51 protein-coding genes and 1 pseudogene (1 of these 52 running past the window's edge) are annotated in these 57,671 nt (G+C 49.1%); 29 read left to right on the top strand and 23 right to left on the bottom strand.

All coding sequences use genetic code 11. The features are described from left to right. Positions 1-363, bottom strand: the beginning of a protein-coding gene (locus BLS44_RS03635) for a M13 family metallopeptidase (protein WP_090388693.1). Its footprint begins 1,686 nt before the window's first position; the window shows 363 of its 2,049 coding nt (coding positions 1-363); it begins with the start codon at positions 361-363; the stop codon falls past the left edge of the window. 322 nt (positions 364-685) lie between these two features. On the opposite strand from BLS44_RS03635, the gene BLS44_RS03630 reads away from it, so the two are divergent. The 8 genes from BLS44_RS03630 (at position 686) to BLS44_RS03595 (ending at position 11,691) form a co-directional block, all read left to right on the top strand. Beyond that, complete coding sequence (locus BLS44_RS03630; protein WP_090388692.1) at positions 686-2,527, top strand: type VI secretion system Vgr family protein; 1,842 nt, start codon at positions 686-688, stop codon at positions 2,525-2,527. A gap of 14 nt (positions 2,528-2,541) precedes the next feature. Further along, positions 2,542-3,915: a hypothetical protein gene (locus tag BLS44_RS03625; RefSeq protein WP_090388691.1), complete on the top strand. Its 1,374-nt coding sequence runs from the start codon at positions 2,542-2,544 to the stop codon at positions 3,913-3,915. A 24-nt stretch (positions 3,916-3,939) separates the two neighbouring features. Further along, positions 3,940-8,454: a DUF6531 domain-containing protein gene (locus BLS44_RS03620; RefSeq protein WP_090388690.1), complete on the top strand. Its 4,515-nt coding sequence runs from the start codon at positions 3,940-3,942 to the stop codon at positions 8,452-8,454. Between the two features lie 12 nt (positions 8,455-8,466). After that, positions 8,467-9,132 carry an Imm43 family immunity protein gene (locus tag BLS44_RS03615; protein WP_090388689.1) on the top strand — a complete coding sequence of 222 codons (666 nt, stop codon included), beginning with the start codon at positions 8,467-8,469 and terminating at the stop codon, positions 9,130-9,132. 29 nt (positions 9,133-9,161) lie between these two features. Next, the gene (locus BLS44_RS03610; RefSeq protein ID WP_090388688.1) at positions 9,162-9,584 is read left to right on the top strand and encodes a hypothetical protein; all 423 of its coding nucleotides are present in this window, start codon (positions 9,162-9,164) and stop codon (positions 9,582-9,584) included. A gap of 271 nt (positions 9,585-9,855) precedes the next feature. Next, a complete protein-coding gene (locus tag BLS44_RS03605) occupies positions 9,856-10,539 on the top strand; it encodes a DUF8184 family protein (RefSeq protein WP_090388687.1) in 684 nt (227 codons plus the stop codon). 241 nt (positions 10,540-10,780) lie between these two features. Continuing rightward, positions 10,781-11,440 (top strand): MgtC/SapB family protein, encoded by a 660-nt coding sequence (locus BLS44_RS03600; RefSeq protein ID WP_090388686.1) that lies wholly within the window; start codon positions 10,781-10,783, stop codon positions 11,438-11,440. A gap of 17 nt (positions 11,441-11,457) precedes the next feature. Then, entirely contained in the window at positions 11,458-11,691 is a 234-nt protein-coding gene (locus BLS44_RS03595) for a hypothetical protein (protein WP_090388685.1), read from the top strand. An 11-nt stretch (positions 11,692-11,702) separates the two neighbouring features. Here BLS44_RS03595 and BLS44_RS03590 read toward each other — a convergent pair whose 3' ends face one another. From BLS44_RS03590 to BLS44_RS03575, 4 genes are all read right to left on the bottom strand, one after another. Beyond that, complete coding sequence (locus tag BLS44_RS03590) at positions 11,703-11,999, bottom strand: hypothetical protein (protein WP_090388684.1); 297 nt, start codon at positions 11,997-11,999, stop codon at positions 11,703-11,705. 104 nt (positions 12,000-12,103) lie between these two features. Beyond that, a complete protein-coding gene (locus tag BLS44_RS03585; protein WP_090388683.1) occupies positions 12,104-12,472 on the bottom strand; it encodes a hypothetical protein in 369 nt (122 codons plus the stop codon). A 114-nt stretch (positions 12,473-12,586) separates the two neighbouring features. Then, entirely contained in the window at positions 12,587-13,162 is a 576-nt protein-coding gene (locus tag BLS44_RS03580; protein WP_176954306.1) for a Crp/Fnr family transcriptional regulator, read from the bottom strand. 106 nt (positions 13,163-13,268) lie between these two features. Further along, complete coding sequence (locus tag BLS44_RS03575) at positions 13,269-15,377, bottom strand: endonuclease MutS2 (RefSeq protein WP_090388681.1); 2,109 nt, start codon at positions 15,375-15,377, stop codon at positions 13,269-13,271. Positions 15,378-15,748: 371 nt separating this feature from the next. Between BLS44_RS03575 and msrA the strand changes: the two genes are divergently transcribed. The 4 genes from msrA to BLS44_RS03555 all read left to right on the top strand — a co-directional run bounded on the left by msrA (position 15,749) and on the right by BLS44_RS03555 (position 19,500). After that, a complete protein-coding gene (gene msrA, locus BLS44_RS03570) occupies positions 15,749-16,291 on the top strand; it encodes a peptide-methionine (S)-S-oxide reductase MsrA (RefSeq protein ID WP_245729091.1) in 543 nt (180 codons plus the stop codon). A gap of 174 nt (positions 16,292-16,465) precedes the next feature. Beyond that, positions 16,466-17,509, top strand: a complete 1,044-nt coding sequence (locus tag BLS44_RS03565) for an agmatinase family protein (protein WP_090388679.1) — start codon at positions 16,466-16,468, stop codon at positions 17,507-17,509. Between the two features lie 10 nt (positions 17,510-17,519). Next, a complete protein-coding gene (locus BLS44_RS03560) occupies positions 17,520-18,119 on the top strand; it encodes a hypothetical protein (protein WP_090389152.1) in 600 nt (199 codons plus the stop codon). Between the two features lie 79 nt (positions 18,120-18,198). Beyond that, a complete protein-coding gene (locus BLS44_RS03555; RefSeq protein WP_090388678.1) occupies positions 18,199-19,500 on the top strand; it encodes a radical SAM family protein in 1,302 nt (433 codons plus the stop codon). Positions 19,501-19,629: 129 nt separating this feature from the next. Here BLS44_RS03555 and BLS44_RS03550 read toward each other — a convergent pair whose 3' ends face one another. Continuing rightward, complete coding sequence (locus BLS44_RS03550) at positions 19,630-20,055, bottom strand: DUF6069 family protein (RefSeq protein WP_090388677.1); 426 nt, start codon at positions 20,053-20,055, stop codon at positions 19,630-19,632. Positions 20,056-20,712: 657 nt separating this feature from the next. Then, positions 20,713-21,390, bottom strand: coding sequence for a Crp/Fnr family transcriptional regulator (locus tag BLS44_RS03545; RefSeq protein ID WP_090388676.1), 678 nt, complete (start codon positions 21,388-21,390; stop codon positions 20,713-20,715). A 198-nt stretch (positions 21,391-21,588) separates the two neighbouring features. On the opposite strand from BLS44_RS03545, the gene BLS44_RS03540 reads away from it, so the two are divergent. Next, on the top strand, positions 21,589-23,466 hold the full coding sequence (locus BLS44_RS03540; protein ID WP_176954305.1) for a chloride channel protein: 1,878 nt from the start codon (positions 21,589-21,591) through the stop codon (positions 23,464-23,466). A 200-nt stretch (positions 23,467-23,666) separates the two neighbouring features. Beyond that, positions 23,667-24,170, top strand: coding sequence for a CAP domain-containing protein (locus tag BLS44_RS03535; protein ID WP_090388675.1), 504 nt, complete (start codon positions 23,667-23,669; stop codon positions 24,168-24,170). A 283-nt stretch (positions 24,171-24,453) separates the two neighbouring features. On the opposite strand, the gene BLS44_RS03530 is transcribed toward BLS44_RS03535, so the two are convergent. From BLS44_RS03530 to prmA, 4 genes are all read right to left on the bottom strand, one after another. Further along, entirely contained in the window at positions 24,454-24,897 is a 444-nt protein-coding gene (locus BLS44_RS03530; RefSeq protein WP_090388674.1) for a hypothetical protein, read from the bottom strand. Between the two features lie 172 nt (positions 24,898-25,069). Next, a complete protein-coding gene (locus tag BLS44_RS03525; RefSeq protein WP_090388673.1) occupies positions 25,070-25,882 on the bottom strand; it encodes a M48 family metallopeptidase in 813 nt (270 codons plus the stop codon). A 238-nt stretch (positions 25,883-26,120) separates the two neighbouring features. Further along, complete coding sequence (gene plsY, locus BLS44_RS03520; protein WP_090388672.1) at positions 26,121-26,768, bottom strand: glycerol-3-phosphate 1-O-acyltransferase PlsY; 648 nt, start codon at positions 26,766-26,768, stop codon at positions 26,121-26,123. An 82-nt stretch (positions 26,769-26,850) separates the two neighbouring features. Next, positions 26,851-27,672, bottom strand: coding sequence for a 50S ribosomal protein L11 methyltransferase (gene prmA / locus BLS44_RS03515; RefSeq protein WP_245729090.1), 822 nt, complete (start codon positions 27,670-27,672; stop codon positions 26,851-26,853). A 404-nt stretch (positions 27,673-28,076) separates the two neighbouring features. On the opposite strand from prmA, the gene eat reads away from it, so the two are divergent. The 5 genes from eat (at position 28,077) to BLS44_RS03485 (ending at position 34,218) form a co-directional block, all read left to right on the top strand. After that, positions 28,077-29,390: an ethanolamine permease gene (gene eat, locus BLS44_RS03505; protein ID WP_090388669.1), complete on the top strand. Its 1,314-nt coding sequence runs from the start codon at positions 28,077-28,079 to the stop codon at positions 29,388-29,390. After that, entirely contained in the window at positions 29,387-30,742 is a 1,356-nt protein-coding gene (locus tag BLS44_RS03500; RefSeq protein WP_090388668.1) for a glutamine synthetase family protein, read from the top strand. The genes eat and BLS44_RS03500 overlap by 4 nt, the downstream gene beginning before the upstream one ends. Positions 30,743-30,995: 253 nt before the next feature. Then, entirely contained in the window at positions 30,996-32,144 is a 1,149-nt protein-coding gene (locus tag BLS44_RS03495) for an iron-containing alcohol dehydrogenase (RefSeq protein ID WP_090388667.1), read from the top strand. 4 nt (positions 32,145-32,148) lie between these two features. Further along, entirely contained in the window at positions 32,149-32,844 is a 696-nt protein-coding gene (locus BLS44_RS03490) for a gamma-glutamyl-gamma-aminobutyrate hydrolase family protein (protein ID WP_090388666.1), read from the top strand. A 3-nt stretch (positions 32,845-32,847) separates the two neighbouring features. After that, the gene (locus BLS44_RS03485) at positions 32,848-34,218 is read left to right on the top strand and encodes an aldehyde dehydrogenase family protein (RefSeq protein WP_090388665.1); all 1,371 of its coding nucleotides are present in this window, start codon (positions 32,848-32,850) and stop codon (positions 34,216-34,218) included. 201 nt (positions 34,219-34,419) lie between these two features. Here BLS44_RS03485 and BLS44_RS03480 read toward each other — a convergent pair whose 3' ends face one another. Further along, positions 34,420-35,679 carry a DUF445 domain-containing protein gene (locus tag BLS44_RS03480; protein ID WP_090389150.1) on the bottom strand — a complete coding sequence of 420 codons (1,260 nt, stop codon included), beginning with the start codon at positions 35,677-35,679 and terminating at the stop codon, positions 34,420-34,422. A gap of 186 nt (positions 35,680-35,865) precedes the next feature. Between BLS44_RS03480 and BLS44_RS03475 the strand changes: the two genes are divergently transcribed. After that, positions 35,866-37,200 (top strand): MATE family efflux transporter, encoded by a 1,335-nt coding sequence (locus BLS44_RS03475; RefSeq protein WP_090388664.1) that lies wholly within the window; start codon positions 35,866-35,868, stop codon positions 37,198-37,200. 286 nt (positions 37,201-37,486) lie between these two features. Here BLS44_RS03475 and BLS44_RS03470 read toward each other — a convergent pair whose 3' ends face one another. Continuing rightward, complete coding sequence (locus BLS44_RS03470) at positions 37,487-39,928, bottom strand: bifunctional YncE family protein/alkaline phosphatase family protein (protein WP_090388663.1); 2,442 nt, start codon at positions 39,926-39,928, stop codon at positions 37,487-37,489. Between the two features lie 286 nt (positions 39,929-40,214). On the opposite strand from BLS44_RS03470, the gene htpG reads away from it, so the two are divergent. Next, a complete protein-coding gene (gene htpG, locus BLS44_RS03460; protein WP_176954304.1) occupies positions 40,215-42,101 on the top strand; it encodes a molecular chaperone HtpG in 1,887 nt (628 codons plus the stop codon). Positions 42,102-42,570: 469 nt separating this feature from the next. On the opposite strand, the gene BLS44_RS03455 is transcribed toward htpG, so the two are convergent. The 4 genes from BLS44_RS03455 to BLS44_RS03440 form a co-directional block, all read right to left on the bottom strand. Beyond that, positions 42,571-43,758 carry a purple acid phosphatase family protein gene (locus BLS44_RS03455; RefSeq protein ID WP_245729089.1) on the bottom strand — a complete coding sequence of 396 codons (1,188 nt, stop codon included), beginning with the start codon at positions 43,756-43,758 and terminating at the stop codon, positions 42,571-42,573. Positions 43,759-43,814: 56 nt separating this feature from the next. Further along, entirely contained in the window at positions 43,815-44,624 is an 810-nt protein-coding gene (locus BLS44_RS03450) for an endonuclease/exonuclease/phosphatase family protein (RefSeq protein WP_245729088.1), read from the bottom strand. Positions 44,625-44,766: 142 nt separating this feature from the next. Next, positions 44,767-45,153 (bottom strand): DUF3037 domain-containing protein, encoded by a 387-nt coding sequence (locus BLS44_RS03445; protein WP_090388660.1) that lies wholly within the window; start codon positions 45,151-45,153, stop codon positions 44,767-44,769. Next, positions 45,131-45,916 carry a HipA family kinase gene (locus BLS44_RS03440; RefSeq protein WP_090388659.1) on the bottom strand — a complete coding sequence of 262 codons (786 nt, stop codon included), beginning with the start codon at positions 45,914-45,916 and terminating at the stop codon, positions 45,131-45,133. Before BLS44_RS03440 ends, BLS44_RS03445 begins: the two co-directional genes overlap by 23 nt. 230 nt (positions 45,917-46,146) lie before the next feature. Between BLS44_RS03440 and BLS44_RS03435 the strand changes: the two genes are divergently transcribed. From BLS44_RS03435 to yiaA, 4 genes are all read left to right on the top strand, one after another. Beyond that, positions 46,147-46,878, top strand: a complete 732-nt coding sequence (locus tag BLS44_RS03435) for a hypothetical protein (protein WP_143019646.1) — start codon at positions 46,147-46,149, stop codon at positions 46,876-46,878. 38 nt (positions 46,879-46,916) lie between these two features. Further along, positions 46,917-47,336 carry a hypothetical protein gene (locus BLS44_RS03430; RefSeq protein WP_090388657.1) on the top strand — a complete coding sequence of 140 codons (420 nt, stop codon included), beginning with the start codon at positions 46,917-46,919 and terminating at the stop codon, positions 47,334-47,336. A gap of 221 nt (positions 47,337-47,557) precedes the next feature. Continuing rightward, positions 47,558-48,121: a Crp/Fnr family transcriptional regulator gene (locus tag BLS44_RS03420; protein ID WP_090388655.1), complete on the top strand. Its 564-nt coding sequence runs from the start codon at positions 47,558-47,560 to the stop codon at positions 48,119-48,121. An 82-nt stretch (positions 48,122-48,203) separates the two neighbouring features. Then, complete coding sequence (gene yiaA, locus BLS44_RS03415) at positions 48,204-48,659, top strand: inner membrane protein YiaA (protein ID WP_245729087.1); 456 nt, start codon at positions 48,204-48,206, stop codon at positions 48,657-48,659. 103 nt (positions 48,660-48,762) lie between these two features. On the opposite strand, the gene BLS44_RS03410 is transcribed toward yiaA, so the two are convergent. Together BLS44_RS03410 and murB are read right to left on the bottom strand one after the other, a co-directional pair. Continuing rightward, positions 48,763-49,443, bottom strand: a complete 681-nt coding sequence (locus BLS44_RS03410) for a porin family protein (RefSeq protein WP_090388653.1) — start codon at positions 49,441-49,443, stop codon at positions 48,763-48,765. 437 nt (positions 49,444-49,880) lie between these two features. Then, positions 49,881-50,897, bottom strand: coding sequence for a UDP-N-acetylmuramate dehydrogenase (gene murB, locus BLS44_RS03405; protein ID WP_090388652.1), 1,017 nt, complete (start codon positions 50,895-50,897; stop codon positions 49,881-49,883). Here murB and BLS44_RS03400 point away from each other — a divergent pair. Then, positions 50,880-51,620, top strand: a complete 741-nt coding sequence (locus BLS44_RS03400; protein WP_245729086.1) for an NAD(P)H-binding protein — start codon at positions 50,880-50,882, stop codon at positions 51,618-51,620. The two genes, murB and BLS44_RS03400, sit on opposite strands and share 18 nt — an antisense overlap. A gap of 165 nt (positions 51,621-51,785) precedes the next feature. Beyond that, positions 51,786-52,421: a DUF4126 domain-containing protein gene (locus BLS44_RS03395; RefSeq protein ID WP_245729085.1), complete on the top strand. Its 636-nt coding sequence runs from the start codon at positions 51,786-51,788 to the stop codon at positions 52,419-52,421. Here the strand turns inward: BLS44_RS03395 and mnmD are convergent. The 3 genes from mnmD to BLS44_RS03380 form a co-directional block, all read right to left on the bottom strand. Further along, a complete protein-coding gene (mnmD, locus tag BLS44_RS03390; RefSeq protein WP_090388650.1) occupies positions 52,401-53,093 on the bottom strand; it encodes a tRNA (5-methylaminomethyl-2-thiouridine)(34)-methyltransferase MnmC2 in 693 nt (230 codons plus the stop codon). The genes BLS44_RS03395 and mnmD overlap by 21 nt on opposite strands. Beyond that, entirely contained in the window at positions 53,093-54,943 is a 1,851-nt protein-coding gene (locus BLS44_RS03385) for an outer membrane protein assembly factor BamB family protein (RefSeq protein WP_090388649.1), read from the bottom strand. The genes mnmD and BLS44_RS03385 overlap by 1 nt, the downstream gene beginning before the upstream one ends. A 61-nt stretch (positions 54,944-55,004) precedes the next feature. Then, the gene (locus tag BLS44_RS03380; RefSeq protein WP_090389146.1) at positions 55,005-55,697 is read right to left on the bottom strand and encodes an HAD family hydrolase; all 693 of its coding nucleotides are present in this window, start codon (positions 55,695-55,697) and stop codon (positions 55,005-55,007) included. 168 nt (positions 55,698-55,865) lie between these two features. On the opposite strand from BLS44_RS03380, the gene BLS44_RS03375 reads away from it, so the two are divergent. Continuing rightward, positions 55,866-56,489 carry a hypothetical protein gene (locus BLS44_RS03375; RefSeq protein ID WP_090388648.1) on the top strand — a complete coding sequence of 208 codons (624 nt, stop codon included), beginning with the start codon at positions 55,866-55,868 and terminating at the stop codon, positions 56,487-56,489. A gap of 172 nt (positions 56,490-56,661) precedes the next feature. Here BLS44_RS03375 and BLS44_RS26445 read toward each other — a convergent pair. After that, positions 56,662-57,126: pseudogene (locus BLS44_RS26445) on the bottom strand (putative polyvalent protein kinase domain-containing protein); the annotation flags it as partial. A 296-nt stretch (positions 57,127-57,422) separates the two neighbouring features. On the opposite strand from BLS44_RS26445, the gene BLS44_RS03365 reads away from it, so the two are divergent. After that, positions 57,423-57,635 carry a hypothetical protein gene (locus BLS44_RS03365; RefSeq protein ID WP_090388646.1) on the top strand — a complete coding sequence of 71 codons (213 nt, stop codon included), beginning with the start codon at positions 57,423-57,425 and terminating at the stop codon, positions 57,633-57,635. Positions 57,636-57,671: the final 36 nt, after the last annotated feature.

Genomic DNA, 57,671 nt, shown 5'->3' with positions numbered 1-57,671 from the left:
GTCAATAGCGGCGGTATCCATACCACTTTTATAAAAAGCGCCTACATTAAACTGCGGTGTTCCAGCAGCAGCCTGCTCCTTTGCCACTTCTTCCAGCAGCGTGTGCACCGATTTGTTGGTTTTATCCCGCAGCTCGTCAAAACTTCCCCATCGGGTCTTATCGCCCGGGATGGGTGTATTCTTTACCCAGGTACCATTAACGTACAGGAAAAAATCATCCCCGGGTTTTACGGTGGTATCCATATTAGCGCGGTCCAGGTAAGAGGTCCGCTCGGCTGCCTGTTCCCCTGGCTTACCGGGGGCAACGCCACACCCGATCACTCCTGTTGCCAGCACAGCGGCAACGACTGTTTTGTATTGCATTTTTATTTTAATTGTCCGTCAAAGGTAATCATCCCCCCTGTTGCAGGTAAAACATTTACATGAACGGTCGTAAGGTTTAATGGTCCAACATTAACTTAATTCGGGTTAAGTTATTTTTAAACCTCCCGAAACTCTGAGCCCGTGGAACCATATTGGTATAAACTTTGTGACCACAAACAAGCCCCTCCTGTCAGCTAAGAAATACCATTTTTATCTGATATGAAGCCCCTCGCCGGGTGGCACTCTAAACAAACCGGTAAAGCCCTCAGTTCTTTTAAACAGATTTAGTGTATTGATTCCATAACCGACAAAAAACTTATTTATGGCCCAGCTCACCCAGCCCGTTTTCAGTATTAACGGGAAGCCGATTGCCCAATTCACCACTTTTTCTTTAAACCAGGCGATCTTCGAACACCACCATTTTACCCTTGTTTGCCCCGCCCAAACCATTGATGGTAAGGCCGGGATCTTTTCTGCATCCAAGGATATGATCGGCGCTACTTTTGGCGCACGCATTACCGGCGTTGGCACCAAAAGCGACCTTATGTTTAACGGCATTGTGACCGGAGTGGAAACGGCACGCTTTGCCGGGCATCATGGCGATGTGGTGATTACCGGTTACAGTCCGACCATTATCCTGGACGGTGGCCCGCACTGTAAGAGCTGGGAAAAAAAAGCCATCAAAAACATTGCCCAGGACGTGTTGAAATTCTTTCCCCAGAACCTGCTGGAGCCCAGGATACACCCGCTATATGGAGAAACACTGGCCTACACGGTCCAGTATAAGGAAACGGCCTGGCAGTTCCTGCAGCGGCTGACCGGCACCTATGGGGAATGGCTGTTCTGGGATGGCAGGAGCCTCCAGGTTGGTCAGCCCGCAGACAATACAAAAGCCAGCCTCGTTTATGGAAGTCACCTGAGCAGCTTTAACGTGGCCCTCCAGGCCAGGCCCACACAGATGCAGATGATGGCCTGGGACTATATGAACAGCCAGACCTATACCAGCGAGCCGGTGGATATTGAACAAAAGGCCGGGCTGAATCCCTGGGGAACCCAGGTGTATAAAGCCGGCCAGGCTATATACAGTACCCAGCCCAAGCTCTGGAACAACCAGTTCCTGACCAACAAAAAACAGCAGGACGATGTACTGAATATGCGGAGTGCTATGGAAAGCAGCCGTATGGTGCGCTTTAACGGGCAAAGTGGTCATCCGGGGGTAGCCCTCGGCGGCAAAGTAGAGGTAAAGGGCAACAACGTATTCAGCAGCCAAACAGAAGGTTATGGCGATTACCTCGTTATTGCGGTGCATCACCAGGTAGATGCCCGGGGCAATTATGAAAACCAGTTCGAAGCAGTACCCGCAAGCATTAAAGTGCCCCCCGTTGCAAGCCCCCCCGAACCCAATTGCGAAACACAGAGCGCTATCGTTACAGACAACAATGATTTTAACGGTCTCGGTCGTATCCGTGTAAAATTCCACTGGATGAATGGCGCGGAGAAAAGCCCGTGGATCCGCGTTACCACGCCCCATGCCGGTGGTGGCAAAGGGATGTTCCTGATCCCCGAGGTTGGCGAGGAAGTGATCGTTGGCTTTGAAGGAGACAGCGCCACCAAACCCTACGTGATCGGCGCAGTTTACCACGGGCAGGCCAAAAACAGTTTTGGCAATGCCGGTAATGATGTAAAAACTTTCCAGAGCCGCAGCGGCAGCAAAATGGTCTTCAATGACAAAGACGGCAGCGCGCTTGTATCTGACCAGGGGGGCAACAGCACCATGATGGATGGCGCCGGCAATATCATTACCAGCAGCCAGGAAAGTATAAAGCTAAGTTGCGGCGCCGCCAGCATTGAGCTCAAAAAAGACGGTACCGTAACAATAAGGGGAAAAGACATCAATACATTTGCCACCAATGATGTTATGACCGGGGCTCAAAAAAACATCACCATCGGCGCGCAGGAAAAATTTGCGGCAGGCGGTATGAAAGAAGCCGGGCTTTCTTCCATGCAAACCGTCAACGTAAGCGGACTTACAGAAGTAACCATCGCGGGTCAGAAACTGAAGGCGGGCGGCGCCGCCGAAACCATCATCAACGGTGGTAAAATCAATATGGGAAGCGCGGGCGACGTAAGCGTAAGCGGGGCGCTGATTAAGATGAACTCCTAAATAGTTGTAACAGCATGAACAATACCCCCTCTATAGCCCATGAATTTTATAAGGTAAGAGAAGAATGGGCGCGCATAGAAAAACTGAAACACTGGTCGCTGGCAGTATGGGTTGCCGGATACCAGGATATCGACATCATCGATAAATTCATCGAAACAGAAAGCCTGGCCATCGGTGTTTTTGACGATATTTTTTTTCGCTTTGAAACAACCTATAAAGGGAACCCGGTATTATTTGAAGAAGAACTGTGGCAGGAGTACCGCTCCTGGTTTGAAAAAACACCCCAGCCCTCCAAACAGGATGTAATAGGCGCCCTTAAGAACGACGGGATATTAAGCCCCGATTTTGAACCGCAATTCCATGTAAACTCCGGCTTTACAGGATTGATCCGCGAAATGCTGCGGCTGAAGCACAACCTGGAGGGTTATGAAGCAACCCATTTCTGCCTGTATTTTCCGCCGGCAAAAGCCAACCGGTTCTTACTTGGCGATTGGTTAAACAGGACCCTGAAGAAAGAGCTGCCTTCACAGATCCGGCTCATCACTATTGATTACGCAGCAAACAGGAAGATCTTTGTAAGCAATTATGAAAAAGTAGTGGAGTTAACCCCGCAACTGAATATGCTGGCGGCCATTAACAATGAAATGGATAAGGGGGGCGGAAGAACGGATGCCGTAAGCCCCGAAAGCCGGCTTACCAAACAGATCCGGGTGGTAATGGACAGCATTTTAAAGAACAACAAAGACCTTACCCTCCGGGAATCCCGCAAAATGATTGGCCTGGCAAAAGAAACCCAAAACCCCTCCACCCTCGTTTCATCCCTGCTGGTAGCTTCCCAGGCGCACTACAACATCAAAGACCATGAACCCAGCGAACAATATGCAGAGGAAGCGATTATAAAGGCTGAAGCTCTGATGAATGACGGTGATGCAGCGGGATTCCATTGCTGGAAAGCCTGCATGATGTTAAAAGGCGCGTTGCTGTCTGCTAAACGGAAATGGGAAAAAGCAATTGCCGTATATGATGCTTTGGCTGAAAAGGCCCTTTCCCACGGGGATATCTTCTTTACCATGGAAGGGCATCGCATCAGCGGCCATCTCTACTATCTAAGGGGAAGAATGCAACCCGCTTTCGAGCAATCACTGCTGGCCCTTGTGGCGGGCAGCTATTTAAGCCGGGAGATGATGCGCCAGTCAACCTTTTTGCATGCGGCCTATCTTGCGCACTTCATCGGTGAAAAAATCAAGCCACAAGACGAGTTAAAGATCCTTGAAGACCAGCTGCAGGATTGGGTTGGTGAAGACTGGAAAGAGCTGATCAGCAGTTCAGAACTTGAAAAAAGCACTACAAAACCGAGGAGCCGTTTTATGCCCCCTGTATCTTTTTAATGGATGAAGCTAAACCCTTAACAAATGGCTGTTTCTAATAAAAGTTTTGGAGAATTATTCGGAGAAGCAAAAAACGGGCTGGACCATCTGCAGGCCGGCCTGGCCGGTATTCTGCCCTCCATGCCGGGAATGCCTGTTGGAAAATACTTTGACCTGGCCATCGGCATCGACTTTGAACAAACCATTGCGCCGCCCTGCCCGGTCTTTCCCGTACCGCACGTCGGATTGATCTTTGATATCCTCGGAGCCATCATGAATGCCATCGCCTCGGCGCTGCCTGTCCCACCTGAGCCCCCGGAAGGCGAAGACGCACCCGTAACCGTGCTCAGCGTGGCCACTGCAATCGTCAATGCCCTTAAGCCTTCGGTAAAAGTGCACGGGCAGTGGATCAATAATGCAGGCACCCCCGTCATGCACCTCCCCGCAATGTTCCTGCACCTGCTTCCCATGGCTGTACCTACGTCCTCCTCCGAAATGTGGATGGGCAGCAGTACGGTGCTGGCGGATGGCGGCCCTTTCTCCACGCAGTTCCACCCCGCCCTTTCCTGTAACCTGGTAGGCTTCCCCAGCCTGCCCCGGATCAACAAAACACCCCGCCCCGTGCTGGACCTGATGCTGCCAACCTCCCTTTTGTTAGCCATCATCAGCAGCGGCAAACCGGTGCTGGTAGGCGGCCCTCCTACCATCGACCTGTTTCAGCTGATGATCAAACTGGGTTTAAAAGGATTACTGAAAAAAGTAAAATTTAAAAAGCTGGACGACCTGGGGGCTAAATTCCAGAAAAAGATCGATGAAATAGCAGAGACCAACCCCAAGCTTGCAAAAGCGCTGCAACCCATAAAATGTAAAAACTTTGGCGAGCCGGTAGATGCCGCAACCGGCAGGGTCATTCACACCAATGCAGACTTTGAGCTCCCCGGCCCGCTGCCACTGGTTTGGGAAAGGACCTATTACAGCGATGCCGAGGAAGAAACTTCCCTGGGCTTCAACTGGCACCACAGCTACAATATGGGCCTCCGGGATGTGGGCAACGGGTTTACCCTTCGCCTGCGGGATGGGCGCGAGGCCGCGATGCCCTATCTCCATACGGGTGAACTTTTCTATCACCGGATCGAGCACCTGTTTTTTGAAAAGGACGGGGAAGGTTATTTTGTAACCGATGAAAACAAGCTGGTGTACCGCTTTAACAGCCCCGCGAACCGGCAGGGTTTTTCGATGTTGTCCTCCATTATCAACCCTCAGGGCTTTATGATCCGTTTTCATTATGACACCCGGGGTGGCCTGAAGGAAATTACTGATAGTTGTGGAAGGCAGATCCGTGTAGCCAACGACGCAGGGGGCCGGGTGTTGCGGGTGTACATGGTCGCCGGGGGCAAAGAACTTAATTTTATACAATACCGGTACGATGCGGCCGGAAATATGACAGGCACGGAAGAGATAACCGGTGCTGTAAAAAGTTTTGAATATGAAGGGCGCCTCCTCAAAAAACTTACCAATCAAAGCAATCATTGTTTTTACTGGGAGTATGAAGGGCGGGGCGATGATGCCCGCTGTATCCATACCTGGGGCGACGGAGGCCTGCTGGAATACTGGGCTACTTACCAGCAGGAACCGGATGGAAGCGGCGTTACCACCGCACGCAACAGCCTGGGACATACCACGGAATACTATTACGACAGTAAAAAGCTCATTTATAAAATCATCGATGCCAATGGCGGTATAACCTACCAGTCTTACAATGCGCTGCAGGACCTGGAAATAGTGGTAAACCCCGAAGGCGGAAGCACCCGCTACCAGTATAATCCGTATGGAAAACTAACCCGGCTGACCAATGAGAATGACGAATCCACTACGTATATGTATGACGACCGGCAGAACCTCGTTTATGCCGGCAGCCCCGCCAACAGGAGCTTCAGCCGGGAATACGATGCCCAAAACCGGGTAGTATCCGGCACCGGGGTCAACGGTAACCGTGTGGACTATGAATATGAAGGAACGCACCTGGTGCGCATCACCGATCATAAGCAAAGAGTTATGAAGCTGGCGTATGATGCACATCATAATCTCACCGGCCTCCTTTACCCTAACGGGCTAAAGGAGGTTTGGGAATATGATGCGTTGGGCAACACCATCTACTACAGGGACCTGCGCGGCAATACTACGTATTACAGTTATAATGATGCAGGGCAGCTTACAGAGCTGAAAGGGCCTGATGGCAATGCGCACCATTTCCGGTATGATACTGCGGGCAACCTCACCGAAGCAAAAGATCTTATCCGCCTTGTGCAATTTGAATACGGGCCGCTGGGAGTACTGCGCATGCGCAAACAGAACAAACGTACCGTGCGGTTCAATTACGATACCGAACTGCAGTTACGCAGCATTGTGAACGAGGGCGGTGAGATGTACAAATTTGGACTGGATGCGCTGGGCGATGTGGTGAGCGAATGGGGTTTTGACGGCCTCAACCACCGCTACCAGCGTGATGGAAACAGCCGGGTAACAAAAGTACTGCGCCCGGATGAGAAGTGGACCGGCTACACCTACGATGGTGTTGGCAATATTATAAAAGAAGAGCACAGCGATGGCAGCATGGCCGCTTATAAGTACGATGCCGATAACCTGCTCATTGAGGCTATAAACGAAACCAGCCACATTGTGTTGCAGCGCGATGGTACCGGCCGTGTGATAAAGGAGCTACAGGATGGCTACGCGGTAAATAAGGTGTATGATGCAGAGGGCAATTGCGTACAAACCGCCAGCAGCCTGGGTGCCGACATTCAAATGCAGTATGATGAATGGGGACGGTTAAGCGGGCTCAGCGGCCGGCGCCTGTCCGGAGCGGTAAAGCCCACATCCCTGCCCGCTGCCTGGGAAACAAAAGTGATCGACTTCTTTAAGCAACTGGAGAGTGGACAAAACGACGACAATCCTTCCGGAGCCCAAAATGAACCGGCCGGGCCCGGTACCTGGCAAGCCCTGTTTCTGCGTGATGATACGGGCCTGGAGCTGCACCGCCAGCTCAGCGGAAATGTGGAAATAAAGACCGAGCGCGACCGGCTGGGCCGGATCACCCGCCGGAGCATCGGCGCGCACAACGTGGAACAAAGCCGCACCCGGTACGACTGGGGCATGGGCAACAAGCTCAACCGCCTGGTAAATGAACTTAGCAGAATCAATACCCTTTTTGATTATGATGCCTTTGACAATCTGATCAGTGCCAGCTACGAACAGAAGGGCGGCGCCGCTGAAACCGTTTACCGCATACCGGACAAAATCGGCAACCTGTTTAAAACCAGGGATAAGAGCGACCGAAAATACAGCAAAGGAGGGCGTTTACAGGAAGACGAAAAGTATTGCTACTATTATGACGGCGAAGGCAACCTGGCATTTAAAGAATTTAAGCACAACGAAAACACAAGCGCAGTAAATAAAGCGGAAGCCGCTAAAGCAAAAGGTATTATTTTACAGCGCAGCGCTACCGGCTGGGATTATGAATGGGCCGGCAACGGCATGTTGCAGAAAGTAGTGAACCCCGGCGGCAGGGAAATTGAATTTTATTATGATCCCCTGGGCCGGAGAACTGCCAAAATTTTGCTGGATAAGAACGCCCGCTTTTTCGAGGAGAACAGCGGCATGGTTACCCGGTGGATATGGGATGGTAATGTACCCCTGCACGAGTGGCAATACACCGGCCGGTTCCCGCCAAAGAAAACCATAGATAGTGATGGCATCAAAGAAGAAAAAGAGCCTGTTGAAAATTTAGTTACCTGGATATTTGAAGAAAATAGTTTTGTACCTTGCAGCAAGCTCATTGATCATGAACAATACAGTATTGTAACCGACTACCTGGGCACTCCCACCCATGCATACAACAGCGCCGGCGAAAAAGTTTGGGAGCGGGAACTGGATATTTATGGCGCAGTAAGAAAAGAAAGCGGTGAAAAAGGCCTGGTGCCCCAGCTTTACCAGGGGCAGTATATGGATGAAGAAACAGGACTGGCCTATAACCGGTTCCGGTATTATGATCATGAAAGCGGCGGGTACATCAGCCAGGACCCTATCGGGTTGTGGGGTGGATTGAGAATATTTGGATACGTAAAAAATGTAACATCACAATACGACTCTCTTGGACTGAACAGCACTACGTTGAATAAAAACCTGGGTGGGGTCGTCGGGGACCAAATGCAGGCCCACCATATTATTCCTGAGCAGGTTTGGAAAGCTAATCAGGATTTCTTTGACGATATCGGTTTTAAAGGAAAAATGGACCAGGCCACAAACGGCATTTTGCTTCCGGACAAAGCTGCGATGGTGAATCCTGAAGGACCGCAAATTGTTCACAGAGGCTCGCATCCAAAATATAATGATGAAATTGCCGATCGGGTGACGAATATAAGAGGAGCATATGATGCCGGAATCATTGATGCATCCGCAGCAAAAAAACAGATTTGGAAATTGCAGAATGAATTTAAAAACAAGCTTTGGGAAGGCAATGCCCAACATAAAATAATAGATGGCAAAAAGAAACTTCACTAAACAAAACAAAAAATGAGTTATTATATTGTAACCAACAATTACAACCTGCCCACATCATCAGCCTCAAATGGAGTTCTGGCCGAACAGTATGACGCAAACACCCCCTTTCCACCGATGAAATATTCCTGGACAAAACCCAGGGACCCCGACCGCATTTATCCTTCTGAACTGTTTTATATCCTGAAGGGAGAGACAACCTTTAACATTGATTATTCCAGCTTTTGGGATGGCTACATCATTAGCGAAAAATTCAAATCCCTATTGGACAGTGCCAATTGCCCCCACTATAAGTCCGTCAAACTTGCTGTAATAAACACAAAGGGAGAAGACATTGCCAAAGGGGAACGCTTTTTTTTCATTGACATGCGCAGTGCCGTCCAGGACATTATTGACTACGCGCATTCCTCATTTATTTTAAACGAAGATATGATAAAAATAAGGGGGCTTACTGTTGAAGCGGTAAGAAAGTCTGGCGATTATTTTGGGAACATTAAAAGCTATGAACAACTCTCGTTAAAGCAAGAAAATATCCGGTTTGACATTTTCAAACTGAAAGACCTCGCCGTCAACGACCTGGTTTGTAACGAACAGTGCTGTGCAAAAATACGCGAAAGTTTCAACACCATTGAATGTATCAACCTTATGGATATGCGCCCTTACAACAACCGATTTGCTTAAATCTGCTAAATACAAATTCACACCCGGCAATGGATATTGAAATCATATCATCGGAAGAACAAGCCGAAATCACAGCGCTGAACAAAGCCTTTTTAGAGGAAAACAGCGCAGCCGGCAAGGAAGCTATATTATCCGCTGTTTATAGGAGCGTAGACCTGTTGAAGCATGCTGCGCTATCTGCTGATGAACTCAATGATCGCTGCTTTAAAACAGGAGCAGCATATGGAACATTAATCCGGAGCGCTTTCGGATGGGATTGGTTCAAAATAAAAAATAACAACCAATTTGCCTATGCTGTTTGCACGCCCGGACTCAGCTATGGAATCCAGGTCTTTCACTATTTCAATTTATTATTAACCACGGACAAAGTCAATAATACGGTGTTGCTTTTTAATATGATCCGGGATCTTAACGATCCTGCAGGTAACAAACCCATTACCTTTCTGGTATAGGGTTCTACTAAGGCAACGGCTTTCATTGGGGAGTTTCGCATAATGGTGCCGTAGCGGAATACAAAGCCCATCTTTGACCCACCCGTTCGCGGCGAAGCAAATAGTGGAACAATCTCCGGAAAAGAGGAACCCCATTACCACTCAAAGGGCAGGTTTTGTCGCTGCAAAGGCAGCTATAAAAGCCATAGTGGATAAATATGCAGGAACGAGGAAATAGGGTGCACGATCCAATGAGTTTTCTGATGCACGAGAACAACATCAACAATAAATCATGAATATCATTCAATCAAAAGCCAGCTTTATCCAATTCACACTTGATCCAGACACTGCCTGGACAAGGATCGATATGATCGTTGGAGAGAATTTTCGCACCCTGGGAGATTCATTTCAATTAAACACCACACCCCTTACCGATGCAACGCTGGTTCCTTTTTCCAACTTTCAGATCGTAGATCAAAAAACACTGATCTTGGATGTTGCCGTCAATACATCTCTTTCCAGATACCAGATAGACCTAACCAAACATAAAGCAGGTTTGGCAGTTGCACAATTTATTGAGGCGTATAATGCAGGAGCGCCCAAAATAAAAACAGCTTTTTCCGATTCAATTAAGATCGAAACAGATAAGCAATTTTTCAAATTTCAAATTGAAGATATTTCTTACGATGACACCAACATTGAAAATAAAAAATGGCTCATCATCAGCAGGAATAAATACGGAGTTTATGTACAAATAAAGGAGCCTTTGATTGCACAGCGCCGGTATGAGCAGGTAAAATCGGTTGAGCTCAGGGGGCATTTATTGAAAGTTGCGTGTGCGGGCGAAGACCTCTGGAATGAAACTGCCAGCGAAACGCCGCCTTTGCCTTATACATGGAAACTCAACGTTCAACCGGAGTTCGCTGAAATTGTCACCACACTGTTAACGATTTGTATTGAGCAATTAAATAAATAAATTTTCGCTCCGGTTACCCCGGGATACAGAATGTTCGGGAGCGGGTGCATTCCAAATGGCCGGATCCCCATAAACGCAATGTTTCCCTGAACCTGTTCCCGGGTCTATTGAACGGCAATATGCATAGCTGTTGAAATAAATTGCCAATAATCATCCAAAAGGCCCGTAGCACCGGCGAGCGCTAAAGGAAGAACGGTCATTTTGCTGCTCCCTGAAATTATAAAATTTGTAATTTCAATATATGATTGAGAATGTAATAAGCGGGTTTGATCTGCAAACCATCGCCACCCAGCTTGTGATGATCTGCGTTTCCATATTGATCGGAACGATCATCGGGGCAGAACGGGAATACAAAAATAAATCCGCAGGGTTAAGAACCTTTATCCTTGTATCCTTCGGTTCCTGCATTTTTACGATCTTATCGATCCGGATCGGGGTCAGCAATCCTGACCGGCTTGCGGCCAATATCATTACCGGCATCGGCTTCCTGGGCGCAGGTGTTATATTCAAAGACAGTACTAAAATAGAGGGAATTACCACAGCCACTACCATCTGGGCCACAGCTTCTCTGGGTATGAGCGCCGGCGCCGGCCATATCTATCTTGCCCTGCTGGGTACTGGGGTAGTCATCATTATCCTGAAATCCCTGATGCCACTTCAAAAGTTGATCGATAGTCACCACAAGATCCGGGAATATAAGATCACAACGGCAACCATCACCGAGTTCGAGCGCTGCATGACCCTGTTTCATGAATACCATTTAAAATCCCTGCTGATAAATGAGCAAAAAAGCCCGGAAGGTTTTTCACGCACCTGGCAGGTAACGGGCACCCTTAAAAATCATGACCTGCTGGTTTCCCGGCTGGTACAGGATCCTGGGATTCTTTCCTACCAGTTTTAATCTTTATAAAAAACGGCATGAAAAAAAGTGCCCGGCTCAAAGCCCCCGGGAAGCACCATGATCCTGCTGCCGGTGAATACCCGGAACTATTGTTCGCTCCCCCGGAGGCGAAGCAGATCACGGGTCAATTGAAAAAAGCCGGTACCATAAAGAAAAGTCAATCCCAAACCTGGCAGGTTGTACCCACATTTTCCGCCGGGTTATCCTATGCCGCTCTCCTGTTAGGGGATACATACCGCTGGATGCTTTAGTTCAGCTGCATTTAATCAATGAGCGGGTCTATAAAATACCCCACAATAAAGAACTGAAAAAAACAGGCAATTAGCAATCCAACCAGGTTAAGGCTCAAGCGCCTCAATATTTCCTCTTCTTTTTGTACGGATACCAGTATCAGAATCCCGATCAAATGAATGAGAAACGCAGCTACCTGCTGGTAGCCAATTACAACGATATTTGCTGAAGCATGCTGATGCATAAACTTCCAGTAGATCACGACGCTGTACCCACTGCTGATCCATAAATGGGTCAGGATACAGGGAAGTATCTTGCGTTTATTCATTTTTACGACCGGGCATACAACATCAGGGGTTTAACAAGATCCCTCTAAAAGTGCGATCTGCATCCCACTGTTTATTAAAACTATTGCATATCCGGCCGTCCTTATTAAACAACAGCCCCTTCCAGCACGCCGGCGCCGTAAACAGCGCAATCATATAGCATAGATCCTGCATAACCAGTCCCCGGATCATCTAAAAAAAAATCGTTCAATGGTCCTTCATAATGTACCAGTATAGCCACTATCAGTACGAAGAAAAAGAGATTGCTCACCAGGAACCGGCTCCTCTTCCCTTTCACAACGCCTGTGAATGCGATAACGAATATTGCAAAAAAATGAATCAATGCAAAAAACCAGAACCGCAACCCCGTACCGATGGGGTCATAAGCCGGCCCACCGATCTTATGACTCAGATAAGCATAGCAGGCGGCAACAAGCAGGTTTACGATAAAATAAATGAATAACTCCTTTACCATAGCAGGGTTGTTAATGAGAATGCAGTCAAAAATAGGAAGGGCTGCTATTATAAATATTTGATAAATATCAAATTTTCTGCTTCATTTGTAAGGCGAGTCATCAACAGGAAGCGCTCAGCTGTTTTTGATATCCGACCGGATGCGGCTCAGGGTTTCCAAATTAATCCCGAGATAAGATGCGATATATTTTAATGGCACCCTTTGCAAGAGATCCGGCTGCGTTCCCAGCAGGTACAGGTACCGGTCCCTTGCCCTTTCCCTTCTCATAAAGTACAAGCGTTCCTCGCTTAAAATATAATACCGGGTAGTCAATATCCTGCCCACAATATTAAATTCTATAAACCGGCTATAGATCTCCTGCAATTGCTCAAAATGAATCCCGTGGAGAAGCGTATGCTCCAGTGCAACAATATTTTCTTCACTGGGGCTTTGGTTAAAAAAGCTGTTCACAGCTATAATAACATCCTCCTCCTTCATAAACCAGGAGGTGATTTGTTCATCGTTCTTTTCGTAAAAGCAACGGAGCAATCCGCGTTCAACAAAGTAAATATATTCACAGACCTGCCCCCGTTTTAGCAGATAGTCCTTTTTTAATAGTTCCCGGGTTACCAGGTTATCCCTCAGATGAACCGTTAATTCATCAGACAATGGATGCACAGCATTTAAGCGGTTTATAAGAAGATCAGACATTAATGATTGTTTAAAACATCGTGTGCAGTCGGCCATTGGCTATCAGCCGAAGCTAAAAGCCAACCACTGAAAGCTAAAGCCGGCGCCCTCTCCGGAGCGCCGTTCCCTATAGCTTCACGGCTTCCTTTTCCTTCACTACTACCAGGTCTGCCAGCTCTACCTGCATAGGCAGCAGGCCGATCTTCACCACGGCACGCTTACTCTTGATCTCCAGCACCTCACCCACCTGGTGATTCCGCTTCATTTTTACCTTATCACCCACTTTTATATCCCCGCCCACTTCCTGGTACTTTGATTCGATCTTTTTCTGGATCTTTCCCACAGCTTTCTTCTCATTCTTGTTGAACAGGAGATTGTTGATCTGCTTAATGAGCTTCTGTTTGTCTTCTTCTTTTTTCCATTCGATGGTGATCTGCTTGAGTTTGCGCTCCATATCCTTAAGATAGCTGATCCGGTCTTCGGATATTTTATTCTGTTCGCGGAGTACATTCATCTGCTGCCGGTGCTTTTCCTTATCCATCACCCGCTCCATTTCCTTTTTCAGCCGTTCGTTCTCTTTGATCAGCCGTTCCAGTTCCTGATCCTTCTTTGTAAGATCGCGCAGGTTCTGTTCTGTTTTATTCAGCAGTTTATCCAGCCGGTACTGGTCATCATCCACCATCTGGCGCGCCTGGTTGATCAGCCTTTTGTCCAGCCCGATCCTTTCTGCGATAGAAAAGGTATAGGAACTCCCGGGACGCCCCACCACCAGCTGGAACAGCGGCAGCAGGTTCTTTTCATCAAAGGCCATGGCGCCGTTCACAATACCATGCGTTTTACCCGCCATTACTTTCAGGTTCAGATAGTGGGTGGTTACGATGCCATAGGAATGTTTTTTCAGCAATTCCAGCAGGATCACTTCTGCAAAAGCGCCACCCAGGTTCGGATCGCTGCCACTGCCCAGCTCATCAATAAAGAACAGCGTTTTTCCATTGGCCTGTTCCATTAAATATTTCATATGGATCAGGTGGCTGCTGTAGGTACTAAGTTCAAACTCCAGGCTTTGGGTATCGCCTATGTGGATCATCAGCTGTTTAAATACGCCAAACTCACTATTGGGGTGTACCGGCACCAGCAGTCCGCTTTGCACCATCATTTGCAGGAGCCCCACGGTTTTCATGGTAACGGTCTTTCCCCCCGCGTTGGGTCCGCTTACCACCAGTATCCGCCGGCTTTCATCCAGTGTAATGGATACGGGGTAGGTTGGCTTGCCGGAACGCTTGTTATACAGGTACAGCAGCGGATGATAGGCATTCACCAGATGCACCTGGGCCTTATCCGCAACCACCGGGAATTCACCGTTGATATCCCCGGCAAATTTCGCTTTGGCGCGTATAAAATCATATTCGCCGATCACCGTATGCCAGGTATTGAGCAGGGCTGCATAGCCGGATAAGGTTGCAGTAAGCTGCCGCAGGATACGGTCCACTTCCTTTCTTTCTTCATGTTCCAGGTCGGCCACTTCATTGTTGAGGTGCATCGTTTCTTCCGGCTCAATAAATGCCGTTTTCCGGCTGTCACTTTCGCCATGCAGGATGCCCCTTACAGCGCGCTTCTGTTCCGCAAATACCGCTATCACCCGGCGGCCGTTCATAAAGCTTTCCTCAATCTCCGCCAGGTAGCCCTGTTTATTGAGCTTTGCAACAATCTTATCAAAGATGCGCCGCAGTTCGGTACGCTTACGGTACAGGCTCAGCCGGATATCCTTCAGTGCAGGAGATGCGCTGTCCTTTACCTGCCCGATCTCATCCACCACTTCATCAATCAGGCCGATGATGGCCTTTTCATAATAAGTATGTTTTACCACGTTGTACAGGCTTTCATAAGCCAGCTTCCGCTCCGCGTCAAACCAACGGAAGATCTTTTCAATGCTTTCGGCCAGTTTGCGGATCTGCAGCAGCTGCTCCCCGGTAAGCAGCGCACCTGGGATAGACAATAATTTTAATTCCTTCGCAAGATTCAGGATATAGTCGTTAGGAAAATAAACAGCGTTCTGCAACAATTGCTTAAACTCGTGCGATTGTTTCAGTTCTTCATCAATAAACCGTTTATGGGTGTGGATGCGCAACTCCTCCGCTTTGCGCTGCGCATAGTCTGTTTCACAGTACTTTACCAGCAGGTTCTTGATCTTGTCAAACTCCAGTTGTATATATGCCGATTCCGGGTATAATTTCATAAATGCACCTAAATTTCAAGCCTGCAAAGATAAGAAGAGGAATTGCTAATTGCTAAATACTAAATTCCAAAGGCTCCGGGAACCAAAATCAAGGATCAAATCCCGGAACCCGGGCATCAAAAGCCGGTTGCAGCAGGCTGGCTGCGCCGAACGGATGGCTAATGGCTGAAAGCTTAAACCTTCCCGCCCCTTTCCGTGTTATTAAATTGTATCTTTACAAACCGAATTTGTAATTTACAGTCTGTAACAGATCCGTTGAATTGAAAACAGTTATACCTATATTATTATTGACCGCACTGGCGGCAACAGCCTGTGCGCAGAAAAAAAAGGAGCCCGTGGTTTTTGCAGGGCCGGCAGCAAAATCTTCTACAATGAGTCAACAAACAGATACAGCTACCTTTGCCAACGGGTGTTTCTGGTGTACTGAAGCTATTTTCCAGGACGTAAAAGGCGTTTCCTCCGTTACCAGCGGCTATACAGACGGGCATACAAAGAATCCTACCTATAAGGAAGTATGCACCGGCAACACCGGTCATGCGGAAGCATTACAGATCGTTTATGATCCCTCCGTCATTTCTTTTGATGAGCTGCTGGAAATTTTCTGGAAAACACATGATCCCACCACCCTCAACCGGCAGGGGGGCGATGTGGGCACCCAGTACCGCAGCGGGGTCTATTATCATAATGAGGCCCAGAAAGAAAAAGCAGCGTATTACAAGCAGGAACTGGATAAAAGCGGGGCATTTGACAACCCGATCGTTACGGAAATAAAGCCGTTCTCCGTATTTTATCCTGCCGAAGATTATCACCAGTCTTATTTTAACAATAATGAAGACAAAAATCCCTACTGCACGATGGTGATCCGCCCTAAAGTGGACAAATTCCGTAAAGTGTTCAAAGACAAGCTGAAGTAATTGTCAGAAACGAGATAGGAGATTTCAGATAGGAGTGTTAAAAAATGACGTATGTATGAAAAGTCTCATTTCCCGAATCTCAATACTCAATTCCCGACACAAAACAAACGTTAATTGTTGCCTGTTGCGATAAAAACCATATAACTTTGCGCCTTCCAAAAAAAGGAGACAATAATGTTGGACCTAACAAATTTTGATCAGAACTGTGTAGCCAACCCTAATAACAACATCTTTGGGTTGCCCAGTACTGAAGAAAATGCTGACCTGATCATCATCAATGTTCCCTGGGAAGTAACGGTAAGCTATGGCGCCGGAACCGCAAGGGCCCCGGAAAGCATCCTGAAAGCCAGTATGCAGGTAGATCTTTATGACCCTGATTTTCCGGACGCCTGGAAACGGGGGTATTACCTGAAGCCAACGGACCGGAGCGTGTTGCTGAAAAGCGATTTCCTGCGCAAAGAGGCAGAACTATACATCGATTATATATCCAAGGGCGAGGAGCTGGGTAAAAACCAGTTCATGTGCCGCACGATCAAAGAAGTGAATGAAGGCGGCACGTACCTGAACAACTGGGTGTACGAGCAGGCCAAAGCGCTGCTGGACGACAATAAGCTGGTTGGATTGCTCGGCGGGGACCACAGCACTCCATTGGGGCTGTTTAAAGCCCTTGCCGAAAAACACGGCGAATTCGGGATCCTGCAGGTGGATGCGCACTGCGACCTGCGTAAGGCCTACGAGGGATTTGTGTATTCCCATGCCAGCATTATGTACAATGCACTAAACGAGATCCCCGAGCTTAAAAATATTATACAGGTTGGTGTACGGGACCTGGGACAAGACGAATGGGAGTTCATCAAAAACAGTAATTACCGGGTTGTTACCTATTTTGACCAGGAGATCAAAGAGCGCCAGTTTGAAGGCGATACCTTTAAGAATATTGCCGATGAGATCATCAGCAAACTTCCCCAGAAAGTCCATATCAGTTTCGATATCGACGGGCTGGATCCCAAACTCTGCCCCGATACCGGCACGCCTGTACCGGGCGGGTTTGAGCTGGACCGGATGTTCTTCCTGTTCAAAAAAATAGTGGAAAGCGGCCGCCAGCTGATCGGGTTTGACCTGGTAGAAGTAGGTACCGGCGAAACCGACTGGAATGCCAACGTAGGCGCAAGGGCGCTTTACAAGCTATGCAACATTCTTGCGGGAAGCAATCAATAATCATTCATCATTGGCGTATCCGAAACAAAATAGTGCCCCGGTTGCTGCATCCCCGGAAGCGGATCAGGGTTACCGGTTTGTAATCCCCAATGCACGCACACTCATTTACCAGGTGTTTGCCTATGGCATTATTTTCCTGAACCTGCTTGGGCAACTGTTGCTGGATTACCAGCGTAACAGCCCCAACCTCAAGATCAGCATCCTGGTGTGCACCCTTCTTTTTGTACTCTTCATCCTCTGGGATGTTTATCTTTTAAAAAAGAAAAACACGCTGCAATCCCTGGGTATCATCATCCTCATACTTGGGTTCCGCTGGTATCAGTACGCACTTGGGTGGGGCTTTGCCATTAATGTGGTGCTTTGGTTCCTGTACCTGGTGTCCAGGCGGCAATTAGTGATCCAGGTTTCCCCGGTGGAGATCCGCTATCCGTCTTTCCCCGTAAAAAAAATATCGTGGAATGAAGTCAGCAACCTGGTATTAAAAGATGATATCCTGACCATTGACCTAAAGAACAATAAAATTTACCAGCATTTCGTAAAAGATGCAGATGAAATTGTTTCTGAAGCAGCATTTAACGAATTTTGCAGGGAACAAATCGCCAAAAGCTGACAGTTATCAGTTACCGGCTGGCATCCTGTATTGGATCCCGGATCTTGAAATTTAACGTTTAGTATTTAAGTAATCAGTAATGACATTAACAGCATCCCCCTATCTTTTGTACTCCGATGGCAACGGGAATATTTTTGAGGATACCAGTCTGTATGCAGTAGGCCGCAGCGGATGGGACGCCCTGCCAGTGCCTGTTGAGGACTGGATCGAGCTGCCCGACGGTGGCTCGCTTTACGAGTTGCCCGAGCGGATAGGGATCGGTATTGATGTCATTACCGGCGAGCTGCGGCTTTGTGAAAAAGGCTGGGCTGTAGCCGCTTTTATACCTCCGGCCCACACGGGTTTTTATATTGCGGCCTATGAAACCAAACCCGGTGCACCTACCCTGCCCCTCTTCTGTTATACCGCTGTGGCCTGGCAAAATGATCAGTTTTACGTTCCTGCGGTACGTATTGAACAGGACATACGCCAGGAATGTGCCGGTTTTGATGCAGATAAGGTAAAGCTGGGTGTAGAGCATCTTACAAAGGCCTACCCACACAACCGCCTGGTAAACCATCTTGCCAATAACTGTGCACTTACCTACCATTGCCCGGCTGCAAGAAATTATTTTATCGGCCGCTGGGAGTGCCCGGTGCCTGCCTCACCGGCATGCAATGCCAATTGCGTGGGATGTATTTCCCTGCAGCCGGATGAGGAAACCATCGTTTCTACCCAGGACCGGCTGCAGTTTAAGCCTACCGTGGAAGAAATTGTAGAGTTCACCGTTCCCCATCTCGAAACGGCCCCTTATCCGCTGATCAGTTTCGGGCAGGGTTGTGAGGGCGAACCCCTCCTGATGTGGGAAACGCTGGAGAAAGCGATCATCGAAATACGCAAGCATACTTCAAAAGGCAGCATCAACATCAACACCAACGGATCAAAGCCCGATGCGGTAAAGCGTCTTTGTGAAGCCGGCCTGAACTCCATCCGTGTCAGCACCAACAGCGCCCGCAGCGAGGTCTATATGCCTTATTACCGGCCTAATAATTACCAGTTTGAAGACATTGTTGAAAGTCTGAAAGTAGTCAACAGCTTTGGAGGCTGGCCCTCCATCAACTATTTTGTTTTCCCGGGCATGACGGACAGTATTGCCGAATACGAGGCATTGCGGAAGCTGATCCGGGAAACCGGGCTGAAGATGATCCAGTGGCGCAACTTTAATATTGACCCCGACTGGTATCTCGGAAAGATCGGGGTTACTGAAACCGGCGAGTTCATGGGCGTAAAACAGCTGATGGACCTGATCAGGGAAGAGTTTCCCCATCTGAAATACGGATACTATAACCCTCCTATGGAGCGGATCAAAGGCAAATACGAGGTGGATTTTGCACACTTTTAACCGTGACGGAGAGCCAGGATAGCCCTTTGAGATTACAGCCTTAATCCGAAGCTTATACGAAGCTTCGGAACTCAAACTTCTGATAGCTTCTGAAGATTGATATCTGAAGGCGGATGCCTGGCTGCCCCCCTACATATAAATATCCTGGTGCTTTACCAGCCAGGGAACCGCAATAGTGGCAAATACCCCGGAGATGATCACCATGCCCAGCAGGAGATGCTGAAACTGAGTGGTTACTACCGGATCAGCAGAGCGGTGAACCTGCAGGGTACCATAAATACAAAGCGCTGTAAACAGGGCCGATAATACAATATAGATCCGGTCGCCCTTCGGAAAAAGCCGGTCGATGGCCGCAAACACAACACCTGCCAGGGGTAATGCGAAAAGAGTAGCAAAAATAATAGTTGATACATTGATCAGCTCATGCAGCGGGAAAGCCGTTTCCTCCCGGAAAAATACATCGTAGACCAGGTTCAAAACAGTTGCAATGTAGCCCGCAAATAAACCAGCCATCAGCGGTTTGTAAATATGACTGTTGTAATCTTTTGTTTCCATTCTACAAAAGTATGATATAAATCACACTTTTTGAAAAAACAGAGGATTTTCGGAATTGAGATCTGAGATTCGAAAACGGAAGACAGACTGCTATACGCCATATTTCCGGTTCTGGTATTTAGATTTTGGATCTTTGGTATATAATATGACCGCCGCGCTGCGGCAGGATAGTTGCGCCACTCCTGGTTACATAGATTTCCGCCGCGCCTTCAAAGCCAGGTAATCCGCTTACAGACCGTCCAGACACCTGCAACATACAGTGAGATATAGAATAGAGATTTGAGAATCCAGGGTCCAGAATCGAGTATTGGGTATTGGGTATCGGGCATCCAGGATCTAAAAACCAAATACCGGCACCAATGTTACTTTCTTATATAGTGTTATGTTAAGCATAAAAAGGCGTACTATAGTTGCCACAGAAACGCAGAAGCATAGAAAAGAACTCAGTGATTCTGTGGCGGCAAAACAGATTCAACATCACACTAGTACATACAAAGCCGCTCAAGGACCTCCCAGATATCCGAAACCTTCTGTGAACATCTGCAAAATCTGCGAGCATTTTACCACCCCCACAAAGGGAACAGCATTGAATCCATTCCCGGGACATCGTGGGAGCGTCCGGCATCGAACCAAGGTCTGCGCCTGTTTTAAGGAGCGTTACAACAGCTGTTCCAATTGCTTTTCATTCAGAACAGCAATATTCTTTCCGCTGGTCCTGATCAGTTTTTCCGCCTCCAGCTCACTGATCATACGGGAGATCGTTTCATAAGTGGTTCCCACATAAGAGGCCATGTCCTGCCGGGTAAGTTTAATATCAATAAACCCCTGTTCGTTAACGCCAAAATCTCTTTTCAGCATTGTTATAGCTTCCGCAACCCTTCCTTTCACCTCCATATGCGCCATATTGCGTACCCGCCGTTCTGTAGCCTCCAGTTCGTTTGCATAAAAATCCATGAGGGCATAGGTGAGCCGGGGATTTACCTGCAAAGTTGCTTCAAACAACCGGATATCAAGATACACGAGCGTTGTGTCTTCCAGTGCCGTGGCGGATACCGGGTATACTTTTTCCTTTCCCAGCCCCCGGTACCCAAGCATATCCCCATTTTTGGCAAACCGGATGATCAGCTCTTTTTCATCGCCCCAGCGCTGGTGGATCTTCACCTTCCCGGTATCGATAAAAAACACCCCCTGCACGATATCCTTCTCCGAAAAAACGGGCTGTCCTTTTTTAACGGACCGCAGCTCCCTGCCCGTATCAACCACTGTACGCCATTCGGGAATGCAGTAGCGGTAAAGGATATTTTCCCCAGCCTGATCTGCCTGTTTTTGTTTCATTGTGATCCAAAAATAAAAAATACCGGCAAGAAATCCGACCCGCCACCATCCCACTCCTTTAAACGGGAAACGGCGGCGTCCGGTTCAACGGCCGGTCACGGCCCCATTCCCTCCTGCGCCGTCAGAAAACCGCTCTCTTTTTGCTTAAAATTATGATATAAATCATACTTTTGCAGCTTCTTTTGATATCCACACAATATGAGTATTCCTATTTCAACTTCGTTGCAATCTACGCTGGCCTCTGAGCATATGGAGCACCGGCCTTCAACAAGAAAGAACCGCCTGGTATTTATTTCCCTGCTTGCCGTAGCTATCGGCATGGTGATCAGCCTGGTAGCCAAGCTATTGATATGGCTGATCAACCTGGTTACCAACCTGTCTTTTTATGGCAGCTTTTCCCTGGCCCACTCCACGCCCCAGGGGCATCATCTGGGCATTTTTGTGGTGATCGTACCTGTTATCGGGGGCATCATCGTGGGATTAATGGCCCTCTACGGATCCCGGGCTATCAGGGGACATGGCATCCCGGAGGCCATGGAACAGATCCTTACCAATAACAGCAAAATAAAGCCCACCATTACTTATTTAAAGCCCCTGTCTTCAGCTATCGCCATAGGCACAGGAGGTCCCTTTGGAGCAGAAGGCCCCATCATTGCCACGGGTGGCGCTTTAGGATCTACCCTCGGACAGTTGCTGAAGATCTCTCACCAGGAACGTAAGGTGCTGCTTGCCGCCGGAGCAACGGCAGGTATGTCCGCCATATTCGGGAGCCCCATCGCAGCCATCTTCCTGGCCATTGAACTCCTGCTGTTCGAATTCTCAGCGGCCGCCATTTTTCCGGTAGCCCTTGCCTGTATAACAGGAGCAGCCGGTCATCACTTCCTGTTTGGCGGCGGGCCGGTCTTTGCCATCGATCACCTTATCAGTACGCCCTCCAACACGGCGCTGTTCCTTTACAGCATCGAGGGCGTCCTGATCGGACTGCTTTCGGTAGCTGTTACCAAGATCGTTTACTGGTTGGAAGAAGCTTTTGAGCGCCTGCCCGTTCATTGGATGTGGTGGCCCGCTATCGGCGGACTGGCCGTGGGCATCATCGGCTATTTTCACCCGGATACGCTGGGTGTGGGTTACGATAACATTACCAATGTGCTTTCCGGAAGCCTGACGTTAAAAGTGATCGGGTTGCTTTTTATATTTAAGTTCCTGTCCTGGGCCATTGCGCTCTCCAGCGGAACCTCGGGCGGAACGCTGGCCCCCCTGCTCACGATCGGTGGCGCAGCAGGAGCCCTTGCCGGTATCGCCCTGCAACAGCTCTTTCCCCAGCTGGACATTTCGGTTTCCCTGGCGGCATTGATCGGCATGTCGGCCATGTTTGCCGGGGCTTCCCGCGCATTGCTCACATCCATCCTTTTTGCACTGGAAACCACCGGGCAGGTAAATGCACTGCTGGCATTACTGGCAGCCTGTTCCATTGCCTATTTTATTTCGCTTTACCTCATGGAGCATACCATAATGACAGAAAAGATCGCACGCCGGGGAGTAAAAACACCGGTTACGTACACTCCTGATGTACTGGAACAATACCATATAAAGGATGTAATGAGCCATGATGCGCTCCTGATCAGCGATGAGAACCCCATCGCCGATGTTAAAAGCTGGCTGGATCAGCACGAGGATGATCATGCCAACTACTTTATCGTAACAGGCACTGATAATACGCTGAAGGGCGTTATCAGCTCCTCCAGTCTCCGGAGCGAGCATCATGCCCCCGAAAAACAGATCGGCTCCCTCATCAAACGGAAATCGGCATGGGTACGTGTTAACGACCCGCTGAAAACAGCCGTTGGGATCATGCTCCAGTACGATATGGACCTGCTTCCGGTGGTTGATACCAACCAGGTAGTAGTAGGAACGATCAACTATAAAAACATTATGACCGCCTATAAACACGTTCACAATGCCAGCGAGGACAAACAGGTGCACATTTCATTAAAACGACAAACCTTAAAATTACTTATAAAAGGGAACCGGCTCATTTACAGAAACCAGCACCGGCAAAACAGCAGCAATCAGTAGCAGGCGGCCCTGTTTATAATACCTGATGAAACCGGTTGCCGGTTCAGGGCAGCGCCTTTCACGTTCACGGCTTCCCGCGGGTCCGGATAATGATTGGAGCAGCTCCCGGAACCGGGTAACTCAATCTCCATCGATAGCTGGTGACTGCATTCTGTGGCATAAAGTTTGCCCAATGTATACCAAACCCTATCCGTATCATCATGGTCCGTGCCCTATCCTTTTTTTTATTCCTGTTTGTGCTGTTGGGTGTTACGGCCTGCTCTTCCTCAAAACAGCCCCGGTCCGCCGATGATGAAACGGGCTTTGGCAGCCGGAGCTTTTTGCAGCAGATCAATGCCATCCGCGCCAGGGGATGCAATTGCGGAGGGCGGAAATATCCCCCAGTAAAAGCTGTAAGCTGGAATGGCCAGCTGGAAAATACAGCAGCAGCGCATAGCAACTATATGCTGCGCCGCGGCCGGTTAAGCCATAGCGGCCGCAACGGGATGATGCCGGAAAAGAGAGTTGCCGCTTCGGGTTACCGGTGGAGTTATGTAGCAGAAAATATAGCCATGGGGCAGCGAAGCACCACCGAGGTTATTCAAAGCTGGCTGCAGAGCCCCCAGCATTGCCGCAACATAATGAGCCGGAATGTTACTGAAATCGGCGCCGCCCGCTCCGGGGCATACTGGACCCTTGTACTGGCTGCACCGGCGTACAAATAAACAACAAGGGGCAGCAAAGAATTGCCGCCCCGGCATAGGTAGCCCTTTAGTATTGTTATCGCACTGTAAAGTTGTTGGTAAACAGGTGCCCCCGGATAAATGCACAACCTGTAGCTAGCCCATATCCGGCTGCAAGATAGGGTTCCCCCGCATTCAGGAGCCTGATCCCGGTCAGGACGGGCACTGCAAAAGATCAGATACTCCCGGGCAACAAAAAGCCCCGTTCTGCGTATGCAGAACGGGGCTTTCCTTTCTGAATGCTGCCGGCTGGCAGCGCTGAAACTTACACCAGTGATGCCTCCCTTCTTTTTCCTTTTACAGACGCGGGTCCGCGTTCTGTTTCACAACATTTTTCAAACCGGGTAGCCGTCCACACATGATCCAGCTCTACACTATCCATACCGGTATAACCATCATCGGTAAGTCGGCACCAGCTACGCTCCCTGTTCAGATCAGTAACGATCTTCGAAGTCGACTTTGGATGAGCCACCCAAAATTTCGTGTTCTCTTTCAGGGAAGGCATTACCTCATTCAAAATACCATTCAGCTGGTTTTCATTCACTGCAAATACCAATGCAAAATCAAGCTTCCTTGATTTCAACAGAGGGGTCATGTTCTTGGCAAATGATAACTTACTGAATTGTTTTTCGATGGATGAGGGGAGTCCTTGAATTAAGAGATTTTTTTCTTCTGCGTACTGTAATTTTTCGAACACTGTTTGAGTCATAAGAACTTGAAGGGGTTTATTAAAAAAATCTGACTTAAATACTCAATTAGCAAACAAGATCCATCAATTAAAGTGCAAAAGTACGAAAAATCAGCGTCCCGGACAAGCTTTTCAACACAATACCCCTACTCAGCTATGAGTAAGGATATTATGCATTATAAATATAAATAAATTATTTTCCTATTGGTTTATAGTATTTCATGGCCTCCGGCATGAATTTCTGCAACTGCTCAATTCTTCTTTCGGGGCCGGGGTGTGTGCTCAGGAATTCCGGCGGCCGGTTCCCCTGCGCCTGGGCCTGCATCCGCTGCCAAAGCCCGATGGCCTCCTGCGGGTTATAGCCGGCCATGGCAGCCCAGATCATTCCATAATGATCAGCTTCCAGTTCCTGCTTCCGCGAAAAGGCCAGTATCCCTACCTGAGAGCCCAGGCCCACCGCTGTACCAAATAACTGGCGCATACCACTGGAGGTTTTATTGGCCATAAACGCATCCAGGATATTGGTTCCATACTGCGCTGCAACGGTCTGGCTCATCCGCTCATTGGTATGCCCAAACAAGGCATGGCTTACTTCATGCCCCATTACATTGGCCAGCGCTGCTTCATTTTGGGTAATTGGCAAAAGGCCGGTATATACCACAATTTTTCCTCCCGGCATACACCAGGCATTGGCTTCATTACTCTGTACCAGTTTGGTTTCCCACTTGTAGCCATTCAGATCCGCGGTCAAATTATTTTGTTTATAGAACGCATTCACCGCGTTGATGATGCGCTGCCCCACCCTGTTTACCATTTCCGCATCGCGATTATTAGAAGTGGTCACTACTTTATTGGAAGAAAGAAAGGTCTGGTATTCAGACACCGCCATTTGCTGCAGCTCTGATTCCGGTAATAATTTCATCTGGCTACGGCCGGTAATGGCATTGGTGGAGCATCCCGCCCCGGTTGCCACGGCAACGAGAAAGATGAATAAGTTCCTGATCATAGTAAAGGTTTTAATTTGCTAAATAAACAATCTTTGTACCAAAGTAGGAAAGCAACCAGCCATTAGTTATCAGCGATCAGTCATTAGTTGTTGGCTATTAGCTGTCAGTGTCCTGAAATTTGGTTTTCGATTTTTAGTTTCTGAAGTTTGATGATCCTCCTTAAGGATTTAAGCGATCAACCCGTTCTCCGGCTTCCCGCCCGATGGCTGCTGACTGCTTATTGCTGACCGTTGCCCGCTACCGGTTCCGTTGCTTACGACGGTCCCTGTTCTTAAAGATCGGCACCTTATTTTCGGCACCTTTAAGGATACGGCCGATATTTTTCTGATGGGTCAGGATCACCAGCAGCGCCACTGCAACTGCAAACACCCTGTAAAAGTGATTGTCAACGTTAAAAATAACCAATATAAAAACCGGGAAAGCAAGACTGGCCAGTATAGAGCTCAGCGATACGAACCGGGTCAGGTACAACACCAACAGGAAAATACCCGAGCAGGCCAGGGCTGTCCACGGGCTGATACCGATTACCAGGCCAAACAATGTAGCAACCCCCTTTCCTCCCCTGAAGTTAGCCCAAACCGGGAAAATATGTCCCAGTACAGCAGCAATCCCGAAGATCAGCTGGATATTTAAAAAAGCGATATCATTATCCGCAAACTGAGGGAGGAACAATGCCAGTTTTACGGCAAGAAACCCCTTCAGCGAGTCGCAGATCATTACAAAAGATCCCCACCTGGGCCCTAAGACCCTGAAGGTGTTGGTGGCACCGGCATTGCCACTGCCATAATCCCGTATGTCAATACCAAAGAAACCTTTACTAACCCAAACAGCCGTAGGAATACTTCCTAAGCAATACGCCGCCAAAAAGAGTAGTACATAATTCATGTATATTGGACTAAGTGAAATACAAAAATAGCGATAATAAGCCAACCGGCGCTTAATAATTCTTTAACAGGTACACAAAATTTTAAAGGACCAACTTCATACACAACCAATTGTTCCTGAATACTTTATTATCTAACCGAAGGCCGGAATCCACTGCCCGGCTCACAATTTCGGGCTCATCTGCCGCCAGCAGGCCGCTCAACAAAAGCACCCCGCCGGGAGCCAGCTGTTCCTTTAAGGAAGGGATGGTTTCCATCAATACGTTCTTGTTGATATTGGCAAGGATCACATCATAAACACCTCCCTGCACTGCACTATCCGACTGTTGTACCGTAATACGGGAACAATGATTCACCCCGATATTCTCAATCGTATTCAGAATACTCCACTCATCAATATCGGTAGCCAGTACCTGCCGGGCTCCCAATTTTTCTGCCAGGATCGACAGGATGCCGGTACCTGTGCCGAAGTCAAAAACCTGTTTATCTGAAAAGGCCACCTCCCGCATCTGCTGCATCATCATCCAGGTAGTGGCATGATGCCCGGTACCAAAACTCATCTTGGGATTGATCACGATCTCCTGCTCCACGTTTTCAAAAGACGGGTGAAAGGACGCCCGCACCGCCACAAAGCCATCCACCACTACCGGATCAAAATTGGACTCCCACAAGGCGTTCCAGTTCTGCGATTCCAGCTCGCTAACCTCGTAATGAATATGCAGCGGACCGGAAACCGCATCCAGTTCGGCTGTTGTGATCTGCCCCTGGCTAAAGAACGCTTTCAATTGGGTATCCGCTTCCTCAAAGCCATCTGCTTTGTCAGCAAGTGCCGCAATCAGTAATGCTGACAGGTCTGTAGTCGTATTCAAAAATACCACTTCCGTATATGTTGTGCCGGCGCTCATTTCTATTATTTTTTATTACCCGCTTAGAAAAACAAAAGCGGGCCAAGGTATACCAAATTGACAGCATCTGCAAATTCTTTTGCCGGCTTGCTCCGGGGGCCGCTCACAGGCTTTCCTGCGGAGCAAAAAAATCCGCTGCAGCAACAGGATCGTTTATTTTACCGGCAAGTCGTTTCAACCAGCGGATCCCCGCCTCTGTCCGGATGCCCCCTCCAGGCGCAGATCTTTGCAAAAAATCAGCGGGAACCGGCAATGGATGGGATCTGCCTGAAATCAGTCCCGGGGCCCGGAGGCTCCCTGGGAGCAGGAAAGTCAGAGGTCCATGGTTTTTTTGAAAAGTTTCAACAGCTTCAATATCTTTATAAGATAACGATTCATTGAAACCAATTATTTAGCAAAAGCATATGACGAATCCTGCACAGCAGTTAAAAAGAACGCTTAATGCCACCATGTTGTGGGGCCTTGGGGTAGGCTATGTTATTTCGGGAATGTATTTCGGCTGGAACCTGGGCCTTGAAAAAGGAGGCACCCTGGGTATGGGTATTGCCACCCTGTTCATTGCCCTGATGTATGTGGCCTTTACCTTTAGCTATACAGAGCTTGCCTGCGCCATTCCCAAGGCCGGAGGGGCCTTTGATTATGCCAACCGTACCCTTGGAAAAGACCTGGCTTTTCTGGCAGGCATGGCGCAAAGCATTGAATTCATTTTTGCCCCGCCGGCGATCGCGTTTGCCATTGGCGCCTATTTTAATTTATTCTTTCCCCAGCTACCCGTACTGGGCATTGCCATTGCGGTGTACATTATTTTTACCGCGCTCAATATTTCCGGCGTAAAGGCCGCTGCGGCTTTTGAGCTCATCATCACGATTATGGCCGTGGGCGAGCTGCTGTTGTTTGCCGGTATAACCCTGCCTCATTTTGATGCAGCCCATCTTAAAAAGAATGCATTGCCCGCGGGATGGGCCGGCATCTTCCCCAGCATCCCCTTTGCCATCTGGTTCTTCCTGGGCATTGAAGGTATTGCCAACGTAGCGGAAGAGACCAGGAATCCGCAGCGCACCATTTTAAAAGGATTCGGTTCGGCCATTTTTACACTGGTGGTGCTTTGCGCGCTCACCTTTATCAGCTCGGTAGGCGTTGCAGGCTGGGAGGCCGTGGTATACACAAAGGATGGCGCTACCTCGGATTCTCCGCTGCCGCTGGCCTTATCGCATATTGTGACCAATAATGCTTTCCTGTACCATATGCTGATCACCGTGGGACTCTTCGGACTGGTAGCCTCCTTTCATGGTATCATCCTGGCGGCCGGCCGGTCTTCCTTCGAATTTGGAAGAGCCCGCTTTGCGCCACAATGGCTGGGAAAAGTAAACCGCCGGTTTCAGACCCCGTCTAATGCGCTTATTGCAAACATGGTGGTAGGCATCATTGCTTTGCTGACCGGAAAGACCGGTGAGATCATTATCCTTTCCGTATTTGGAGCGCTCACACTCTATATTATTTCCATGATCGCCGTGATCCGGCTCCGCCGGAAAGAGCCTTCGCTGGAGCGGCCCTTCAAAGTGCCTTTTTATCCGTTGTTTCCATTGGTGGCATTGATCCTGGCCTGCATCTCTTTTATTGCCGTGATCATTTACAACTTCAGGCTGGCCCTGGTTTACCTTGGCCTGCTGCTCATCAGCTACATTTTATTCAGCCTTTTTTACAAGAAATCGCTATGACTACAAAAGACATTTTACAATATGTTAAAAACCACGAATCTGGGAAGGTAAAGATCGCCTACGTGGATATTGACGGCATCCTCCGCGGAAAATATATTTCTGCAAAAAAATTCCTGGGCATTGCAGGAAAAGAAACCTCTTTTTGTGATGTGATCTTCGGCTGGGATTCCGGCGACGTATCCTATAACAACTGTGGCTATACCGGCTGGCACACGGGCTATCCGGATGCACCTGCACGGATCGACCTCCATACCTTCCGCAGGATCCCCTGGGAGAACGGGCTGCCTTTTTTCCTGGGCGAGATCACCGACAGCAAGGGCGCTCCCGCTGCTGTTTGTCCGCGCCAGCTTTTAAAAAAAGTACTGAATGATGCCTTGCAACAGGGATTTAAACCCTACGCCGCACAGGAATTTGAATGGTTTAATTTTGCCGAAACGCCGCAAACCGCCGCGGAAAAAGGCTTTCAGCAGCTTACGCCCCTTACACCGGGTATGTTTGGCTACTCCATTTTGAGAAGCTCGCTGAACAACCGTTTTTTTACCGCGCTGTTTGATCAGCTACGCGATTTTGATATTCCGCTGGAGGGCATCCATACCGAAACCGGGCCGGGCACTTACGAAGCTGCCATCGAATATTCCGATATCCTTACCGCGGCAGACCGTGCGGTGCTTTTTAAAACTGCGGTAAAAGAGATCGCCTATCAGCACGGCATTATGGCCACGTTTATGGCAAAGATTAATGAAGCGCTTCCGGGTTGCGGCGGGCATGTGCATCAAAGCCTGTGGGATAAAGCCGGCAAAAAAAATGTATTTTACAATGGCAGGGACCAACAACAGATGAGCGCCATCCTGCGGCATTATATAGCGGGACAATTATATTGCCTGCCACAGATCTTACCCCTGTTTGCTCCTACCATCAACAGCTATAAGCGGCTGGTAGAAGGTGCCTGGGCGCCCACGACCCTTACCTGGGGGATCGACAACCGTACGGTGGCCCTGCGCGTATTGCAGCAAAGCGAAACGGCCTGCCGGCTGGAAACAAGAGTGATCGGTGCCGACGCCAACCCTTACCTGGCCATGGCCGGCGCACTCGCATCCGGCCTCTATGGCATCCGGCATAAACTGGAACTGCAGGATGCCGTAACCGGCAATGGTTATACCGATGAGTCGCATGGCGTACTGCCCCGCACCCTGGAACAGGCTACCGCGGCAATGAAAACTTCTGCCGTAGCCCGGGAACTCTTCGGCGAAGCATTTACCGGGCATTTTGTGGCCACCCGCGAATGGGAATGGAAACAACATTTAAAGACCGTGACCGACTGGGAAATGAAGCGTTATTTTGAGATAATATAAAAGATATTGGGATTGAGCAATCAATAGATGCCGATACAAATTCACAACGACAAGGCATTATAAAGCTGTTTTTGAAACAGCCACCACCCAATCGGGGGATGGCCATAAGCCTGTTTATCACGGTCTGCCTGATGCTGCTATGCAAACGAAACCTCCGTATAACGAAGGCGTCATTAATCTCCCATACATAATCGGATGAATCAACAATCGTTTTTAACGCATCATACAACTAATTTATAATTAATTTTACCAAATGGCATTTGACAAAATTTATCAATACAATTTCCCCACCACCATCCGCTTTGGTGCAGGAGCCAGCAACGAGCTGGGCGATTATTTAAAAAAACAGGCACTGGCGCGGCCGCTGATCGTAACGGACCCGGTGATTGCACAGCTGGATTTTTTTAAGAAGATCGTGAAAAGCCTTCAGGCTGGCGGCATCTCGGTGGAAGTATTTCACAACATCCATAAAAACCCGGTAAAATCGGATGTATACAATGGAACAGAAGTATATGACGCTACAGAGCGCGATGCCATTATCGGCATCGGCGGCGGAGCTGCGCTGGATGTAGCACGCGCCATAGTACTGCGTATCCATCACCGCGAAGACCTGTTCAAGTACGACGACCTGATCGGCGGTGATATCTATGTAACCAATGATGTACCACATTTTATTACCATTCCCACTACGGCGGGTACGGGCAGCGAGGTGGGCCGCAGCGCCATTATTGCCGATGACGAAACCCATCAGAAGAAGATCCTCTTCTCGCCCAAGCTGCTGGCCCGGGTGGTCTTTGCCGACCCTTTGCTGACAATGGATATTCCGCCGGCTATTACCGCCGCCACCGGTATGGATGCACTCACCCATAACCTGGAAGCCTACCTGGTAAACATGGAGCATCCCATGTGCGATGGCATTGCCCTGCAGGGCATTTCACTGATCGGTGAATCTATTGCAACAGCTGTGCACCAACCGGATCTTGAATCGAGGAGTAAAATGCTGATCGCCTCCCTGATGGGCGCCGTGGCCTTTCAGAAGGGATTGGGCGTAGTGCACTCACTGGCGCATCCGCTGTCGTCCCTGCTGGATACGCACCATGGGCTGGCCAACGCAGTAAACCTGCCCTACGGAATGCGTTTCAATATTGAAGGACAGGAACAGAAATTTAAAAAGATAGCCGGAGCTTTAAACCTGGCAGGAACAGCGGGTAAGGATGTGGTGGATTATCTGTTTGAGCTCAATACCGCCATTCATATCCCACATAAATTATCGGCTATCGGCGTTCGGGAAGCACATATCGAAACGCTGGCCGATCTTGCGCTGGCAGACTTTGCCCATCCCAATAACCCCAAACCGGTTTCGAGGGAAAACTTTAAACAACTATACCTCGAAGCACTATAAACACATGAAGATCGGATTAACATACACCGGGTCGGAATCCAAACATGCCAACTATGCCCGCTGGCTCAAAGGCGATGATGCCATTGAGGTAATAACCCTTTCTGCGGAACTGAACAACCTGGATGCGGCGGCGGCCTGCGACGGCATCGTGCTATCCGGTGGCGTGGATATTGCACCGGGATATTATTCCGGCAAGGACGGGTACCTCAATGCCCCGGATCATTTCCAGGAAGAACGGGATGCTTTTGAGACCGCTGTTTTCCGGCAGGCGCAGGACCAGGGCCTCCCGGTACTGGGCATCTGCAGGGGCATGCAGCTGATCAACTGCATTTATGGGGGCACCCTCGTACAGGACCTGGGAGCCCGGAACGAGGTCCATAAAGTAGCCAATAGCCGGGATAAAGTACATGGTATTCATATTAAAAACGATAGTATCCTGTACCAGGCCGTTGGTAGCGAGCTATGCGCCGTAAACAGTGCACACCACCAGGCCATCGGCAACCTTGGCCGGGATTTACAGATCACCGCCACGGCACCGGATGGTGTAGCAGAAGCCCTGGAACGCCTGTCTCCAAGCAGCCATCCCTTCCTCTTATGCGTGCAGTGGCACCCGGAACGGATGTATCATTTCGGACTGCAACAAACTCCGCCATCCCAAAGAATAAGGGAACTATTTTTAGAAGCCATACAAAGTAAATAATACATGGAAGTTATCAATCCCGCCACAGAAGAGCGGATCGCAACCCTTACAGAAGATAATGCACAAAGCCTCCGGGAAAAATGGCAGCGGCTGAAAGCGGCCCAGCCCGCCTGGCAGGCGCGCCCGCTGGAAGAGCGGATCGCTGTAGTTAAAAAATTCAGTGCATTGCTGGAAGCACATACCGCCACCCTTTCGCAGGTATTGACCAGTGAGGTAGGAAAGCCCCTCTCCCAATCCGCCAACGAGATCCGCGGCGCCATTGGCCGTATCAGCTGGCTCACTGCAAATGCGGCTAAATACCTGGGCGATGAAGTGATGAGCGAAACCGCCGATATGGAGGAACGGATCGTATATGAACCCCTGGGAGTGATCGCCAATATCTCTGCCTGGAACTATCCCTACCTGGTGGGAGTGAATGTATTTGTACCCGCTTTGCTGGCCGGCAATGCGGTGTTGTATAAGCCCTCGGAATATGCATCCCTTACAGGGCTGGAAATAGAACGGCTATGGAAGGAAGCCGGGCTGGACTCCGATCTGTTTCTTACAGCCATTGGTACCGGCACTGTAGGCGCTGCCATTCTGGACATGCCCTTTGACGGTTATTATTTTACCGGCAGTTATAAGACTGGGCATTTTATTTATAATAAGGTAGCCGCAAAGATGGTGCCCTGCCAGTGCGAGCTGGGCGGCAAGGATCCGCTGTACGTAGCAGCCGATGTGGCGGATATTGCAGCCGTAGCAGCCGCTACCGCGGACGGTGCATTTTATAATAACGGACAAAGCTGTTGCTCTGTAGAACGGATCTATGTACATGAGCACCAATACGACGCCTATGTAGACGCTTTTGTAAAGGAACTGACTTCCTGGAAAACCGGTGCACCTACAGAAGAAGGCGTATATTTTGGACCGCTCACCCGCAAGGAACAGATCGCCGTACTGAATGGGCAGATCGAAGACGCAGTACGCAAAGGAGCCACGATTATCACCGGCGGGAAAAAAGCAGCAGGAAAAGGCTATTATTTTGAGCCCACCGTGCTCACCAATGTTACCGCCGATATGCTCGTGATGAAAGAGGAATCCTTCGGACCGGTGATCGGCATTATGAAGGTAAAGGATGATGCCGCGGCTATTGCGCAAATGAAAGATACGGAATATGGACTTACCGCAGCCGTATACAGCAGCGATCCCGAAAGGGCCGCCGCCATTCTGCAACAGGTGGATGCCGGAACGGGGTACTGGAATTGCTGCGACCGTGTAAGTGCGGCATTGCCCTGGAGCGGCCGTAACCATTCAGGGTTTGGCGCCACGCTGTCCCATTCGGGATTACGGGCTTTTACGAAAACCAAGGCCTATCATCTCAGAAAGCAGTCATAACGGACAACGTATAAGGGATGTTTCGACATTGTACTATCCCTGCCGTTGACGGCGCCGCAAAATAATCCGCAGAGATCCTTATTAGCATCAGGATAAGAAAACCGCCTGGGAGAAAAGAACCCCGATATAGGCGCTCCTTCCCGTTACAACGGATCCACCCAAAAAGCAAAATAGCGGAAGCGGTTCACGATCACCTGTCGCCTATAAGAGCCGGCTTACGGTATAGATCAATAACCCCACAATGCCACCCACCAGGGTACCATTGATGCGGATGAACTGGAGGTCCTTTCCCACTTCCAGTTCCAGCTTATTGCTCAGTTCCTTTCCCTCCCAATTGCCCACGGTATTACTGATCAGTGCACCGGCCTGCTTCGTATTGCGCAGGATATAATAATAGGCATTATAACGGATCCAGCCGTCGATCTTTGCACGCATTTCCGCATCCTGCTGCAGGTTGACCGCCAGTTCTTCCACCGATTTTTTAAAATACCGGCGCAATGCAGAATCCCCTGCCGAAAGGTCCTGGAGCACCTGTGCCTGCAACCGCTTCCAGATGTCTCCCGCATATTGTTCCAGCTTTTGAGGTGTAAGCAGGTCATTCTTCAATGATTCCAGGTCGCGCTGCCATTCCGGGCTTGTTTTCAGTGTTTCGGTAAACGTCAGCAGCTGCTTGTTAAAATCCTTCCGGATCCGGTGCTGCGGGTCCTTTTCGATCTCCTGCAGATAGGTGGCGATACCGCTGGTGAGTTTGGTTGCAATATAATTATTTACAAACCCGGGAATCAGGAAATGACTTTGTTCTTTTACCCGCTGTTTTACCAGTGCTTCATTTTCGATCACGTAGTTGCGTACCTTCCCCAGCACAAAATTCAATACCCGTTCATGATCGCCCCGCTGCACGATCAGCCCCAGTCCGTTTGCCACTACTTCATTCAACCGTACGCCTTCCAGCAGCGCTCCCGCCTTACGGGCAATAAATCCTGTGATCACCGGGGCATCCGAAGTTTCGATCATCCGTTTCAGCAACCTGGATGCCTCCGTTACCAGCAACTGCACATTTTGCGGCTTGATCAGCCAGGCGGCAGCAAGCGTGCTCAATTCGAGCCGGTCGATATAAGGCCGCAATGTTTTCGCATTCAGAAAATTAGTTACTACAAAATTCCCGAGGTTATCACCAATGCTTTTCTTGCTGTTCTCGATCAGGTTGGTATGGGGAATGGGTATTCCCATCGGATGGTGAAACAGGGCTGTTACGGCAAACCAATCGGCCAGGGCGCCCACCATGGCAGCCTCGGCAAATGCCTTCACATACCCGATCCAGACGTCCGTCCGGGTCTTTAACAGGAATACACAGCCCAGGAATACCAGCGTCATCAATAAGAATAAGCCGGTGGCCAGGGCCTTATGTTTTCTGAGCTGTGCGGCTTTTAGTGCATCAGCCGACCGTATTTCATTGTTCATTTTCATTTTATTGGAGCGTTGAGATTTGAGATCCGAGATAAAAGAGACCAGATCTGTAATGCCGGATGCTCATTTCCGGTTTCCCGATCCTGGATTCTCAAATCTCAATTCCTGTTCTCCGAAAATATAAAAAATTATGCTGTTTAAATTTTATCCGTCATTTATGAATGCTAATTTTGCCCGTCTATGAATTACAAGAAAGAGGCCAGAAATACCTTACTGCTCGCATTTCCCATTATACTGGGTGAAATTGCGCAGATCTCTTTGCACCTGGTAGATACCGCAATGATCGGCGCACTGGGGTATAAAGAGCTGGCTGCTGCTGCGCTGGTACTCAACGTGATCAATATTCCTTTTGTATTGGGCATCGGCGTCACCATTTCTGTGGCACAGATGGTGTCACTGGCGCATGGGAAATACGATCGCCAGCTGATCTCGCATTACCTTTATAACGGGTTTATTCTCTGCACCCTTGCCGCTATTGTAATTGCAGCGGCCATTGTTGCAGGCACCGAAGTGCTTTATCACCTGGACCAGGACCCGGAGGTAGTAGCCTATGCGGCGCCCCTGATGCGGGTTATGGGCCTTTCCATTATCCCCATGATCCTGTTTATGACCCTGAAGCAATTTGCAGACGGGCTCCAGTATACCAAAACAGCCATGGTATTATCCATAACGGCCATACCGTTAAATGCGCTCCTGAACTGGGTGTTCATTTACGGGCATTGGGGCGTTCGGGAGTTTGGACTGATCGGTGCCGGTTATGCCACGCTTATTACGCGTACGGCCATTTTTATTGCCCTGGCCCTGGTGATCCTGAACCACCGGGTGTTCCGGCCCTATATCGCTGTTGCAAGGAACCAGTGGAAACTGCATGGTCCCACATTCAGGCAGCTGTTAAAGATCGGGATCCCCAGTAGTCTCCAGATCGGGATGGAAGCCGGGGCCTTTGCCGTTTCAGGCATCCTGATGGGCACGATCCATGCCACCACACAGGCGGCGCACCAGATCGCATTGAGCTGCGCTTCGTTTACGTTTATGGTGTCGATGGGCCTTTCGCAGGCCGGCTCTATCCGCGTCAGTACCGCCTTTGGGGCAAGGGATCTGAAACGGATTTCCGTGATCGGCAAAAGCACGATTGTGCTGGCGCTGATCTATGGATCTTTCTGCTGCCTGCTGTTTATTTTGTTGCGCAACCAGCTGCCCCACCTGTTTAACAATAATACGGAGGTACTGTCGCTTGCCGCTACCTTCCTGTTGCTGGCGGCCGTTTTCCAGATCTCCGATTCCATCCAGGCCATCAGTGCCGGTTTGCTGCGGGGTATCAAAGACGTAAATATTCCCACCATCTTTATCGCCATCGCCTATTGGGTACTGGGCATTCCTATCGGATGCCTGCTGGCCTTTCATTTTAATATGGGTGGTGTGGGCATCTGGCTGGGATTGATCGTAGGTCTTACCGTTTCTGCATTGTTTTTAACGCTGCGGTTTCTGAAGAAGGCCAAAGGGCAATTGATATAGTCGCAAGGACAAGATGACAGAAGGTAATAAGAAGGGGCACTAATAACAGCATACCCCGGCAGCAGGCAACAGGGGACTGGGGCGACTTGTGAGACATAGAGCGGTACAAAGACAGACTGATGCCTTGAGCCCTTGCGTGAAACGGGAGCCACCCACCAAGAAACACAAAAAAACTGCACCCTAGTGCAGCTTGTGTCTTTGGGCCCTGGTGGTAAACAGCTGATTCGCTGCGCCCGTTGCTCCTTAGCGTCGTTGCGGGAAACCAAACCGCCTGGTTCGCAAATGATCAATCATCATCATCCGCTTTCTTTTTCTTTTCCGGGAATTTCAGGAATGCCGCCCGCACCGGCGAGGGGGCCGGGGTTCCCCTGATGCCCATCCAGAGGATATCATTGAACACCAGGTCCGGAACGGCATCTTCCTTCGACCAGTCAAACTGTTCGCTCCAGACGGCCAGTTTTCCCTGCGCAGGATTGCGTTCCAGCAGGTTGATGGTTGCGGGTACATGATCAAATGCAGTGTAGTCGGGTGTCGCGGTAAAACAACGCCACAGGGGTGTTGCAGCTGCATCGTATTGCGTCATAGGCGGCATCCCCAGGATCAGTTCGATGGTATGCAGCATGCCGGAAGTGGAATACATAGTATGATCTACCGCCCGCCGTTTTACATAAGGGCTGATCACATAGGCCGTACTCCGGTGCGCATCCACATGATCCGGTCCGTTTTGGGCATCGTCTTCCAGGATAAAGATGGCGCATTCTTTCCAGATAGGGCTTTTGCTGATATAGTCCACAAACATCCCCACCGCCAGGTCATTGTCCGCTACGTGGGCGAAGGGTGTTTTGCGTCCGGCACGCATACCCTCCGTATGATCATTGCCAAAGCGCAGCGTTGTTAACTGCGGAAGCGCATTCGCCGCCACCAGCGAATCAAAATCATGTTTCCATTGCCGGAAGCGGGTGGTATCAGCCACACCCAGGTCATAACCAGTATAGCCCGGGGCAAAACGGCCTTTGAGCACATCCAGCTTCGCCTTACCATTATCTACAAATTCCCCGTAGGTACGGAACGACACCCTGTTGCGCGCTGCATGATCCCAAATAAATCCATCCCGGTTGTTGGCGATCTTACGCTCCCCTTCCCCGCCATAGGTACCGCCGCGGCCGCCGTAGCTGGAAGGCCAGGTCTTTTCAAGATAATCAGTTGCATAGGCTCCCATGCTCCAGTTATGCCCGTCGGCACTCACTTCCGCATCCACATAAAAATTATCGAGCAATACAAAATTGCTCACGATCTTATGCTGGTTGGGAGTGATCGTTTCACCAAACAGGCAGAGACTGCTATCCCCGTTGCCGCGGGTAACATCTCCCAGCACCTGGTCATAGGTCCGGTTTTCCTTGATCACATAAAACACGTGTTTGATGGGAGAAGCAGCGCCAACCTTCATGGGCACGGGATTCCCCTCCTCGCCCTGGGCCGTCAGCTCCCTGTCTTTTGAATAAGGTGTGTTCTGGTAAACCGCATGTGAATATACGGCCAGCTGTGCCGGTGCGGGTGTGTTGATAAAACTCAACGTACCGCGAAACAACCCGGCTATATATTGTACCTGTGCCGGGCGGCGGCTATCACCGGCATGCCGCAACACCACTTCTTTTTTATTCACCGGGTTAGGGCCGTATGGATTGGCCATGGAAGACATCCCTTTGCCGTTGGTAACCAGGATCTGTTTGCCCGCTACTTTCACGTTTGTCGGGTACCAGCCCACCGGGATAAATCCTTTGGAAACCGATTTTGAAGGAACCGACACATCGAAAACCGCCAGGCAGTTATTATCTGCATTGGCCACGTAAAGGGTCTTCCCATCTGCTGAAAGGGCTACCCCATTGCTGGTGGAACCGCTGGGCGCATTGGGATACAGGGCCGCATTCAATGTTTCGATCACCCTGTTGGTAACTGTATGGATCACTGACACCGAATTATCATTGGCATTGGCCACATACAGCAGTTTTCCGTTTTTGCTGATACAAATTTCATTGGGATGATTGCCGGTGGCGATGCTCGCCGTGATCTTTTGTGCTGCTACATCCCATACCAATAATTTTCCGCCTCCCCAAACGCTGATATATAATTTTTTCCGGTCGGGCGATAGTTTGCAGGTGTATGCCTCTGATCCCAGGCCCGTTTTACTTTTTATCTTTCGGGTAGCCAGGTCAAATATATACAGGCTGCTGTCTTCCCGGGTAACCACAAAAAGCTGGTTGCTGGTTTTATCATCCACATCCAGCCCCGCGGTACCGATACGGTTCGGCCATTTTTCACCCAACACAAAGGAATCTTTTAAAGCCAGGTGGTTGTTTTGTATTGCATATCTTTTTACAACATTATCATGCCCGCCGGATGCATACAGGTACCGGTCGTTACTACTGAAAGCCAGTCCGTACCAGGATTTGGCGATGACGATGCTATCCGCTCTTTTCCTTGCCACCAGGTCGACCAGGTCAAGCGTTTGTGTGCTTTGCCCGTTATTGGTAACCGCAGCCAGATGTCCGCTGTTGCTGATTACCAGGTTCAGCGGAAGATCTCCCAGGGGCAGGTGGGTGCCGGCAGGCGTCAATGACCAGCCATTGGGAAGCAGGATTTTATCACGTTCAACCCGGGGCTGCGAAAAACCGGGGACAATCATTACAGCCAGTGCAATTGCAGCAAAAAAGCGGGATACCGGATTCATGTTACAAATTTATCGTTTTTGCTTTTAACGACCACCGGGAACGATGATAAATAAGAGAAAATTAATATGGGGGGATTTGAAAATTTGAAGATGTGGAAATGTGAAAATGAAGATCTGGTTATATTTGATGATCTTTTCTCCGATGAAGATGCCACATCAAGCATGAAACCGAATTTAACTTCAAACATTGAACATTAAACCTGAAACTTGCTCTAACCTGACAAAATGACCTTCACGCCGGCGATGGTATTGCATTTGATGTATAAAGAAAAAATTTCTACGAACTATGATACAAGAAAAAGGCTCCATTTCCATTCATACAGAGAATATTTTCCCAATTATTAAAAAATTCCTTTATTCTGACCACGAGATCTTTCTTCGTGAGTTGGTTTCCAACGCGGTAGATGCCATTCAAAAGGCAAAACGCCTGGCATCCCTGGGCCAGTTTAATGGGGAGATCGGCGAACCGCTGGTGGAGATAAAACTGGATAAAGAAGCGAAAACCATCACTATTTCCGATAACGGGATCGGGATGACCGCTGAAGAAATTAAAAAATACATCAACCAGATCGCTTTCTCCGGTGCGGAGGAGTTTATGGAAAAATTCAAAGAAGCAAAGGATGCTTCGGAAATCATCGGCCGTTTCGGGTTGGGCTTCTATTCGGCATTTATGGTGGCCGACCGCGTGGAGATCCAGACCCTGAGTTTTCAGCCGGGTGCAGAGCCGGCCAAATGGACCTGTGATGGCAGCACCGAATTTGAGATCAGTGAGGGCACCCGTACCACCAGGGGTACCGATGTGATCCTTTATGTGAACGAGGAGAACCAGGATTTCCTGGAAACGCACCGTATTGAAGGCATCCTGAACAAATATGCAAAATTTCTTCCGGTTCCGGTTCAGTTTGGCACTAAAACAGAAAGCGAGCCCGACGGCGAAGACGAGGAAGGCAAACCCAAATACAAAAGCATTGAGGTACCCAATATCATCAATACGGGCGTGCCCATCTGGACCAAAGCCCCCAGTGAACTGAAGGATGAAGACTACCTGAATTTTTACCGGGAGCTGTACCCGATGAGCGAGGACCCGCTGTTCTGGATCCACCTGAACGTGGATTACCCCTTCCACCTGACCGGCGTACTGTATTTCCCCAAGATCAAGAACGATATCGAATTACAGCGCAACAAGATCAAGCTGTACAGCCGCCAGGTATTTATCACCGATGAGGTAAAAGATATCGTTCCCGAGTTCCTGATGTTGTTACACGGCGTGATCGATTCTCCGGATATCCCGCTGAACGTATCCCGCTCCTTCCTGCAGTCAGATGGCAATGTAAAAAAGATCAATACCTATATCACGAAGAAAGTAGCGGATAAGCTGGCAGAGCTGTTTAAGAACGACCGTAAAGGCTATGAAGAAAAATGGAGTGATATCGGTGTGTTTGTAAAATACGGCGCTATCAGCGAACCCAAATTCTGGGAACGCGCCAAAGACTTTGTATTGCTGGGTAACACGAAGAAAGCCTACTATACGCTGAATGAATACAAAGACTTTGTAGCACCAGAGCAAACAGATAAAGACGGCAACCTGGTGTACCTGTACACCCCTAATGCCGAAAAGCAGGATGGCTATATACAGGCTGCCAACCGGAAGGGGTATGATGTGTTGCTGATGGACAGCCCGCTCGACAATCATTTTATCAGCCACCTGGAGCGGGACCTGGAAAAAACACAGATCAAGCGGGTGGATGCCGATGTACTGGAAAAGCTGATCGATAAAGGGGAAACAATCTCCAGCAATTTATCCGAAGAGCAGACCAAAGAGATTAAAGAGGTTTTTGAAAAAGCCATTACCAAACCAGGGATGGATGTAAGCGTGGAAACCCTTTCTGCGGAGGCCATGCCGGTAACCGTTACCATGGATGAGTTCATGCGCCGCATGAAAGATATGGCCGCCATGGGTGGTGGTATGAGTTTTTACGGGGCCATGCCGGATAAATACAAAGTAGCCATTAATGCCAACCATCCGCTGGCTACCAGGATCCTGGCAGAGACCAATGCAGATACCCGGCAGGCACTGGCGCGGCAGGCCTTTGACCTGGCACTGCTGGCACAGGGTATGCTTACCGGAGCCGATCTTACTTCCTTTGTAGAAAGAAGCGTGCAGATGATCTAAGAATAAGCGCAGGAATATTACAAAAAAGAGGTTGCCATTACCAGGGCAGCCTCTTTTTTATTGCCATAATAGAGCATATGGAACAGCCCAAAGATCTTTACCAAAAGCAACATCAATTACCAAACTGGATTTGTGACTGGTAAGAAAATTTTCAGGACTGGCAGCTGCCGCCGCCATCGGGGTTGGGTTATCGAAGGACAAATACCTGGCCGGAGTACCCCTTGTACCAATTCAGATAAAATTGGCCGGTACAAGAGTGGATGCACCTACCGGCCCGGCGCCATTTACAAAAACAACGGGACTTACGGTTAATGCTCTCAGCATCCCCGAAGTAGCAAAACAGGGTATTCTCCTGATGGATGTTTTGCAAGTTTAAAGGCTATCGTTAAAATATCAAAAGTACCCTTTTAAATTTCCAAACCCTGCTGCGCCGGCGCCAAAAAACACCTGCGCATGGGAGCGCTCCTGCCTATTTAACCGTAACCTTGTCTACCAGTTTCCCGGCCAGGTCATAAACACTGAAGCTGGCCTCCCCCGATGTTATTTTCGCCTTGATGATATTATTATTGGAATTTACAATAACAGGAAATTTCATGGATGCGGATGCCTGTTCGATCCGGTGCCGGTGTTCATGTGCACTTAACATTACCTGTATGCCGGCCTCATTGAGAATAGGTACCCATTTGTTTTTGATCTCCAGGCTGCCGTGCCAGCCATCCGCGGGAGGTATATGACAAATCGCAATTTTATACTTTGCATTCCTGAAGGCCTCTGTTTTTACAATATTACGCAACCACTCCGTTTGCTCGTTCCGGTATGCATCCATATCTGTAATGCCGCTATACTCTATGTCGGAGTCCGGCTTATCTTCGCCACCATCCAGCACAATAAAACAGGCATCGCCTTTGGTAAAGCTATAATAGAGTTGCCCGTTGGGGCCCGGGAAATATTTGGGAAACTCCGCTGCAAAGGGCCCGCGGGTTTCATGATTCCCCCGCGCGTAATACATGGGGACCTCGCTCGCAAACAAAAGCGTAGCCGTATCCATAAAGCCCTTAAATACCTGCTCCTCGCTCATAGAGCTGCTGACCATATCCCCGTTGAAAACAACAAAACCAACGGTCGAAAAATCAACCTGTCCCAACAGCTGTTTTAGCACCGGGTTGCGCTCATGAATATCATTCACCACTGCAAACTCAAACGGTCCGGGCACTCCATTGGTTTGAAAGGTAAGCGGCTTTTTCTGATATACGGCTGTTGCCGCAACGTTCCCGTATTGCACATGCACCCATTCATGTTTCAGCACTTCCTGGCTGTATACCCGGTAGCGGTAACGGGTACCGGGCTTTAATCCCCTAAGTTGTACCTGGTGAACCGTCCCCACATTCTTCAACCCATTAGATGCAGAAAAATACTTTGGCCGTTCCTCTTTATAAAAATGACTGCCATCATCCGGGGCCAGCTCCACCCATGCAGTAGCCGGCTTGTTAGTGGTCCATACAATAACAACGCCGGACTCTGTCATCGCCTGTAAATAGGGCCCGTGCGAAATCTTAATAGCCTCCTGGGCATTTCCCCATAATGCTCCTGCAAAAAGCAGTAGTCCTAAAAACATTCCCGTTAAACAGATCCGTTTCTGCAATCGTCTCCTTTTCATATGCGTTTGTTATTCACCAAAAATATCCATTTCTGCGAAACCCAGTTGCCCTGCAGTTATTTTTTTATCAGCTCCAGGGTAACCAGCACCGGTTTATGATCGGAAGCGTCTTCATTTCCGATCACTTCCACCTTTTTTACATTCCAGGTACGTCCCTGGTTCAGGAAAATATAATCGAGCCGGATCTCCGGATGAGTATACGGAAAAGTGAGTTGAGGGTTACCAAACCGGACAGCAGCGTCATCCATTCTTTTGGTAATAATGCCATAGGCTTTTGTTTCCGGCGTAATATTAAAATCACCGCCAACAGCCACCGGCAGGTTCATACCAGACAGGATATCAGTAACGGCCTGTGCCTGTGCATTCCGGTTTTCGTCAAATTCATGGCAAAGATGCGTGCCGGCAAATACCATTTTCTTACCATTAGGGAACCGATGCTCAATCGTGATCAGGGCCCTTCCTTCGCCCCCGGCCGGAGTAGGCAGGTGATGCACTACCGGTTTGGCCGGATAGCGGGACAATAAACCCTCCCCGTATCCACCTTCGCTATAATCCATTGCTTTTGCAAAGTAGCCATGCATTCCCGTCATCTTTGCCAGTTCCGCTACCAGGTCCTTTTTAACACCGCCATTAAAAGAAGCCGTCCTGCGGGTCATACTGTCAACCTCCTGCATAGCTACAAAATCCGGTTTGTACCGGTTGATCACTGCCGCGATCTTCTTCAGGTTACTTTTCCCATTGGCATAGTGCTCTTCCCCATGATAAATATTATAGGTAAGTACTTTTATGGTTTGGGCACCGGCCGTATTAATCCGTATACAGGCGATCAGTAATAAGAGCGCTATTAAACTATTTCTTTTCATCATTTTTGTTTTTATTAACCCGCACAGCAACCGGAGTAAGGGTATATCCCGGTTCCGGAAATGATGCCGGAGCTGTGTTGCAGCCGTCTTTCTTCAGGGATATTGCTTGTGTAATCCGGTTTATTAAAAAGGATCTGACGCGATCTTACCGGACAAGTTTATCAAGCAACTGATCCACGATCCCCTCCATTGTTACCGACATTCCGGGATGCACTTTAGAGCATTGGATCACGGTACTGCGTGTAGCCGTAAGCCACCGGAACCGCGAAGCCGCATCCAGCCGGGCAATTGCGGATCCAGAGTTCCTGTCGCCGCTCACAATCCCCCGGAACGCCTGTAAATTTGCTTCAATACTTTCAGGATCCGTTTCGGGGTCCAGGCAATGCAGCTTCGTGCGGCTCAGGATAACCGAAGATTCCAGGAAGCGGGTCTTCTTGCAAAAAACGATCACACCCACGTTGACAAACTCTTCCCGCTCAACCCGCGGCACCACGCGGATCACCGCATATTCATATACCAGCAGCTCTTGCATCCAATGCTGTTTTTAAAAAAGTGGAGGAATTGTTTAACCGCCAGGTCAGGAATTGCAGGTATACTTCCCTTGCAGCTTCCGGATCTCCGAGCGCCTCTTCGTACATCAGCCATTCCATGGGTATCAGGTTCACAATCCCGTGCAGCAACTGATCCGTCAGCATCGTTTTACAGAACGTATCCGCAGCTTCGAGCATGGATGCGCTCTGTAACAGAACGTGGTCCTTTATCAGCGGAAAAGGGCTTTTCATTTGCGTTGACCAGCTTTCCCAGTTGTGATGAAAATACAGGCAGGCTCCATGATCAATGAGCCAGAGCTCGCGATGCCACAACAGCATGTTTGTATTGCGGACCGTACGGTCCATATTGGTCAAAAAAGCATCGAGCCATACTATTTTTGATGCAAGGAACGGGTCTACCTCTGTAACGGCCGGATCAAAAGTAACCGAACTGCTCAGGTAGTGCAAGGCCAGGTTCCATCCCTGGCTGGCTTTTAAAAGATCCTGTATCTCCTCATCGCCCTCGGTACGTCCAAACGCTTCATCAAGGTGCGCAAATACCAACTCCGGTACCTTCAGTTGCAGCGCCCTTGCCACTTCTCCTCCAATCAACTCCGCTACCAGCGCTTTTACGCCCTGCCCGGCGCCCCGGAACTTTAACGCATATAAAAAACCATCATCGGCCTCCGCAATCGCGGGCAGTGAACCGCCTTCCCGCAGCGGCGTCACATATCGGGTTACCTGTACTGAACGGATATCGGGCATAAACGCATTTCAATTTGGATCAAATGTAGCCAATCTCATCCATTTGCTGTGCCCGCATTTTCTGCAACTCCCCCGCCACTAAGGTATAAACCGCCCAACCACTGTCGTACAGAATCCGCTTTTTTGCAGGATTACAACTTTCGGGTGGATATTTCTTTCAGAAAATGTTGCATCTGGCTTTTGTTTTACGTTATATCTACAAGCGCGCTTACTACTGGATTATGAAAAAAATGTATCTATTCGCAAGGGCAATACTTCTCTGCTGTGTTATTACCGCCTGTCAGAAAAACACGGAGGAACAAAACCTACCTAAAGAAACACCGGTATTAAAGCTATGGGCCGGGGCCGATTCCACTACTTCACTCTCCACATGGGAGCTGACCGGAAACTCCTTCACCATTTCGAATGATCATCCGGATATTGCCGAGGTGACCACAGATCATAAGAACATTACCGTGCGTGCGCACAAACCGGGAAAAGCCACCATTACACTCATCAATGAACAACACAAACAATTTAAGCTGCTGGTGCGGCCCGTGGATCTGCAAAGTGATATCCCCGGCAACTGGGTTTCAGTAGCAGACGGCAGTATGAAAAGCTATGTTACGGTAAAAACAGGCGATCCGAAGCTTACGGACTCTTTGTACAATGTCTTATGGAAAAAACTGGAAGACAACGGAAATACCGGCAGCTTCAGATACGCCTTTACAGGTAATAATGTGCGCTTTGCCGCGGGAACAACATCCCCCATTAATAAAGAGGGTACCTGGACCTATGACCGGCTCCGGCTTACGCTCAGCTATGCCGGAGCCCAGGAAACTTACCAGGTGATACCGTTACGCTCCATTTATCTCATCGAACTCCGGAGCACGCTGACAGCGGAACTGCAACAACGCTTTCCGGATGCAGGCATCACAGAAGTATCCACCCATCAATACTGGGTGTATCACCGGTTCCTGTAATGTCTTGATTATTTTATCCTGCCATTAACCCATTAAAAATGCATACCAGATCCATTCTTAACAGAACAAAACTGCAGCTTGTTTTTACCCTCCTCAGCATTTCCCTTATTTGCTTTGAGGCCTGTAACAAGAAGTACCACCCCACAAAAGAAACGGTGTCTAAAAGTGATGCGCCTACCCAATACCAGGGTCTATTGCTGCCAGGATCGCTGCGCGTGAAAAACGATTCGGTATTCATGGCCTTATACCCTTCTGCAGCCCTGTACTATCTCGATCTAAGGGTGAAGGGCAGCAACGGGTATTATACATTATTAAAACAGGCCGTAAATACCAATACCCCCGTGCGCACCTGGGTGTTTATGGAAAATAAAAGCCCGGTAGAAGTAGCTAAAATAGAGGCTGCCACAAAGGAAGAGCTAGAACAATGGAAGAAGGCATGGGTTACACCGAATAAGTAGGTTTTACGTAAAACTTATCGCGCTCAGTTGGGGGACGGGAGACAGAGGGTACGACCGAATGCTGCAGGTATACAAAACAATGTACGGCTTCCGTTGCTAAGCGCAGATGGCTGACCGCTGAATCCGGACCGGGTTGAATCCAGGTTTGATGCGCAATATTTGTTTCCACATTTTCAAATTCATTACCTATTGCCATTCTTTCCTACATTTACATGCGCTAAATGGACCTTCTTTTTGATCATATTGAACAGCATTATCCGCTGAGCAGCGCGGCCCGTGAAGCCCTTGCTGAAAATTTTGAGGAGCAGGTTCTGGCAAAGGGAAAATTCCTGATTACCGAAGGCCGGGTATGCAACCATTTGTATTTTTTGCAACAGGGTGCATTGCGGGGCTATATTACCGTTGATGGAAAAGAACAGACCAACTGGTTTGGTTTTGAGGAACATTTTATTACTTCTTTTCACAGCTTTATCACCCGGCAGCCAAGCGTGGAAAACATCCAGCTCCTGGAAGGCAGTATTTTGTGGAGCATATCAAAAGCGCAGCTAACCCGCCTGTTTGATAAACATCACGAAATTGAACGGCTCGTGCGGATCATTTATGAAAAGTATTATATCCGCCTGGAAGAACGCTATGTAAATGCACAATTGCGTACTGCTACCGAACGCTATGAGCACCTGATCCGGGAATCCCCGCACATTATTGAACGGGTGCCCCTGGGCCATATCTCCTCCTATCTTGGCATCAGCCCGGAAACGCTCAGCAGGATCCGCAGCCGCTTTTAACAACACCGATGATGCTTTTTGACAATTGTCAAAAAAAGACACCAGCAGCACCGATAGATTTGCCTGCATAAAATAAAAAGTTATGAGACCAATGCAACAACCATCCAATGCTTTTATTGCTGCCTCCTGGTTTGCCCTGCTGACCGGCATCACCGCTTATATCATCGGTCTGTGGAATGCAGAGATGGAACTGAACGAAAAAGGCTATTATTTTACCGTATTGATGTTTGGCCTATTTTCTGCCATATCGGTACAAAAAGCGGTGCGCGACCAGATGGAAGGCATCCCGGTCACCAATCTGTACTATGGCATCGCCTGGTTTACCACCATCCTGTCCATTGTATTACTGACGGTTGGTTTATGGAATGCCACCCTTACCAAAAGTGAAAAAGGGTTTTATGCCATGTCCTTTACCCTCAGCATCTTTGCCGCCATTGCCGTGCAAAAGAACACGAGAGACAGCCGGTCCGCCCTTCCCGATGCATCGAAAACAAATACCCCGGATACAGGGGTGTTTCCAAGGAATGATCCTTTTTAAACACCCGTAGGAATGCATACGGCTAACCCACCCAAAACGCCAGGCAATAAAAAAGGCCGTAACCGGGTTACGACCTTTTTCCTGTTTGCTATAACAATTATTTTTAGAAGAACACGCCCAGGCGAAGCGCCCAGCGGTTCAACGCTACTTTATCATCTTTCCAGTCTTTGTTCCTGGTAATATCAGTAAACCCATTCTCAAAACCCAATCCAAAATAAAGGTCTGTTTTTTCAGCAAGACGATATTCGCCGCCCGCACCCAAAAGCAATCCCATATTCACTTTATTGGTCTTGCTCATGATATTCACATTATCTTCAGACTTTGCCCCGGAAGTATAATCCAGGCGGGAACCGATCAATGCCCCCATATAGGTACCAAACTGACCCCACCACCGGAAGCCATTCTGATCATTCGTCTTTAGCTTTACACTGAGGGGAATCTGCAAATATTGCAGTTTCAGTTTATACTCCTGGTTGTCGCTTCCTGAATACAGTCCTTTTGAAGCATCTTTGATCAATATCGAAGAAGAAGCATGCGCCACTTCCAGTCCGGTGGCAAAAGCACCACGTGTATCAGAGAACTGTACATCGGCCATCAGGCCATAGTTCACACCAAAACTGGAGCCATCTTTCTCCAGGCCATTTTCAAGAGGACGCAGTGTATTTACAAATACAGGGTCCACCTTAAATCCCAAACGTACCGGGCGACCATAAAAACTTCTTTGCGCATATAAAGACATTCCTGTTAGCAGGCAGACCATTGTTAGCAATAAGGATCTTTTCATTTTTTAAAAATTTGCGCAAAGGTAAGCATTTTGGCAGAACCCTGATCAAATCCCCCGGGGCGGGGCAGACGCATCTAATTTCAGCATTGTTCAGCTCCGGAGGGGCAGCGTGTTTATAGCTCTGTGCTGTTTTGATCAACCCGGCTCCCGTAGGAGCCGCGTAAAATTTCAGACCCAACAAACACGCGGCTCCTACGGGAGCCAGGGTTTCCTCTTTAATACCTTGCTATAAACACGAGGCACTTACAGTGCCTGAAAATGCTCCTGGTGCGCTCTTTTCACTCCATTCAGATGCGTTTGCCCCGGGGCTGGGCTACCAGATGTCAGATATGAGTCATCCGACATAAGCCTTCAGGACATGACACTGGTAACGGATCGCTCATGTCTCAAACCTGGAGGCTGAACACAGCCGCCTGGTAGTTGACCGCTGGCAACGTTTACAATATATTCACCTCCGGATGCAACGTCACTCCATATTTTTTAAACACCGTATCCATCACCAGGTCACATACCTGCAGGATCTCGCTTCCGGTGGCATTTCCATAGTTAACCAACACAAGAGCTTGTTTTTCATGCACCCCGGCGTCGCCCTTGCGATAACCTTTTAGGCCTGCATGCTCGATAAGCCAGCCGGCAGCCAGTTTCACCGTTCCGTCCTCATTTTCATACGCCACCAGCTCCGGAAATTCTTTTTTCAGCGATTCATATTTTGCAGGATCAACAGAAGGGTTTTTAAAAAAGCTACCGGCATTACCGATCTCAGCCGGGTCCGGCAGTTTTGAAGACCGGATATGGATCACGGCGCGGGCAATGGCCTGTATAGATAGTTCGGACACATGCTGGCGCTCCAGCTCCTGCCGTATGGCTCCGTACTCAATGTGATAGACCGGTTTTTTACGAAGGCGGTAGGTCACATCCGTAATCACAAACTGATCTTTGTATACATGTTTGAATACGCTTTCCCGGTATCCAAAGGCACAGTCTTCATTTGTAAATGTTCTCTGGTATCCTTCATACCGGTGCAGCGCAGTCAGCTCATGAAACACATCCCGGATCTCTACCCCATAGGCCCCGATATTCTGCATGGGCGATGCGCCGACGCAGCCGGGGATCAGCGCCAGGTTCTCCACACCGGCATATGCATGCTCCAGGCAATGCAATACAAACCGGTGCCATACTTCTCCTGCATTTACTTTTACATAAACAAAATCTTCATCTGTTCCCAGCACCTCGTACCCCAGCAATTCATTTTTGATGACCAGTCCATTGTAATCTTCCCTCAGTAAAATATTACTGCCGCCTCCGATGACCAGGGTAGGCATTGCGGCTTTCTGAGCCCACTCCAGCGCCTCCTGCAGCTCCGCAACTGAAGTTATTTTGGCAAAATGCCTTGCCCGGGCATCAATACCAAAACTGTTACAGGGTTTTAAAGAAATATGATCCAGAATTTCCATAGCTTTAAAGTATTGCAAAGTAACATTATTCTTTCTATGGGAAAAAAAACCGCAGCGATCATTGGTTCCGGCGGCCTTATCGGTTCACAATTACTCCGGCATTTGTCGGAAGATCCGGAATACGGCACGATAAGAACACTGGTAAGATGGCCGGCAACGCCCCTGCATCCCAAACAGGAGGAAAAGCTGGTCGACTTTAACGATGCAGAATCCATACTGCTGGCACTTGTGGATGTAGCGGTTGTGTTCTGCGCCATCGGAACCACGCTGAAAAAAGTAGGTGGCGACCGGAAACGTTACTGGCAGATCGACCATGACATCCCCCTGCGGGTATGCAGGATGGCCCTGGAAGCGGGTTGCCGGGAAATGGTGCTGGTTTCTGCCATCGGTGCCAACAGCAGCAGCAGCAATTTTTACCTGCAACTAAAGGGGAAGACAGAAGAAGACCTGGCCGCTACCGGTATGCCCAGCCTGCACATTATGCAGCCCAGCCTGTTACTGGGCCAAAGAAAGGAGCATCGACGTATGGAAACTATCGGCCAGCGGATCATGAAACCGGCCTCCTCGCTGCTGTCCGGCTCCTGGTTAAAATACAGGGCCATTGATGCCGGTGAGGTAGCCAGCGCCATGATCGAAGCCGTACACACCGGCCGCACAGGCGTTTTCCGTTACACCTGGAAGGAAATGAAAGAACTTTCAGACCGCTACACGTCAGACCATTGATGCCCTCCGGCACCGCGGCCGGCGACAGGGACTGTGCAGCCGGAAAAATCAGGAGGTCACCGGTTGCGGGATACATAACATTTTCCCGCGCCGAACGATCGGCACGGGAGGCCAGGAATCAGTACGTTCCGGAACCAAGGGACTGCTCCTGGCAATAAAATTGTTATGCACCAGAATGCAGCATATGCACAGAATTTTGTAAATTACTATATGAACTGGGATGCACAAACCTTTTCGGCGGCAGCGCTGGGTATCGCACTGGCTGCATGTTGCGGCTTCAGGGTCTTTGTTCCCATGCTGGTAGCGGGCCTTGCCGGGCGGTTTGAGCTGTTTCATTTTTCTGATAGCTTTGTATGGCTTTCCTCCATGCCGGCGCTGATCGCCCTGGGCTTTGCCACCGTTTTTGAAATCGCCGGCTACTACATTCCTTTTGTTGATAATATCCTCGATACGATCGCAGCTCCATTGGCCGCCATTGCCGGCACACTGCTGGCCACCTCGGTGATCCCTATTGAAAACGACTGGATGAAATGGATCATCGGTATTGTAGCGGGGGGCGGCGGTGCAGGACTGATCGCCTCCGGAACCGGGTTGCTGCGATTATTGAGCAGCAAAACAACGCTGGGAATGGGAAATAATGTAGTGGCCACCAGTGAAAATGCCGCTGCGATTGGCGGATCGGTGCTGAGCTTTCTGATACCGGTGATCATGGCGGTTTTGTTTATCCTGTTTTTTATCTGGATCATCCGGAAAATGATCCGGAAAATACGCGGGAAGCCTTTAGTTTCCCGGGGACATTGACGTTGCAACAGCGCGTACTACCTCCCGCTTTCCCGGCGGGCCTTTTAACTTCTGCACCACAAACCCGGCCTCCTGCAGCGTCCTGCGCACTACGGATTTGGAACAGTAAGTTACCAGCACCCCGCCTTCACTCATGCTGCTCCTTATTTTTTTAAAGATATCGATTGTCCAGAGCTCCGGCTGGTCTTCGGGTGCAAACGCATCAAAATAACAGATATCGTATTGCTGATCCGGCTGGTACTCCTGCAGGTCGGCTTCGATCTTTTTAAGCAGGAGCTTATCCCCGATCCGTACCTCCTGCCCCCAGGCAGCGGTCATCAGCTGTTGATACAGGTCCGGGGACCGGGTAAAGGCCCCATAGTTCAACCGGCTGTAAACGGCTTCCGTCAGCGGATATCGGTCTACACTGGTATAACGGAGCAGCCCCTTTTGAGTATTGATTGCCTGCGCCGTCAGCAGGGCATTTAAACCGGTGCCGAAACCAATCTCAAGAATGCTGAGTTCCGCAGGCCGGTGCGCTTCCAGATAATAGTTCAGCCCGTTTTCGATGAATACCTGCATCGACTCTGTAAATGCCCCCCGGGTAGAATGGAAGCTGATGTTGGTTCCGCTGATCCCCACACTGGCGGAACCATCACCCGACGCTATGATATAGTAATCTGCAGCAGTCATTATTTAGGGATCTGAAGGAGCACCACTTTTCCATCCATCGTGGTCAGGGCTATTTTCCGGTCGTTGATGAACTGCAGGTCGTGTACCAGGCAATTGGCCACTTTATGCACCCATACTGTGGCCCCGGTCTTCCGGTCAAATGCGGCAATGACGCCTTTATCACTGAACGCATATACACGCCCCTTCCGCTCGGTGATCACCGAAGGATTGAGCTCATAGTTAAACACATTATCTGTTTTCCAGGCCACGACCGCACTGTCGGACCGGGTATCGATACCTACCAGGTGGCCCTGCATGGTTTTGGCAAATACCAGTTTTTTATCGGCCGAAAGGCCCATCGATTCCCGTACCCAATGCTCGCTCCAGCGGTGTTTCCAAACCAGTTTTCCGGTAGCAGCATCCAGCGCGGTCATATACCGGTCCGGCGCTACCATAAAGATGCGTCCAAACGCTTCTACGGGCAAACAGGACGCCGGTGACAGCATCCGGTTACCATAGCCGTCATGAAAAACCCATTCCGCTTTCCCCGTTTTACCGTTCAGTGCATACAACTCGTTGCCCCAGCTGCCAAAGATCAGTTTGCCTTGTGTATAAAGCGGCTCCGCTTTTACAAAATTCTTTACGCTGTCATATTCCCACAGGGTTTTACCATCGGATAGCCGGAGTGCCCTGAATTTGCCTTCGGACGATCCTACGAAAACGGTACTGTTCTTTATAACCGGCGTAGCAACGATCGACCGGGCGGTTGCTGTTGACCAAAGCACGGTTCCACTATCGGCATTCAGACAATAGACCGTACCGTCTGTGGAGGGGATCACCACCCTGTTTTTCTCAATAGCCGGCGCTGCGTAGATCTTTCCCCCGGTCACAAACCGCCATACAACCCTGTTTGCACCCGGATCAATAGCGAGGACCCTTCCACGGCTGTCCGGTGTAATGATCCGGTTCTTATACAGGACAAAACCGTTGCCGATGTCTGATGAATCCTGATAGCGCCAGATCTCTTTTACCTGCGGGTACTGCTCATTAATGGCATAAGAGGGCCGGGACCAGCTCCGGGTGTCTGTCTCCAGGTGATGGTCTTTGAGCGCTACGACGGCCCACTCCTTTTTTGTTTCCAATCCCGGTTGGCGCTCCCGGTAAACGGCGTGCCCGTTCTCAATGGTAATAATATTATAGCCGCCGATGCTGTCTTTTGCCCTCAGGTTCGATCGCCCCATTATACCGGGGATGCCTTCAAAATCATACCGGTGGTTCTGATGCCCGTGTCCGCACATATACAGCTGTATATTGCGTTTCTTTAAACGGTCCGCGATCTCATACCAGTTGTTCAATGAGGAGTCGAGGGGATAATGATCTACAAATATGACCGGCTCCCTTGCGGGGATGGTGGCCAGCACCGAATCGAGCCATACAATATTTCCATAAGGGACCTGGCCGGGGCTCATTTTCATATTGGGTCCGCAATTGGCTCCCAGGAAATGAATGCCTCCGTAACTAAAGGCAAATACTTCATTGCCAAATATGCGGTTAAAGGTATTGGTACCGCTTTCAGACCAGTTGTCGTCATGGTTGCCGGGGATGATGTACCAGGGCTTGTTCAGCGAATCCAGTATTTGCTTTGCAAGTTTTATTTCCGCATCCGCACCAAATTCGGTGATATCGCCGGAAGCGATCACAAACCGGATATCGGGGTTGGCGTTGATGTCATTTACGGTTCTCCGGAGATCTTCATCCGCATCGTGGGAGCCGATGTGCAGATCGGAGATCTGGGCAAACTGAAAGGAGGATTGGGCTACAGCCAGTTTTACCAACAGGCAGCAAAGGCCCATACAAAGAATTCGTTTCATTGAAGCAAGATAGGCAAGATCTGTTTACCGGCAAATCCATCCGCCAAAAATTCAATATCAATTATTCGTTAAGCAGGAACCCGCCGAGGTCCGATACCGTCCTCAGCAAATGATCTGCCCCGTGCTCCAGCAATTCCGTTTCAGTACCATACCCGTACAGCACTCCGGCAGCCGTTACCCCGTTATTCCTGGCACCCATGATATCGTATTTGCGATCGCCCACCATGATGGTAGCTGCCGGATCCAGCTCACAGGTCGATAATGTGTGCCGGATCAATTCCGTTTTGTCCGTCATCGTATTATCCAGCCTGCTTCCGGTAATGTTCTCAAAAAACGGCCCCAGCTCAAAATGTGCAATGATCCTGCGGGCAAATACTTCCGGTTTTGACGTAACTACAAATAACCGGTACCGTTCCGCCAGCTGCCCCAGCATGGCGCTGATGCCCGGATAGACCTGGTTTTCGGCCCATCCCTTTTCACTGAAGTATTCCCGGTAAAAGCCTACTGCCTTATCGGTATCCGTATTGGTGAGCCCGTAGCGGGTACTGAAGGTATGATGCAGCGGCGGACCAATGAACCGGAACAACTCCTCCGGATGCGGCTCCTCCAGCGCCATTTTATCCAGCGCATACTGTACAGAATTGATGATCCCGCTCCCGGAATCGGTTAAGGTACCATCCAGGTCAAAGAAAATATTTTTCCGGCTTGGCAAACCCCTGTCCGGCCGGGCTTCCGCCCCTTCAACTTTAAACATATGCTGCATCTTTATCTGTAATCCTTATGAATATGCCCAGGCTCAAAAAATGCCATCAACAACAGCAGTGCGCCTGCCGCCCTAAAAAATTTCTTTACCAGGTCACCGCTTCTTGTTACATTACAGCGGCTGATCATCATTACCCAATACAACTCCGAATATAACACAATGAGCATTATCGCGCAACTTTCCACATCCCTGGGTCGCAGGGACGAAGTTCCCAACCAGGAACTGGCTGCACAGATCGCAAAAACCAATAATAAAAAGGCCGTCGGGGAGCTTGTAGAAAACCTGTCGAACAAAAACAAAGATATCCAGCACGACTGTATAAAGACCCTGTATGAGACCGGCAGCCTGAAGCCCGCTTTGATCCTGCCGTATTTCGACGATTTTATCCGTCTCCTGGGCAGCAAAAACAACCGCCTGCAATGGGGCGCCATGGCGGCGCTGGATCAGGTAGCCATGGAAGATACCGGTGCAACGTTCCGGTCCATTCCGGTACTGGCAGCTGCTGCGGATAGCGGCTCGGTGATTACAAGAGACCATTTTGTATCCATCCTTATCAAATTATGTGGGGTGAAAGCACACGCGGCCGATGCATTTGCTTTGCTGAACGAGCAATTGCGCAACTGCCCGGCCAACCAGCTGCCCATGTATGCGGAAAACGCATTGCCCGTTATTAACGAAAGCAACAAAGCGGCCTTTACGCAAGCACTTACGGCGCGACTTAACGATTTTGAAAAAGAAAGCAAACGTAAACGGGTGGAAAAAGTATTAAAGAAAATGAAGTAGCGCTGGTTGTATCCTGTTCCTTTTTAAGGATGGCCCCGGTCCGCATAAAAAAGGCTCAGGAAAGACCAGTGCCCAGGGATACCAGGAAAGGCGCGTTCAGCTATTGTTGGTCTTCTTTCACAAACATTTTGATGGACTATGCCGATATTGAAACGGGTGTCCAAAGATGCCACTACCGCTTCAATATATAAAACACGGTATCAATAAAAAACAATGAATTTTCTTTAGCTATTACGTTCTCGTCATGCATATCTTCTAACAACAAACCAAACTCATCGTTAAAATAATCCTGTCTTTTTATATTGCTAAAGCCATTATAGGTAAGCAGCATATTGATATCTGAAAGATCAGCTGACGCTCCCTGAATGAACGGCTGCTGAACGGCGATAAAGAACGTATTGTTGATTTTCATGAATCCCAATAAAGAATAAGCGGTATCAGGAAAAAGAAGATTGTGGATTAAAACACTGTCGAAATATTCTAACCAGGTAGCATAGTAAACCGCGTCGTTGACCTTAATAACATTCCGATAGTCAGCGGCCAGATACACCGTAGCCTCGCCTCCTTTAGCCAGATACCTACTTCCTGGCGACAGAACATTCAACCAATATCCCTGTTGCTGCGCATAGGTTTCTAATACGTTAGCCGTTCTTTTTTAAGGACTGCCCTACTTTCGAATTTGCTTTTAATTGTTGGACCTGCTTCAAAGCCTGAGCATAGGAAGTTTCTGATTGCCGTGCAATGATCTTCCTGTTCCTCAAGGACAGTTCCTCTAACGATATTTTGAAGTTTGTAGCGGATTTCATTGCTGATCATTTTTACAATAATAAGCAAAATACAGGATATCCGGTTAGGGACCTATCGGGTGCATTTCAAATTTTCGCATAGTTATTTTGGGATAATGGGTAAATTTAAGAAACAAACCCATAAGTCATGACCAAACAACAATACCTTGATGCAGCAGAAAAACGATATGATGAGCTCCAGCGATTGAACCTGCTTACTGATTTTTATGATTATGAAAGCGAGTTTGTAAGAATTTGGCAGGACTTGGGTCGGGAGGTCCTGGAAAAGAACATTAGCACTCCGGGCAACGATAAGCGTAAAAAAAAACCTCACGACGCTCGGATACGTAACAATAAATAACAAGCATCCTTTTAGTGATGGTAAAAATGGGTTTCA

Origin of the sequence: Niabella drilacis (assembly GCF_900101395.1) — a bacterium.
Classification (GTDB): domain Bacteria; phylum Bacteroidota; class Bacteroidia; order Chitinophagales; family Chitinophagaceae; genus Niabella; species Niabella drilacis.
The sequence above is the reverse complement of the archived record's forward strand: the minus strand, read 5'-3'. Positions and strand labels throughout refer to the sequence as shown.

What these genes read in the sequence shown, in the direction of transcription:
- BLS44_RS03630 (WP_090388692.1), top strand. Translation starts at nt 686, where the DNA reads ATGGCCCAGCTCACCCAGCCCGTTTTCAGTATTAACGGGAAGCCGATT.
- BLS44_RS03625 (WP_090388691.1), top strand. Translation starts at nt 2,542, where the DNA reads ATGAACAATACCCCCTCTATAGCCCATGAATTTTATAAGGTAAGAGAA.
- BLS44_RS03620 (WP_090388690.1), top strand. Translation starts at nt 3,940, where the DNA reads ATGGCTGTTTCTAATAAAAGTTTTGGAGAATTATTCGGAGAAGCAAAA.
- BLS44_RS03615 (WP_090388689.1), top strand. Translation starts at nt 8,467, where the DNA reads ATGAGTTATTATATTGTAACCAACAATTACAACCTGCCCACATCATCA.
- BLS44_RS03610 (WP_090388688.1), top strand. Translation starts at nt 9,162, where the DNA reads ATGGATATTGAAATCATATCATCGGAAGAACAAGCCGAAATCACAGCG.
- BLS44_RS03605 (WP_090388687.1), top strand. Translation starts at nt 9,856, where the DNA reads ATGAATATCATTCAATCAAAAGCCAGCTTTATCCAATTCACACTTGAT.
- BLS44_RS03600 (WP_090388686.1), top strand. Translation starts at nt 10,781, where the DNA reads ATGATTGAGAATGTAATAAGCGGGTTTGATCTGCAAACCATCGCCACC.
- BLS44_RS03595 (WP_090388685.1), top strand. Translation starts at nt 11,458, where the DNA reads ATGAAAAAAAGTGCCCGGCTCAAAGCCCCCGGGAAGCACCATGATCCT.
- BLS44_RS03590 (WP_090388684.1), bottom strand. Translation starts at nt 11,999, where the DNA reads ATGAATAAACGCAAGATACTTCCCTGTATCCTGACCCATTTATGGATC.
- BLS44_RS03585 (WP_090388683.1), bottom strand. Translation starts at nt 12,472, where the DNA reads ATGGTAAAGGAGTTATTCATTTATTTTATCGTAAACCTGCTTGTTGCC.
- BLS44_RS03580 (WP_176954306.1), bottom strand. Translation starts at nt 13,162, where the DNA reads ATGTCTGATCTTCTTATAAACCGCTTAAATGCTGTGCATCCATTGTCT.
- BLS44_RS03575 (WP_090388681.1), bottom strand. Translation starts at nt 15,377, where the DNA reads ATGAAATTATACCCGGAATCGGCATATATACAACTGGAGTTTGACAAG.
- msrA (WP_245729091.1), top strand. Translation starts at nt 15,749, where the DNA reads ATGAGTCAACAAACAGATACAGCTACCTTTGCCAACGGGTGTTTCTGG.
- BLS44_RS03565 (WP_090388679.1), top strand. Translation starts at nt 16,466, where the DNA reads ATGTTGGACCTAACAAATTTTGATCAGAACTGTGTAGCCAACCCTAAT.
- BLS44_RS03555 (WP_090388678.1), top strand. Translation starts at nt 18,199, where the DNA reads ATGACATTAACAGCATCCCCCTATCTTTTGTACTCCGATGGCAACGGG.
- BLS44_RS03550 (WP_090388677.1), bottom strand. Translation starts at nt 20,055, where the DNA reads ATGGAAACAAAAGATTACAACAGTCATATTTACAAACCGCTGATGGCT.
- BLS44_RS03545 (WP_090388676.1), bottom strand. Translation starts at nt 21,390, where the DNA reads ATGAAACAAAAACAGGCAGATCAGGCTGGGGAAAATATCCTTTACCGC.
- BLS44_RS03540 (WP_176954305.1), top strand. Translation starts at nt 21,589, where the DNA reads ATGAGTATTCCTATTTCAACTTCGTTGCAATCTACGCTGGCCTCTGAG.
- BLS44_RS03535 (WP_090388675.1), top strand. Translation starts at nt 23,667, where the DNA reads ATGGTCCGTGCCCTATCCTTTTTTTTATTCCTGTTTGTGCTGTTGGGT.
- BLS44_RS03530 (WP_090388674.1), bottom strand. Translation starts at nt 24,897, where the DNA reads ATGACTCAAACAGTGTTCGAAAAATTACAGTACGCAGAAGAAAAAAAT.
- BLS44_RS03525 (WP_090388673.1), bottom strand. Translation starts at nt 25,882, where the DNA reads ATGATCAGGAACTTATTCATCTTTCTCGTTGCCGTGGCAACCGGGGCG.
- plsY (WP_090388672.1), bottom strand. Translation starts at nt 26,768, where the DNA reads ATGAATTATGTACTACTCTTTTTGGCGGCGTATTGCTTAGGAAGTATT.
- prmA (WP_245729090.1), bottom strand. Translation starts at nt 27,672, where the DNA reads ATGAGCGCCGGCACAACATATACGGAAGTGGTATTTTTGAATACGACT.
- eat (WP_090388669.1), top strand. Translation starts at nt 28,077, where the DNA reads ATGACGAATCCTGCACAGCAGTTAAAAAGAACGCTTAATGCCACCATG.
- BLS44_RS03500 (WP_090388668.1), top strand. Translation starts at nt 29,387, where the DNA reads ATGACTACAAAAGACATTTTACAATATGTTAAAAACCACGAATCTGGG.
- BLS44_RS03495 (WP_090388667.1), top strand. Translation starts at nt 30,996, where the DNA reads ATGGCATTTGACAAAATTTATCAATACAATTTCCCCACCACCATCCGC.
- BLS44_RS03490 (WP_090388666.1), top strand. Translation starts at nt 32,149, where the DNA reads ATGAAGATCGGATTAACATACACCGGGTCGGAATCCAAACATGCCAAC.
- BLS44_RS03485 (WP_090388665.1), top strand. Translation starts at nt 32,848, where the DNA reads ATGGAAGTTATCAATCCCGCCACAGAAGAGCGGATCGCAACCCTTACA.
- BLS44_RS03480 (WP_090389150.1), bottom strand. Translation starts at nt 35,679, where the DNA reads ATGAACAATGAAATACGGTCGGCTGATGCACTAAAAGCCGCACAGCTC.
- BLS44_RS03475 (WP_090388664.1), top strand. Translation starts at nt 35,866, where the DNA reads ATGAATTACAAGAAAGAGGCCAGAAATACCTTACTGCTCGCATTTCCC.
- BLS44_RS03470 (WP_090388663.1), bottom strand. Translation starts at nt 39,928, where the DNA reads ATGAATCCGGTATCCCGCTTTTTTGCTGCAATTGCACTGGCTGTAATG.
- htpG (WP_176954304.1), top strand. Translation starts at nt 40,215, where the DNA reads ATGATACAAGAAAAAGGCTCCATTTCCATTCATACAGAGAATATTTTC.
- BLS44_RS03455 (WP_245729089.1), bottom strand. Translation starts at nt 43,758, where the DNA reads ATGAAAAGGAGACGATTGCAGAAACGGATCTGTTTAACGGGAATGTTT.
- BLS44_RS03450 (WP_245729088.1), bottom strand. Translation starts at nt 44,624, where the DNA reads ATGATGAAAAGAAATAGTTTAATAGCGCTCTTATTACTGATCGCCTGT.
- BLS44_RS03445 (WP_090388660.1), bottom strand. Translation starts at nt 45,153, where the DNA reads ATGCAAGAGCTGCTGGTATATGAATATGCGGTGATCCGCGTGGTGCCG.
- BLS44_RS03440 (WP_090388659.1), bottom strand. Translation starts at nt 45,916, where the DNA reads ATGCCCGATATCCGTTCAGTACAGGTAACCCGATATGTGACGCCGCTG.
- BLS44_RS03435 (WP_143019646.1), top strand. Translation starts at nt 46,147, where the DNA reads ATGTATCTATTCGCAAGGGCAATACTTCTCTGCTGTGTTATTACCGCC.
- BLS44_RS03430 (WP_090388657.1), top strand. Translation starts at nt 46,917, where the DNA reads ATGCATACCAGATCCATTCTTAACAGAACAAAACTGCAGCTTGTTTTT.
- BLS44_RS03420 (WP_090388655.1), top strand. Translation starts at nt 47,558, where the DNA reads ATGGACCTTCTTTTTGATCATATTGAACAGCATTATCCGCTGAGCAGC.
- yiaA (WP_245729087.1), top strand. Translation starts at nt 48,204, where the DNA reads ATGAGACCAATGCAACAACCATCCAATGCTTTTATTGCTGCCTCCTGG.
- BLS44_RS03410 (WP_090388653.1), bottom strand. Translation starts at nt 49,443, where the DNA reads ATGAAAAGATCCTTATTGCTAACAATGGTCTGCCTGCTAACAGGAATG.
- BLS44_RS03400 (WP_245729086.1), top strand. Translation starts at nt 50,880, where the DNA reads ATGATCCAGAATTTCCATAGCTTTAAAGTATTGCAAAGTAACATTATT.
- murB (WP_090388652.1), bottom strand. Translation starts at nt 50,897, where the DNA reads ATGGAAATTCTGGATCATATTTCTTTAAAACCCTGTAACAGTTTTGGT.
- BLS44_RS03395 (WP_245729085.1), top strand. Translation starts at nt 51,786, where the DNA reads ATGCACCAGAATGCAGCATATGCACAGAATTTTGTAAATTACTATATG.
- mnmD (WP_090388650.1), bottom strand. Translation starts at nt 53,093, where the DNA reads ATGACTGCTGCAGATTACTATATCATAGCGTCGGGTGATGGTTCCGCC.
- BLS44_RS03385 (WP_090388649.1), bottom strand. Translation starts at nt 54,943, where the DNA reads ATGAAACGAATTCTTTGTATGGGCCTTTGCTGCCTGTTGGTAAAACTG.
- BLS44_RS03380 (WP_090389146.1), bottom strand. Translation starts at nt 55,697, where the DNA reads ATGTTTAAAGTTGAAGGGGCGGAAGCCCGGCCGGACAGGGGTTTGCCA.
- BLS44_RS03375 (WP_090388648.1), top strand. Translation starts at nt 55,866, where the DNA reads ATGAGCATTATCGCGCAACTTTCCACATCCCTGGGTCGCAGGGACGAA.
- BLS44_RS03365 (WP_090388646.1), top strand. Translation starts at nt 57,423, where the DNA reads ATGACCAAACAACAATACCTTGATGCAGCAGAAAAACGATATGATGAG.